We start from the raw sequence: 54735 nt of genomic DNA, 5'->3' as shown, positions 1-54735 counted from the left end.
GCGCAGGCGCACGCGGCGACGAGCACCCACGGGATCCAGACTGCCACGGAGAACAGCGCGACGACGGCCGGAGCGATCACCGCGGCGAGCGTGAACGCGTACTGGAACGCGGCCAGATACCGTCCCCGGGCCTCCGGCGGAGCCGCGGCTTCGGCCAGCGCGCCGGACCTCGGGCCGAAGGCGAGATCGCCCGCGGCCAGCATGAGGGTCGCGCCGAGCAGGTAGACCGGCTGCAGGACGCGCGGCACGAACACCACCGCGAGGCAGGCCAGGCACCACACCGCGAACAACGCCGAGCCCGCGCGCATGGCGGCGATCCGGGTCAGCTTCCGGGTGATCCGCAACGCGACCACACCACCCAGACTGGTGACGACGGTGAGCAGGGCGATGATCGCGCCCGGCAGCCACCGGGGACCCTGCAGCGAGTTGAAGACGTACACCGGCATCCCGATGAGGAAGAAGTCCATCGTGAGCGCGAAGAGCCCACTGAACACGATCAGTGAGAGGTAAGGGCGGTTCCGCCAGACCCGCGCGGGTCCCGAGAGCCGCCGCCGTTGCCGCGGGACCGGCGGGACCATCGTCGCGAGGATGGCCGCCGCGACGACGAAGGTGAAGACGTCGGCCATGACGGCGACGTAGAGGCCGTCGGGTCCGATCCAGACCAGCAGCCCGGCCGACGCGAGCCCGCCGAGTCCGAAGCCGGCGGAGCGGACCATCGCGGCTTCGGCGAACGGCCGGTCCTTCGGGCCTTCGCCCGCGACGTCGGCGATGAGAGAGAACTGACAGCTGTAGAACAACTGTTGCCCGGCGGCGAGCATCACCGACGCGCCGACGACCCCGGCGAACCCGCTCGCCAGCAGGTACGCGCCCACCCCGGTGGCCTGCAAGAGGTGGGAGCAGATCATCACCGTCCGGGGGCCGAACAGGTCGACGAGGCGTCCGGCCATCGCGGGGACGAGGAGACCGGCGAGCGCACCCAGCGTGACCGCCGCCCCCGCCTGGGCGAGGGGAAGACCCACCACACGGATGACGAAGACGAGGCCCAGCGGGAGAAAGAGTCCCGAGCCGAAGTTGTCGATTCCGAAAGCGACCAGCAACGCGACCCGGCTACGCACTGCTTTGACGCTACCTGCGCGAGAGCGCTACGAAAGGTCCGTTCAGTCAAGACCGACGGGTAGGAACGGCCGACATCAGACTTCGCACGTCTGCGCCGAGAGGGCGGCACGGACGTCGGTGTTCATCTCCGCCAGGCGCGTGGTCAGCTCCAGGACCTTCTCGTCGTCCCAGTCACCGAGCGCACGTTCCATGAAGGCCAGATACCCGGCCCGCCTGCGGCCCAGTTCCTCGCGACCCTGCTCGGAAATGCTGATGATCGACGCGCGGCCGTCCTCGGGCGCGGGGCGGCGGTCGACCATCCCGGCCGCGGACAGCTGGGAGATCTGGCGGCTGACGACCGAAAGATCCACAAAGCGCCGTTTGGCCAATTCCGACGGCCGGGCTTCACCGTGCTTCGCCAAGTCGGACAGCAGCATCGCGGCGGCGGGATGCAGGCCGGGATCGTCCTGCCAGGCCTGCATGATCCAGGCGTGCTGCAGCTGGGAGGCGGCCTTCAACTCACGCATCAGTTCGACCCTGGCGTCGTCTGCGGAGCTCATCGGTGCCTCCTGGCTACTTGTACAGTACAACCTTATTCGGCGACACTTGCGTAAGGCAACTATTTACCTCGTGAGATCGCCCACTGCCCCCTGGATTCGAGTACACCCGTCCGGAGCAACGATGCAGGCAAAAGGGCTCTCGGCAGCTAGTCTCGCGGACGAGCCGGAACCTGCCGACCGGCCCGACAGCCGCTGACCGGAGAGGTGAATGATCCGTGAATTCTTCTCCAGTGGTCCACCGCGGGGCCCCGGTGCCGGAAAAGCCGTCACATCCGGCCCCTCGTTCGTGAACAATCGGAATCCCCTTCCGGTATGCACCTCCCGATCAGCGAATCCCAGCCCATGACAGCCGACGCGGTAAGCCCGGTTCCCCGGTCTTCAGCACCACGGGAAGCCCCACCAGCGGTCACCGCCATGGTGCGGCTGATCCGTGACACCTGGGCGAAGTCGGAACCCTTCATCCCGGAGATCTCCCAGTTCTTCTACGGGATGCTGTTCACCCTCGCGCCCGCCACCCGCGACTTCTTCCCGATCAACATGGAGGTCCAGCGGGGCAGGCTGGTACGCGCGCTGGTGCACATCGTGCAGATGGTCGACCGGCCGGACGACCTGGTGCCGTTCCTGACCCAGCTCGGCCGCGACCACCGTAAGTTCGGCGTCATCCCCCGGCATTACGAAGCCGTCGGGACGGCACTGCTCGCCTCGCTCAAGAACCACCTCGGTCCGGACTGGACACCCGAGGTCGAACGGGCCTGGGCGGAGGCGTTCACCATCGTCGCCCGCGCGATGCAGGAGGCCGCCGCGGCCGACGTCAACCCGGCGTCGTGGTCGGCCACCGTACTGGAGCACCGGCGGCTCACCTGGGATCTCGCCCTGGTCCGGGTCCAGCCCGAGTTCCCCGTGCCCTATCAGCCGGGTCAGTACATGAGCGTGGAAGTCCCGCAGCGGCCGCGCCTGTGGCGTTATCTGTCCCCCGCGAACGCACCGCGCGAAGACGGCGGCATCGAGTTCCATGTGCGCGCCGTCGACGGCGGCTGGGTCTCCCGCGCCATCGTGAGCCACACGCAGCCCGGCGACGTCTGGCGGCTCGGCCCGCCGCTCGGCAGGCTTTCGGTGGATCGGGCATCCGGCCGCGACGTACTGATGATCGCGGGCGGCACCGGGGTCGCGCCGTTGCGCGCCATTCTGGACGACCTCGCGCAATGGGGCGAGAACCCGAAGGTCCGGCTGTTCTACGGCGGACAGTCGCGTGAGGACCTTTACGACCTCGACGAACTGCGGGCCCTCGCGGCCACCAACCCGTGGCTCACCGTCACCCCGGTAGTCGAACGCGGTGACGAAGCTCCCGGCTGCGAGCAGGGCACGCTCGCGGAAGCCGTTACACAGCACGGATCCTGGCCCGGTCACCGCATCCTCGTCTCCGGCTCGCCCACGATGATCCGGGCGACGGTCTCCCGGATGCTGGTCGCCGGCAGCGCGCTGGACCAGATCGCGTACGACCCCTTCACCATCGACTAGCAGGCCGTTTCCCTCGCTCGTCCAAAGATCACCGGCTACGTGCGGAACGCGTCAGCCAATGCGATTCCACAATGGAGATCCGCGAAAGACCGCGTACCGTTACGTCACCGCCTAAACGCGCTGGGAAAGCCACCCGATCGGCGGATCACGTTTCGTCGAGAACTGGCGAAAAACACTGGTAGGGCAAGGAAAAGTCGTCCTGCTTGATCACCTTTACCGAGCGACAGGTGGGGTTGACGGCGCGTATATCGTTTGCTCCGTTCGAGCGGGAAACATCCATTCAAGGGTCCTTTTCCGACGTTCGGGCATACAGTCGTGAACCCTCGGGGGAAACGAGAACTATGACATCGGGTCTGGAGAAAATGCCCGATCAAACTGGAGAAAACCGTTCACCCATGACTGCTGAATCCGTGAAGTACAAGCATCCACCGAGTTCGGCGAGATCTTCACCGTCGAGAACTCCCCATCCCGACACCGACCCGGGTTCCGTCCCGGTCCCGCCGCTGGTGGAAACGCCGGCCGCGGACAAGACGGTCCAGATCGCCAAGCTCGTCAGGGAAAGCTTCGCCTCCGTCGAGACAAAAGCCGAGGAACTGTCCCAGTACTTCTACGGCGTTCTCTTCTCCGTTTCGCCGGACACCAGGGCGTTGTTCCCGATCAACATGGCCACGCAACGAAATCGTTTACTGCGCGCCCTCGTCTACGTCGTGCAGATGGTGGACCGGCCCGACGAACTGACCACCTTCCTCGGCCAGCTCGGCCGGGACCACCGCAAGTTCGACGTCCTCGGCCGCCACTACGACGCCGTCGGCGTCGCGTTGATCGCCGCGCTGAAACGGTTCTTGAAGGACGCCTGGACACCCGAGGTGGAAGACGCCTGGGTCACCGCGTACGGCGTCATCTCCAAGAGCATGCGCGAGGCGGCGGACAAAGAGGTCGGTCCCGCGTGGTGGAGGGCGAGCGTCATCGAACACCGTGTCGTGTCCCGCGACGTCGCCATCGTCAGGGTGCGCACCGACCAGCCGCTCCCGTACCGGGCCGGCGGCTACGTCAGTGTCGAAGTCCCCCAGCGACCCCGGATGTGGCGTTACCTTTCGCCCGCCACCGCGCCGCACGACGACGGAACGATGGAGTTCCACGTACACGCCGTACGCGGTGGCTGGGTCTCACGCTCGATCGTCCACCACACCCGGTTCGGCGACACCTGGCGTCTGGGCCCCTCCCTGGGCGCGCTTTCGTTGCACCACACTGAAAGACGCCCGCTACTGATGATCGGCGGCGGCACCGGGGTCGCCCCGCTGCTCGCCCTGATCGACGAGATGTCGCGCTGGAAGCACAACCCTCCGGTGCACCTGTTCTTCGGCGGCCGAAGGCCGGAAGACCTCTACGCCCTCGACGACCTCCGAGGACAGGCCGTCATGTGCCCTTGGCTCACGGTGACCCCGGTGACCGAGGAAGGCACCATCGCCGGCGGGGATCGCGGCACGCTGGCCACGGCGGTCACGCAGCGCGGCGACTGGAAGGACCGTGACGTCTACGTCGCCGGATCGCCGTCGATGATCCGTGCGACGATCGCGAAACTGCTCGCCTCCGGTACGGACCTGGCGAGGATCAAGTACGACCCCTTCACCCTGGACTGATCCCGGCCTTCCTTCGTATTAGGCCGTTCGGCTGTTATACCTGGGCTTTACGCAGCAGTAGGTCTGTGAATCATTGACCGCGGTCACCGTCGGATTTATGGTCTAGACCACATTGCTCCCCCTCACGGGAACACCGTCGTTCCATCCCAGGAGCCGGCATGACCGTCAAACGTAAACTCGTGGCAGCCGCCGCCGGTGCGATCCTCGCCCCGATCGCCATCGTGGCCATCCCTCAGGTGGCCAGCGCGCACGGCTACGTGCTGTCCCCACCCAGCCGCCAGGCGAACTGCGCCCAGGGCAAGGTCACTGGCTGCGGCAGCATCGTCTACGAACCCCAGAGCGTCGAGGGCCCCAAGGGGCTCCGCAGCTGCAACGGCGGCCTTCCGGGGTTCGCGCAGCTCAACGACGAATCGAAGCCGTGGCCCGCCGCTTCGGTCGGCAACAGCGTGACCTTCAACTGGAAGTTCACCGCCTACCACCGGACCACGAACTACGAGTACTACATCGGCGGCACCAAGGTCGCCGACATCAGCGGGAACAACTCCGCGCCCAAGGACCCGACGTCGCACACGGTGAACCTGAGCGGCTTCAGCGGCCGCCAGAAGGTGCTCGCCATCTGGAACATCGCGGATACGCCGATGGCCTTCTACAGCTGCATCGACCTGCAGATCGGCGGCGGGAACCCGCCCACCACGAGCAACCCGCCGACCACCAGCAACCCACCGACGACGCAGAATCCCCCGACCAGCACCAGTAACCCGCCCGCCGGCGGCACCTGGGCGGCCGGGACGGCGTACACGGTCGGCAGCACGGTCACCTACGGCGGCGCGAGCTACCGGTGCCAGCTGGCGCATACGGCGATCCAGGGCTGGGAACCGCCGAACACCCCGGCTCTGTGGACCAAGCAGTGACAGAGTCGTGAGTGGCGATTCGGGTTAGAACCCGAATCGCCACTCACGACCACCTTCCGGTGGAGTTCTCCGGCGACGCAAAGAAGGGACCCGCCAGTGAAGTTCGGCCTGATTCTCGTCGCCGGTCTCGTGGCCCTCGCGGGCTGCGGGACCGGTGATGGCTCACCCACCACCGCCGGCGCCCCGATCTCCCCGGTCCCCCAGTCGGCCGCGGGTACCCCGGCGTCCGCGGAGTACAACGACGCCGACGTGATGTTCCTGCAGATGATGATCGCCCACAACAACCAGGGTGTGGAGATCGTCAAGCTGGTGCACGCCAAGCAGGCGCAGCAACAGCAGCTCAAGGATCTCGCGGCGGCCATCGAGGCGACGCAGCAGACCGAGTCCGCCGACATGCGGAACTGGCTGAAGTCCTGGGGCAAACCCGAGACCGGCTCGATGGACCCGCACGCGCACCATCACCACGGTGGCGACGGACTCACGGACAAGGGCCTGCTCGAAGCACTGTCCAAAAAGGATGGCAAGGACTTCTCGCTCGACTTCGCCGACATCTTCGTGGCCCACCAGCACAACGGGGTCGCGCTGGCGAGGACGGAACTGAAGGACGGCAAGAACCCGGAAGCGAAGGCCCTCGCCCAGCGGATCATGGATTCGCGTACCGGTGAGGTCCAGCAGATCCGGACACTGGTCCCCGGCCAGTAACTCCCGGTCATGTCATAAGGGTCCCCATCGGACGAATTCCGTCCTATGGGGACCCTTATGACACTTCGAGGATCAGCGGCGGCGCGGTTTGGGTTTCCACACCACGAGCGCGGTCTGCTGCCGCAGGGGCACGAGGTCCTTGCGGTAGGAGGCGTGCACGGCCGCGGCCGTCTGTTCGGCGGTGATGTACGCGGCCGACAGTTCTTCGGTCAGTTCGGCGATCCTGTCGCGGAGGGCGTCGACCTGGTTCTCCAGCTCGATGATCCGCTTGATGCCGGCGAGGTTGACACCGTCCTCTTGGGACAGTCGCTGCACTTCGCGCAGCAACGCGATGTCCCGCATCGAGTAACGACGTCCACCGCCGGAGGTCCGGCCCGGCGACACGAGCCCCTGCCGGTCGTACGACCGCAGGGTCTGCGCGTGCAGGCCGGAGAGCTGTGCCGCCACCGAAATGACGAACACCGGGGTGTCCTCGTCCGCGCCATGCGGCAGCCCGCCGAACATCGCGCTCACCTGCCTTCGAGAAGTTCGGTGATCTCCGGTCGCGGATCGTGCTCGGACATGGCCTCCGCGTAGGCCTCCAAGGCTTCACGGGCCTTGTCGTCCAATTTGGACGGAATGGCGGCCTGCAGGGTGACCAGCAGATCGCCCTGAGCGCCATCCCTCTTCGCGATTCCCTTGCCGCGCACGCGAAGCACGCGACCACTCGCCGTACCCTGCGGCACCTTCAGGGAGACCTTGCCCTCCAGCGTCGGCACGGTGATCGTGCCGCCGAGGGCCAGTTCCGCGAAGGACACCGGCACGGTGATCGTCAGATCGAGGTTCTGCCGCCCGAAAATCGCGTGCGGCGCGACATGCACGCGGACGTACAGGTCGCCCGGCTGCGCGCCACCGCGGCCCGGTTCACCCTGGCCCGCCAACCGGATCCGCTGGTCGTCGGCGACGCCCGGCGGGATCCGCACGGTCAGCGTGCGGGTGCGGGTGCTGATGCCCTCGCCCGCGCATTCCGGACAGGGGTCGTCGATGATCGTGCCGCGGCCGCGGCAGTCGCGGCACGGCTCGGAGAAGGCGAACGCGCCCTGGCTCCGGCTGACCAGCCCACTTCCCTGACAGGTCGAACACGTCCTCGGGGAGGTCCCCGGCTTCGCGCCGTTCCCGCCGCAGGTGGAACAGGTCGCCGGGCTCGACAGCCTCAGCGGCAGGGTCGCGCCCTTGACCGCCTCGGTGAAGTCGATCCGGACGTCGGTCTCCACGTCCGCGCCGCGCTGCGGGCGGTTCGCCGTGGCACCGGCCGCACCACCGCGGCGGCCGAAGAGACCGCCGAGGATGTCGCCGAGCCCGCCGAAACCGGCCTGCTGCTGACCACCCGACTGGCCGAAGATGTCGCCGACGTCGAACCCGCCGCCACCGGCGCCACCGCCCGGGAAGCCGAAGCCACCAGGACCGCCGGAGCCGAAGAGGCGCCGTGCCTCGTCGTACTCCTTGCGCTTGGACGTGTCGGAAAGCACGCCGTAGGCCTCGGAAACCGCCTTGAACTTCTTCTCCGCCTCCGCGTTGCCCGCGTTGGCGTCGGGGTGGTTCTCCTTGGCCAGCTTGCGATAGGCCTTCTTGATCTCGTCCGCGGTGGCGTCGGAGGAGACGCCCAGTTCACGGTAGAAGTCCTTACCGATCCATTCCCGTGCGCTCACCGAACGTCTCCTCCTTTCACGCCGTCTCGCCGATCAGCGGTTGTTCTCATCGAAGAGCTCGCCGTCGAGCGGCAGCTCGCCGCCCACGGGCGGGTCCACCGGGGTCTCCGCGGGTGCGGAGCCCGGCTCGTGATCGGTGACCCCGACCAGGGCGGCGCGCAGGACGCGCTCGCCGAAGCGGTAACCGCGGCGCATGACCGTGGTGACCGTCGGGCCCGCGACCTCCGGCGACGTGCTGTGCTGGACGGCCTCGTGCACGCTCGGGTCGAAGGGCTCGCCCTCGGTGCCGAACGGTTCCAGACCGGACCGCTGCAGGCTGCCGACCAGCTTCTCGCCGACCGCCTTGAAAGCGCCCGTCAGATCGCCGTGCTGCTCCGCGCGCTCGAGGTCGTCGAGCAGCGGGAGCAGGTCACCGACGACCGACGCCTTCGCGGCGGAGACGACCTGCTCGCGGTCGCGGTCCACGCGCTTGCGGTAGTTGGCGTACTCCGCCTGGAGACGCTGGAGGTCCGCGGTGCGTTCCGCCAGCTCCTTCTCCAGACCGGTGGCCACCGACACCGAATCGTCCACAATGGAGTCCCCGAGGCCGGGGCCCGCGTGGGTCGCGGGCTCGGCGGGGGCGGCCGGCGGGGCCGACTCTTCGGCGGGGGCGGCGTGCTTCGGGCCGTCCTGGGGTTCGGCGGCCGGGGCGGCCTGGCGGACCTCACCGGTCAGCGGATCGATCCGCCGCCGATCCCGCACGACCACCGGTTCCTCCGGGCCCCGGCCCGCGGTTTCGTCGTAGCGTTCGGTCACTTCTTGTCCTTCTCGTCCTCTTCGACGATCTCGGCGTCGACGACGTCGTCGGCCTTGTCCTGCGCACCGGTGCCCGCACCCGCGGTCCCGGTCGCGCCTTCACCGGCGGCCGCACCGTCGGCGGCCGAACCGGCCGCGTTGGCGTAGAGCGCGGTGCCCAGCTCCTGCGAAGCGGTGTTCAGCTTCTCGATGGACTCGCGGATCTTCGCCGAGTCGGTGCCCTTGAGCGACTCGTTGGCCTCGTCGATCGCGGTCTTGACCTTGCCCTTGAGGTCGTCGGGCAGCTTGTCCTCGTTGTCCTTGACGAACTTCTCCGTCTGGTAGACGAGGGTCTCCGCCTGGTTGCGGGTCTCCGCCTCCTCGCGGCGCTGCTTGTCCTCCTCGGCGTGCGCCTCGGCGTCCTTGACCATGCGCTCGATGTCGTCCTTCGGCAGCGCGGAGCCACCGGTGATCGTCATCGACTGCTCCTTGTTCGTGCCGAGGTCCTTCGCGAGGACGTGCACGATGCCGTTGGCGTCGATGTCGAAGGTGACCTCGATCTGCGGCACGCCACGCGGCGCGGGCGGGAGACCGGTCAGCTCGAACATGCCGAGCTTCTTGTTGTGCGCGGCGATCTCGCGCTCACCCTGGAACACCTGGATCTGCACCGACGGCTGGTTGTCGTCCGCGGTGGAGAAGATCTCCGAACGCTTGGTCGGGATCGTGGTGTTGCGCTCGATGAGCTTGGTGAACACGCCGCCCTTGGTCTCGATGCCCAGCGAAAGCGGGGTCACGTCGAGCAGCAGGACGTCCTTGACCTCGCCCTTGAGCACACCGGCCTGCAGCGCGGCGCCGACGGCGACGACCTCGTCCGGGTTGACGCCCTTGTTGGGCTCGCGGCCGCCGGTCAGCTCCTTGACCAGGTCCGACACGGCGGGCATCCGGGTGGAACCACCGACGAGCACGACGTGGTCGATGTCGCCGACCGCCACACCGGCGTCACGGATGACGTTGTTGAACGGCTTGCGGGTGCGCTCGAGCAGGTCCGAGGTGATCTTCTGGAACTCGGCGCGGGAAAGCTGCTCGTCGAGGAACAGCGGGTTCTTGTCCGCGTCCACGGTGATGTACGGCAGGTTGATACCCGCGGAGTTCGAGCTCGACAGCTCGATCTTCGCCTTCTCGGCGGCCTCACGGATGCGCTGGAGCGCCATCTTGTCCTTGGTGAGGTCGATGCCGTTGGACGACTTGAACTTGTCGACCAGCCAGGTGACGATGCGCTCGTCCCAGTCGTCACCACCGAGGTGGTTGTCGCCGGAGGTCGCGCGGACCTCGACGACGCCCTCGCCGATCTCCAGCAGCGAGACGTCGAACGTGCCGCCACCGAGGTCGAAGACCAGGATGGTCTGTTCCTTCTCGCCCTTGTCGAGGCCGTACGCCAGCGCGGCCGCGGTGGGCTCGTTGACGATGCGGAGCACGTTCAGGCCGGCGATCTGCCCGGCCTCCTTGGTGGCCTGCCGCTGCGCGTCCTCGAAGTAGGCGGGGACGGTGATGACCGCGTCGGTGATGGTCTCGCCCAGGTACGCCTCGGCGTCGCGCTTGAGCTTCATCAGCACCCGCGCGCTGATCTCCTGCGAGGTGTACGCCTTGCCGTCGATCTCGGTCTTCCAGTCGGTACCGACGTGCCGCTTGACCGACCGGATGGTGCGGTCGACGTTCGTCACGGCCTGGTTCTTCGCCGGCTGACCGGTCAGCACTTCGCCGTTCTTGGCGAAGGCGACGATGGACGGGGTGGTGCGTGAACCTTCCGAGTTGGCGATGACCGTCGGCTCGCCGCCCTCAAGGACGGCGACGACCGAGTTGGTCGTGCCGAGGTCGATGCCGACCGCTCGCGCCATGGTGTCTTCCTCCTGCTATTCGTGACCTGCACGTTCTGCCCCACCTTGAGTGGGGTCCACGCAAGTTCTATCGGGATGGTGCGGCTTCCGTCAAGCTGGACTTGAGCCGCCTGCACTCAACCTTGTACCCGGGTCAACGAGCGACCCGGGGTTCTTGTTCCCGGGTCATCGGCAGACCGTGCCCGGAGTGGGTGTGACCCCGCTCACCAGGTACTTCACCTCTTGGGTGCGCACGCAGGCCGAGTTGAGCAGCCCGGTGTGCCCGTAGCCGGCGTCGACCAGCAACGCCGAGTTCTCGATGTTCCGCGCGAGCCCCTTCGCCCACACCAGCGGCGTCGCCGGATCGTGTTCGCCACCGACCACGAGGATCGGTGCCGCGCCGCGGACCTTCTGCGGCCGAGGCGGGTACGCCGGGGCGACGGGCCAGCCCGCGCAGCCGCTCGCGATGTCCCAGAACTCCGAGTACCGCCAGCTGTGCGGGGCGACGGCCTTGACCAGCCCCTGCATCACCCTCATGTCGGCGTACCCGGTGAAGGCGGGACCGAAGTCGTGGCAGCCGATCGCGCGGTACGCGCCGTACGACGGGTCCAGCTGCGAGTAGGGCAGCAGTCCCGAAGCGTCCGGCTTCTCCGCCGTCGCGGCCGAGACGGCCTTGCTCAGCTCCGGCCAGAACATCGGCAGGATGATCGAGCCGTACAAGCCGGCCGCCATCTCTTCGGCCGTCACGTTCCGCCCGAGTTCCTTCGACGGGACTCCGCCCGGAGTCGCCATCAGGTCGTCGTAGGTCGCGAGGACGTCCTTGCCGCGAAGCGCGCACTCGTCCGACGTCGTGCACCACTTGGCGAAGTCCCGGAGAGCGCCTTCGGTCGCGATGGCCTCGTCGAGGATCGCCTTCCGTGTCGGCACCGAGTGGTCGATGGCGCCGTCGAGCACCATCGTGCGGATGCGCTTCGGATACTTCTCCGCGTATACGGCGCCGAGTTCGGAACCGTAGGAGACGCCGAGCCAGTTGACCTTCGGCTCACCCAGCGCGGCCCGGATCGACTCGATGTCGTCGGCCGCGTTCCAGGTGTCCATCCGGGACAGTTCCGGACCGGTCCGCTTGAGGCACTCCGCACCCGACACGCGGTTGTACGCGAGGAACCGGTCGTACTCCGCGCGACTGCGCGGGAAACGGCTGATCGCCGGATCGTGGAAGTCCGGTCCGCAGGTGATCGCCGGCTTGCTGTCCCCGACGCCGCGCGGGTCGAATCCGATGACGTCGAACCGCTGCCGCACCTCGGCCATTTCCGGCCTGTCCAAAGCGAAACCGCGACCGCCGTACTTGAGCACGGTGACCCCGGCACCGCCCGGACCGCCCGGGTTCGTCAGCAGGGAGCCGATCCGGCGCGCGGGATCGGTCGCGGGCAGCTTCGCCAACGCGATCGAGATCGTGCCGTTCACCTGGAGGCTCGCACATTCCAGCGTCGGCGCGTACTCGGTCGCGCACGGTTTCCAGTCGATCCGCGGCGCGGCGGAGGCCGGCAGCGCGGAAAGCGGCAGGAGGGTCAGCGCGGTGACCGCGGCGAGCGCCTTCGTCCTCATGCGGGCCGGACCGTGACGGAGCCGGTGCCGGACTTGAGGTCCAGGACGTTCGGTGAGGCCTGGTCCTGCCGCACGCCGACGGTCTCGACCGTGCCGACCTCGGCGTTCGCGCGGACCTGGTACGCGCCGTCGGGCACCGTGACGGTGACCTTCCCGACCTCGGCGTTCGCGGTCACGGCGCCGGGCTTCGCCAGGCCGACCTCGATGTCGCCGGTACCGGTGCTCAACCGCACGGGACCGGACGAGCTCTGGACCTTGAGGTCGCCGACGTCGCCGTGCAGATCGACCGAAGCCGCGCGGGTCAGCGTGATCTTGCCGGTGCCGATGCCGCCGGAGATCGCCAGTTCACGCGGGACCACGACCTCGTAATCCACGCCGCACTGGCTACAGCCGCCGAGGACCAGCGTGCCGTTCTCGACACTGTGCGTCTTGCCGGGATTCCGCCCGGTGTAAGTGACTTCGCGACGCAACGAAACCGGTGCGCCGTCTTCGACCCGGAGCGTGACCCCGCCGACCGGGACGTCGACCCGGACGGCGGTGATCTGCTCGGTGACGGGCTCGCCGTCCTTCAGCGTCTCGCGGCCTTCGCCCGCGCAGCCGACGATCCCGAAGGCCGTCAGCGCGCCGAGTGCGAGCGCGCCGAGGACGCGCTTCTCCTTGTTCCCCATGAGAAAGTGTTTCCCCCGATTGAAATCGCGTCAGGCCGCGTTGACCTTGACGCTTCCGCTGTCGGTGTTGAGATCGAGTTTGTACTGGGCCGAACCGGACTGGTTCACGTCGATGTCACGGCTGCCGCTGTCGGTGGTGCCGCTGACGTTGTAGTCGCCCCGCGGGACGGTGAGTTCGATCGAGCCGCTGTCGCTCCGTGCGGTGACATTGGCCGTCTTGACCAGTTCGAGCTCGATGCGGCCGCTGTCGGCGTGCACGTTCACGTCGCCGCCGAGCCGCTCGCCCTTGACCGAACCGGAACTCGCGTCGACGGTGGCGGTCTGGCCGATGTTCTTGAGCTCGACACGACCGGAGTCGGCCTTGACCTTCACCGTGCCAGGGACGTCTCGCACGTCGACACGACCGGAGTCGACCGTGATATCCACAGTGGACACTCCGGCGATCTCGACGGACCCGGAGTCGACCCGGCCCGTGACCGGGATGCCCGCCGGGACGACCACGTCGTAGTCGACCTCGCAGTTGCTCCCGCAGCCGGTGAGGACCAGGGTGTCGCCTTCCACACGGTAGGCGTCGCCCGGCTTGTTCCAGCGGTAGGAGAACTCCTGGCGGACCTTCACCGTGCCTTCGCCCGTGCGGATCTTGACCGCGCCCTCGTCGTTGTCGACGCGGACGCTCTTGATCGACTGGGTCACCTCGGCGGTCGCCTCCGCGTCGGACGGCCACCACCAGCCGAGGCCGGTGAGGACACCGACGCCGATCAAGGCGATGCCTCCGATTGCGAGGAGTGGGCGCGCCATGGTCTTGAGTCCCTCCAGAGCAGGTTTTCGTGTGTCTCGACGCTAAGGCCAGCGCGGCGGGCTGAACATAGGGGTAACCCCCGGGTTCGTCCCTGAACCCGCGCCGGGGTTCTCGGGGTCTTAACCTGGCGGGGTCACCGGTTCCACGACCAGGAGGATGCATGCCGCAGGCACCCGATCCCTACGATTTCCTGCCCGATCTGCCTGCCTTCACCTTGAGCAGCACCGACATCGAGGAAGGCGGCTTCCTGCCGACGCCCCAGCTGTCGGGGATCTTCGGCGCGGGCGGCGAAGACCGTTCCCCGCAGTTGTCCTGGGAAGGCTTCCCCGCCGAGACCAAGAGTTTCGCCGTCACCTGCTACGACCCGGACGCCCCGACCGCGAGCGGTTTCTGGCACTGGGCGGTCTTCGATATCCCCGCTTCGGTGACCGCGCTCGCGGCGAACGCGGGCGACGAAGCCGGCTCAGGTCTTCCGGCGGGCGCCGTCACCCTGAAGGGGGACGGAGGTGTGAAGCAGTTCCTCGGCGCCGCCCCGCCTCCCGGGCACGGGCCGCACCGCTACATCTTCACGGTGCACGCCGTCGACGTCGAGAAGCTCGAAGTCGGCGAAGACGCTACGCCGGCCTTCCTCGGCTTCAATCTCTTCAGCCACGCGATCGCGCGGGCTTCGCTGACCGCCCTGCACGAGAACAAGGGCTGAGCGACTTTCCGTGATGCCGGAGGGTCGTGAGTGTTTTGGGTCGTTCTAACGACCCTTACCACTCACGAGCCCCCTGACCGACTACGGCGCGGCGCCCTGGCCACCCGCGCTGCTGGTGCACGTTGACGACCCATAAGTCCGTGAAGGCCTCCTTGCCTACTTTCAGGGTAGGTAAGGAGGCCTTCACGGACCGGACCTACGACCCACCGCAGCCAGAACCCAATGGGTACCTCAGACCCGGTTGGCTCTCACCGCCTTCACCACACGACCAAGCCGGGCCGGGTCGGTGCTTTCGCGTGACTGGGTGGACGGCACATGTGATCCGACGGACGACGCCCGTGATCAGACGGACGACACTCGGTGACGTCCGTCCAGTCACGCTTGCCGTCCGTCCAGTCACGTGTGGCGTCCGTCCAGTCACGCCAACCCGCCCGACCGTAGGTACCTACGACCCGGTTGGCCCTAACGACCCAAAACACTCACGACCCCTTCACGGACTTCTGGCCGCTCTAGACCTGGCCGTTGGCGCGCCCTCGCTCCATGTACTGCCCCTCCGGCGGGTCGCCGAACCCGAACGGCCGGTACATCCCGTGCGCGTCGGCGGTGTGCAGCATCCACCGGAACTCGGCACCCGGCCCGTTGTCGATCATCTCCCGGACCAGTTCCTTGCCGAGCCCCGTGCCGCGCGCGTCCTCGACGACGAAGACGTCCGCGAGATACGCGCTGCCGACGGTGTCCGAGAACGCCCGCGCGAAGCCGACCAGACGGCCGCTCGAAGCCTCGTACGCGCCTACGACGCGCCACGCGTTCTCGATGACCTTCTCGACCGTTTCCCGGTCACGCCATTTGCCCCAGTAGGCGCCGGTGGAGAGGAACTTCCACACCGCGTCGAGGTCCACCCTCGCCGGATCGTCGTCCAGTTCATAAGCACCGACAGTCCTCATGATCCGAAAGCTACCCGGCTGGTCAACGGGGTTTCAGCAGGTAATCCACCACCGGCCGCAACTCCTCCGCCGAGGGCGGTTCGTCGTCGATGAGCCCCTGGATCAGCAGGCCGTCGATCCCGGCGAGGAACACCCGGAACGCGACCTCGTCGTCGTGCCGGACCATCGAGGTGAGCACGTCCAGCCAGCGCCGCGCGGCGGGCCGCAGCTCAGGTTTCCGCGCGGCCAGCAGGTACAGCTCGTACTCCGCCATCGTCCGGCCGCGCCGCGGGCCCAGCGCCTGCGCGAGCAGGCCGGCGACCTCTTCGGCGCCGCGGCTGCCGCGTGAACGCGCGCGGTCGATCATCCAGTAGACCTCGGTCGCCATATCCCTCGCGCACGAGATGAGGGTCGCGATCAGCAGGTCGTCGAGGCTGGAGAAGTGGTACGTCGTCGAAGCCGTCGGCACGCCCGCCTCGGTGGCGACCGTCCGGTGCGTGACCCCGGCGACGCCGTCCCGCTCGATCACCCGCAACGCGGCCGCGATGATCTCCTCGCGCCGCTTCTCGCCCCGGGCCTTCCGGCCGTCGACCTGGATCTTCACTTAGTGCGCGCTCCCTGCCTCGATCAACACGACACCGCCGATCACCAGCGCCAGCCCGCCGATGACGGCGAGGTTGACCGGTTCCTTGAAGAACACGATGCCGACGATCGCGACCAGCGCGACACCGGCCGCGGCCCAGATCGCGTACGCGACGCTCACCGGCACGCCGGCCTTCAGAACGTACGCGAGCGCGACGAACGCGACGGCGTAGCCGACGACCACGGCGATCGACGGCCCCACCTTGCTGAAGCCCTCGGAAAGTTTCAAAGAGACCGTGGCGGTCACCTCTGCGGCGATGGCCAAAGCGAGGAGAAGGTACGCACCCATGTCACAAAAACTACCTGGACGATCGTCTTAAAACAAAGAGAGGTGTACACCACATCGGTGGGACTTGGGCGCGGTCAGTGGGTTACCCATCAGTAAGAAGCATTAGTCTGCCCGAACCACCACACGCTTCACTCGGACGAAAGGCACCCGACGATGGGCGCTGTACAGCTGACGCTCGGCGGGATCGCGGTCCTCCTGGGCATCGTCGCCTGGGGGATGTTCGCCGCGACCATCGCGCGCTTCGTGCGCGTGATCCGGCTCGGGCAGCCCGACTCGACCCGCAACGGCCCGTTCGCGGCGCGCATGAAGACCCTGATCAAGGAATTCGCGGCGCACACCCGCATGAACAAGGTCAAGAGCGTCGGCCCGGCGCACTGGCTGGTCATGTGGGGCTTCCTGATCGGATCGCTGGCCCTGTTCGAGGCCTACGGCGAGGTCTTCGTCCCGACCTGGGGCTGGCCCATCCTCGACGACTGGTCGCTGTTCCAGCTGCTCATGGAGCTGCTCGGCGTCGGCACCATCGTCGGCATCCTGGTGCTGATCTGGATCCGCCAGAAGAACCACCCGCGCCGCGCGGACCGGCAGTCCCGCTTCCAGGGCTCCAACTTCAAGTGGGCGTACTTCATCGAGGCCGTCGTGCTCATCGAGGGCATCGGCATCATCGGTGTCCGCGCCGCGAAGTCCGCGCTGAACGTCCACGAGACCCCGGTCTGGGCCGCGTTCGTCTCGCACCCGATCGGTGAGCTGCTGCCCGCCAGCCCGAACCTGGTCTCGGTATTCGCGTTCGTCAAGCTGATGAGCGCCACCATCTGGCTGTTCGTCATCGCGCGCACGATGACCATGGGGATCGCCTGGCACCGGTTCAGCGCCTTCTTCAACATCTACTTCAAGCGCGAGGCCGACGGCGGCGTCGCGCTGGGCGCGCTCAAGCCGATGATGAGCAACGGCAAGGTGCTCGACCTCGAAGAGGCGGACCCGGACGAAGACACCTTCGGCGTCGGCAAGGTCGAGGACTTCAGCTGGAAGGGCTGGCTGGACTTCTCCACCTGCACCGAATGCGGTCGCTGCCAGTCGCAGTGCCCCGCGTGGAACACGGGCAAGCCACTCTCGCCGAAGCTGCTCATCACGCAGCTTCGCGACCACGCCTACGCGAAGGCGCCGTACCTGCTCGCGGGCGGCAAGCGCGACATGGCGGGCGACGAGGTCGGCCTCTCCGGAGACAACATGTACGCGGGCATCGACGTCCTCGCGATCGCCGAGTCCCAGAAGGCGCTCATCGGCGACGACGGCGGCGTCATCGACCCAGACGTGCTGTGGTCCTGCACCTCCTGCGGCGCCTGCGTCGAGCAGTGCCCGGTGGACATCGAGCACGTCGACCACATCGTCGACATGCGCCGCTACCAGGTGATGATCGAGTCCTCGTTCCCCAGCGAGCTCAACGGGATGTTCAAGAACCTGGAGAACAAGGGCAACCCGTGGGGCCAGAACGCCAAGGACCGGCTCGCCTGGACCGAGGACCTCGACTTCGAGGTGCCGGTGTTCGACGGCGACCTCGGCGACACCGAGTACCTCTTCTGGGTCGGCTGTGCCGGCGCGTTCGAGGACCGCGCGAAGAAGACCACGCGGGCCGTCGCGGAACTGCTGCACATCGCGGGCGTGAAGTACACGGTGCTCGGCTCGGAGGAGTCCTGCACCGGTGACCCGGCCCGCCGCGCGGGTAACGAGTTCCTGTTCCAGATGCTGGCGCAGCAGAACGTCGAGATCCTGAACTCGGTGTTCGAGGGCCGCGAACGCAAGGCACGCAAGGTGGTCGTCACCTGTGCGCACTGCTTCAACACCCTCGCGAACGAGTACCCGGAGCTGGGCGGCCAGTTCGACGTCGTGCACCACACCCAGCTGCTCAACCGCTTGGTTCGGGAGAAGCACCTGACCCCGGTGGCGCCGGTCGCCGAGGACGTCACCTACCACGACCCGTGCTACCTGGGCCGCCACAACAAGGTCTACGACGCTCCGCGTGAGCTCGTCGGGGCCACCGGCGCGACGCTGCGGGAGATGCCGCGGCACGGCGACCGCTCGATGTGCTGCGGCGCCGGCGGCGCGCGGATGTGGATGGAAGAGAAGATCGGCAAGCGGATCAACGTCGAGCGCGTGGACGAGGCGCTCGGCACCGCGCCGTCGAAGATCGCGACCGGCTGCCCGTTCTGCAAGGTGATGCTCAACGACGGTCTCACCGCCCGCCAGAGCGACGGACAGGCGAGCGAGAAGGTCGAGATCGTCGACGTCGCGCAGCTGCTCCTGACGGCCGTCAAGCGCAAGCCGGAGCCACAGCTGGTCCCGGCGGGCGCGCCGTCGCTCGACGCCGTCTCAGATGCTGAACTCGACGACAAGGCCGAAGCACCGGCCGACGAAACGACCGCCGGAACCACTCTTCCGGAGGAAGACAAGTAGAACGTCGAGCTCGGAGGGAACATTCTCTCGCACATAATGCGAGAGAATGTTCCCTCGCGTTTTATCTGAAGTCCGACCTTTCCTTCCCTTACCCGTTCGGCGGTACACGGCAACGATAAGCTGGCGTTTCCTCGTTGCCGTTGTCGTCCGCGAGGTTCCTTTCGCGACGAAGAAATGGGGCGAGGAAATCAATGGGCAACCGGCACGAACTCCGTCCGGGCAAGGAACACCGCCTCGCGATGCCGGGCTCGTCGACTCTTCGTCCGTCCACCCGGCTCCCTTCGGCCGCGGCGCTCGCCCGAATGGCTCAGGAAGCGACCATCCCCAGCATCCCGGCCGCCCGGCGTCCGCCGCGCCAGCAGCAGAAACGCACGCGCGTCCGCCCGTACGTCCGCACGGGCGGACGCACGCAATCCAAGCGGAACTTCGCCATCGAAGCGATGATCTCGGTCCGCAATGACGCCCCCTGGAGCGCGCCGGGGTTCAGCGTGGAATTCCATTCCGTCCGGTCACTGTGCCGCCGTCCGACTTCGGTCGCCGAAGTCGCCGCCTCGTTAAGTGTTCCGCTCGGCGTTGCAAAGGTCCTTTTGGGTGACATGGCCGAACTCGGTTTGGTTACCGTTCATGAAACGCAGGCTGAATTCGATGGTCATCCGGCACTCGCGTTGATGGAACGCGTCCTGCAGGGTTTGCGTCGTCTGTGAGATCGGCGCACTCGCACTACGCTACGCAACGTGAGTGAAGAACCCGGTGGCGAAAGCACCCTGACCGTAGTGCTGGCGGGCGGGGTCAACCTCGCCATCGCGGTGCTGAAACTGATCGCCGGGATCATCACCGGCTCCGGCGCGATGCTCTCCGAGGCCGCGCACTCGGTGGCCGACACGATCACCGAAGTCCTCCTGTTGACCGCGCTGAAACGCTCGGACCGGCCCGCCGACCGCGTGCACCCCTTCGGGTACGGCAAGGAGCGGTACTTCTGGTCGCTGCTGGCGGCGGTGTCGATCTTCGCCTCGGGCGCGATGTTCGCGCTCTACGAAGGCTTTTCGACGGTGTTCGGCGAAGCGACCGAGCAGACCGATCCGATCGTCGGCTACATCGTCCTCGCGATCGCCTTCGTGCTCGAGTCGGTCTCGTGGCTCCAGGCCGTACGGCAGGTGCGGCGCGACGCCGCCGAATCGGGTCAGAAGATCTCGGTCTACCTGCGGATGATCGACGACCCGGCACCGAAGACGGTGCTGTTCGAGGACTCCGCGGCGCTGATCGGCCTGCTGCTGGCCTTCGCCGGGATCGGCCTGCACCAGCTCACCGGTTCGCACGTCTGGGACGGCGCGGCGTCGATCGCGATCGGCATCCTGCTGGCGCTGGTCGCCTACGTGCTCGGGCGCACCAACCGGGGCCTGCTCATCGGCAGGCAGGCGGATCCGAGGCTGGTCCGCGGCGTGCGGGACCACCTGGTGGGCGCACCCGAGATCGAGGCCGTCGTCGACCTGCAGACCATGCTGATGGGCACCGATCAGGTGCTCGTGTGCACCCGCGTCGACTTCGACGATGCGCTGGGCGCCGCGGACGTCGAAGGCGCCTGCGTCCGGCTGGCGGCCGAACTGACGCAGGCGTTCGGCGATGTCACCGAGGTGTTCATCGAACCGGTCCCGCGAACGGATCCCGAGCTACGCGCCGCGGTACTGGCCCGCTACGGCGACATCGCCGAACGATGGGAAAAGGGTCAGTAGCCGAAGTTCTGGGTCCAGTACATGCCCTTGGTGTTCAGGCCCACGCCGATCTTCGTCAGCTTGCAGTTGAGGATGTTCGCGCGGTGCCCTTCGGAGTTCATCCACGCGTCCATCACCTTGGCGGCCGATGACTGACCCTTGGCGATGTTCTCCGCACCCGGCTTGCTGTAGCCGGCGGCCCGGATGCGCTGGTCGAACGTGACGCCCTCCGGAGTGGTGTGCGAGAAGTAGTTCCGGGCCGACATGTCGTCGCTGTGCCCCTGCGCCGCGGCCGCGAGGCGCGATTCGTTGCTCACCGGCGAGCAGCCGGCGTCGGCGCGCTCGGAGTTGACCAGCGCGATGACCTGCCCGGCGACCGAGTTGTCCGTGGAACGAGGCGGTTCCGGGTTCTTGCTCGGGGCGGGCTTGGGGGCATCCGACGTCTGAGCGGGCGGCTCAGCCGGGGCGGAAGACGAGCTGGGCGGGGCGGAGGAGGAAGTGGGGGCCACCGAGGACGACGTCGGGGCTGCCGAACCGGGAGCGGTGTCCCCGGGCGCCGGAGAGGTCGTCTGGCCGAAGTAGGCGGGAGGCTTCGCGAGTGCCTCGCCGGACTTGCCCTTGGTGTCGGGCACGCTCAACGACAGGTTGCTCAGTGCCGTTCCCTGGAACCGGTCGGTCACCATCAGGTAGCTCGCGCTGGCGATCACACCACCCAGCAGAAAGCTGAGCGTGACAAGAAGTAACCGGTTTCTTGCTCTTTTGGGGGACACGAGGCCGAAAACTATCACGAACTGGTTACGGCAATACCCCCGAAAGTAGTAATACCGGTCAGCGGTCTGTGATGCGACCTGTGGAGTCGTGCGTAATCGCCGCGGCGTCCTCCAAGAAGCGGATCACCGTCCCGAGCTCACTGTCCGTGTACTTCTCGCAGGCCTCGCGGACCGACTTCACCAGGTGATCCCACAGCGGGGCGGCGCCGGCCGTCATCGCCCCGTCGATCTCGATGAGCACCTTCCGCCGGTCTTCGGGATGCGGTTTCCGCACGACGACACCCTTGCCCACGAGCCTGTCGATGAGCGCGGTGATCGACGCCGGCGCGAGCCCCGAGAGCCGCGACAGATCCTTCGGCGTCTGAGGGCCGAGGCGAGCGAGGTAGTCGGTCACCTTGCTCTCGACGGCCGAAAGCCCCCTCTGCTCGGCGATCGCCGTATGGAACATGACCGTCTCGGTCGACAGCGCCCGCGACCCACTGAGGACCCGCCCGACCAGCTCCGCTCGCTCACTTGACACATCGGCCAGCCTAACGGAGTCTTTAGTTCGACAGAACGAATTAGTTTCTAAGAGATTCGATGGGATGAAGGACATGGCGAAGGTACTGATCGCCGGCGGGGGTATCGCGGGCACGATCACGGCGATCGCACTGCACGAGACGGGGCACGAGGCGGTGATCCACGAGGCGTACGACCGGACCGCTGAGGGCGTCGGCGCGTTCCTGACGCTCGCGGTGAACGGACTCGGCGCACTGGAGCCACTGGGACTGAAAGGCCTGGTCAAGAACCTGGGATTCGACACCCCGAGGATCAAGATGCACCTCGGGAACGGCCGCGAACTGGCCGACTTCGCGCTGGGCGGGATGCTGGCCGACGGAACCACGAGCCAGACCGTCCTGCGCTCGGACCTCTACGTCGGCCTACGCGACGAGGCCGTCAGACGCGGCATCGAAGTCCGCTATGGCAAACGTTTGGCAGACGCGCGCGAGACCGCTTCGGGTGTACTCGCGACGTTCGAGGACGGTTCGTCGTCCGAAGGCGATCTGCTGGTCGGCGCGGACGGACTCCGCTCGCGGGTGCGGCGGATCATCGACCCGCAGGCACCGTCACCGCGCTACGTTCCGCTGCTGAACACCGGTGGGCTGGCCGAGGGCGTACGCCTGGACGATGAGCCCGGCGTCCTGCACATGACCTTCGGCAAGCGGCTGTTCTTCGCGCACGTCGTCCATCCGGACGGCCGCGTCTGGTGGTTCGCGAACGTCCCCCGGAAGCAGGATCCGTCGCAAACGGAGCTCGCCACGATGACCGGCGACGCCTGGCGCGGGGAGCTGATCCGGCAACTGGCCGTGGACCGCACCCCGGCCGTCGACATCGTGCGCGCGACCCGGGAGATCTACCGGCCTTGGGCGACGTACGACTTCCCGAGCGTCCCGACCTGGCGGACGGACAAGATGGTGATCATCGGCGACGCCGCGCACGCGACCTCACCGGCCGCGGGCCAAGGCGCGGCGATGGCCATCGAAGACGCCGTCACCCTGGCGCGATGCCTGCGCGACGTGCCCTCGATCCCGAAGGCACTCGCCACCTACGAAGGCCTCCGGCGCAAGCGCGTCGAAGCCGTCGTCGAGCGCGGCAAGCGCAACGGCGACGCGAAGGCGGTCGGACCCGTCGGACGGGTGATCCGGGACTTCTTCATCACGCGGGCGTTCAAGAACCCGCCGCAGGAGGACCCGAACGCCTTCATGTGGCAGCACCGGATCGAGTGGGAAGCGCCGGTGGGTTAACGCTTACCGCCAGGTGTCGACGCGGTGGAAGTTCTTGTACGCGCGACTCGGGGTCGGTCCCCGCTGCCCCTGGTAGCGCGAGCCGGCCTCGTTCGAGCCGTACGGGAACTCCGCGGCGCTCGACAGGCGGAAGATGCAGAGCTGCCCGATCTTCATCCCCGGCCAGAGCGTGATCGGCAGGTTGGCGACGTTCGACAGCTCCAGCGTGATGTGGCCGGAGAAGCCGGGGTCGATGAAGCCCGCGGTGGAGTGCGTGAGCAGGCCGAGGCGGCCGAGGGAGGACTTGCCCTCCAGGCGGCCGGCGAGGTCGTCGGCGAGCGTGACGGTCTCGTAGGTGGAGCCGAGCACGAACTCCCCGGGGTGGAGGACGAAGGGGTCTTCGCCTTCCTTCTCGACCAGCGAGGTCAGCTCGTCCTGCTGGAGCTGCGGGTCGATATGCGTGTACTTACTGTTGTCGAACACGCGGAAGAAGCGGTCGAGGCGCACGTCGATGCTCGACGGCTGGACCATCGTCGGGTCGAACGGGTCGACGCCGAGACGGCCGGCGTCGAGCTCTTTACGGAGGTCACGGTCGCTGAGGAGCACGCGATCAGCGTAGTCAAGCTGCCTTCATGTGCCTGCCGTAGGTCGGGTCGAGCCCGAAGACCTTGGTGACCTGCCGGATGTAGTGGCGCCGCCCGGCCGCGCCGATCCGCTCCTGGAGCGCCGTCGCGCCGGGCACCAGCCGCCGGACCGTCTCGGCGGCGAAGTTGACGCCCGCCACCGCGACCACGGCCGCCTGCGCGATCGGATCGTCGGGCAGCTCCAGGAAGTCGGCGTTCGACTTACCGAGCAGCAGCCTGCTGATCGACCCGTGCGCCGCGACAGAGACGTGCGAAAGGACCTTGCCCACCGCGCCCCGGCCCTCGCCGATCGCGGCGTGGGACTTCATCAGGGCCCTGGCGAGCCGCTTGGAGTCGTCGTCCGGAATGAACTCGGTGGCCGCGAGCAGCCACAGCAGACGCCACGCATCGTCCTCGCCGGCGGGCAACAACTCCTCGTCGACCCCCATCAACCAACCGACGTAACGCCACAGATGCAGGATGTCGGCGCGCTCGCGGTCGGTGTAGCGGAGCCCGAGCAACTGCGTGCCGAAGACGTAGACGAGGGAGAAGAGCAGGAGCGTGCCCGCGGTCTGGACCTGGTTGACCGGCTTGTCCCAAGCGGCGTAATCCCAGTCCTTGCGGCGATTCATGGCCGCGCGGACATGCGCGTGCACCACGCGCACCTGCAACGCGGAGGCATACCCGCGCTCACCCTGCGCGAGAGCACCCGGCGTCGTCACGTGGATCCACCAGGTCGCGGTCTCGACCAGCCGCCGCGCCGCCTTGTACTCGATCTCACCGGTACCGACGAGGGACTTCGTCGCGCGCGAAGCGAGATAGCCACCCATCAGCGAGACGTCGCCGAGCGGGAAGAGGCCGAGCAACCCGGCACGCGTGATCGCCCGCGCACCGCGTTCCAAACGATCCTGATCGACCCAGTACGGCGTCGCCTCGACGTTGCGGAAGAAGGCTTCGAGCGCCTCCGGCGGATCCTCGACGCTGTCGATGCCTTGCCGCATCGCCTGTTCGAACTTGCCCTGGCCGCCACTTCGCAGCAAGGGCACCAGCACGTCGGCCGCCGGATCCTCCTGCTGCGCGAACCCCCGCAGCCGCGCGACCTGACTCTCGTCACCCCGGATGTCACCCTCGATGAACAACTTCGACGCGACCCGGAACCCGCCCTGGCGGAACAACTCGGGGTCGGGCAGCCTCTCGCCCATCCGGCTCACCTCCGACGTAGACAACAAGTGTTGTCACTCTTGTCGACGACGTCAAGGATGGGGTGGGTCTTGGCAAGGAGAGATCCGGACCATGTATGCTGGCCGAGCACTGCGGATGTAGTTCAATGGTAGAACATCAGCTTCCCAAGCTGAATACGCGGGTTCGATTCCCGTCATCCGCTCTCACGCGAAAGCCCCAGGTCAGTGGATGTCCACTGTGGACCTGGGGCTTTCGCTTTGTCTGCCCATCGGCTCACGCGTGCCATTAACGTGCCATTAGCCGACCGGGACCGGCTGGCCGTCCCGATCTTCGTCGTCGTCCGGAGTCGCGCCCTTGCGGTGGCGGTCGACGAGCTTGGACAACCGGTCCGCGATCTGCGCGTCGGCCTCACTCGTCGCCCGCTGGTAAATGAGCGCCGCCCGCATGTCGTCGTGCCCCATGCGCGCCATCAGATCCTTGGTCGACGTGCCCGCCTTCGAGGCCCAGATGTTCCCGGCGTGCCGTAGGTCGTGGAAGTGCAACCCCTTCAAGCCCATCTTCTCCACGACCTCGACCCACTTCGTCCGCTGACTGAAGTTCGGCCGACGTACCGCGTTCCCACCTCGCTCACCGGTGAAGAGGAGCGCATCTTGCTCGGGCTTGACCCAGGTCTCCAGGTGGCGGAGAAGATCAGGCCGGACCGCCGCCGGAATGATCAGCGTCCGGACACCCGCCCTCGACTTGGGCGGCCCGACGATGAGCCCGCGACCGGGAACTTCGACCATCGCGCGCGACACCCGGACCCAGCCCGCGTCTTCGGCGACGTCGCACCGGCGCAGTGCGGTCACCTCACCCCATCGCAGCGAGCCGAACGCGGCGAGGAGCACCAAGGCGCGGAAGCGCTCCGGCATCCGGCTGGCCAGGTCGAACACTTGGGCCACGGTGATCACCGGGCGTTCGTCCGGATTCTCGCGATCGGCACCGCGGACTCGGCACGGGTTACGAGGCAAGATCTTGTCCTCATCCACCGCCGTGTTCAGGATCGCCCGCAGCAGCCGGTACGCCTTGGCCGTCACCGACTCCGAGACACCAGACCCCAGGCGGTCCGCGCGCCAGTGACGGATGACCGCCGTCGACAGCTTGCCTAACTCGACCCCGCCGAGATTAGGCGCGATGTGCTTACGCAGCAACCACTTGTACAGCTCGACCGTTCGCGGGCGAAGCCCAGGTCGTTGGGTGATCCACTGGTCCGCGTAGTCGCCGAGCGTGCGCTTTGCCCGCTCCGGGTCGATCCACTCGCCCTGTGTGATCTGCGTTTCCGTCAACGACAGCCAGCGTTCAGCGGCCCGCTTCGTGTCGAAGGTGTCAGGCGCTGGCCGCATGATTCCGTCAGGTGCGGGATAGCGAGCCTGCCACCGCTTGGACGGAAGTTGCCGAACAGTCCCGAAACCGCGATGCCCACGCTTGTTCGCCATCTCAGGCCGCCCGTCCCAGGTCACGGCGGACCGATGCGCGCGTGATCGGCTCTACCCGCCCTGCCTGCATGAAGCTCTCCAGATCCCCGAGAGCCAGACGGACATGAACTCCCGCCTTGTGAAAGGCGATCCGACGTTCGGCGATCAGTCGACGTACGAAGCGAACGCCGGTGTTGAGGTAGACGGCCGCCTCTTCGACCGTCAGATACTTGGCTTCCATGTGTTCCCTCCCCCAGTTCCTAAGCAGCCACACCCTGAGTTGCCGAAAGATCTGGCGGACTCTGCGCGGCGAGTAGCGCCCTGTCGTACTCGGCTTTCCACGTGATCCGTTCCGAGATCGCGTGCATCACCAGGTGGTCCCGAGGAGGCACGTTCGCGTCGCCGGAGTCGACCTTGCGCCAGACCAGCCGAGCCGGGTCCGGTGCGGGTTTCTCGATCCCGACCGCCGCCAGCGCTTCCAGGACGAAGGCTTTCCGGTCGGCCTTGTGGTCGACGAGCGTCTTCCCCGACCACTTCCGCGACACCAGCACCCGCCGACCGGACAGGCCGAGCGTGGTCCGCCGATGAGCCCTTCCTTTGCAGTGCCCTGGTGTGGTCTTTCCGTTGGCGCCCTTGGGGTTGATCCCGTAGAGCAGCCACACCGCGCACCGAGGCGAGCAGGGGGTCACGGACAGCTCCGCGTGCAACCGGTCGTGATGGTCCTTCTGCCGCGTGGTGTCGGCCTCGACCACCTCGCCGGTCGACTTGGTGAGGTACTTGGTCAGGTAGCCGATGTGCCGCCCGGCTTCCTCTGAGCCGCCGAGGATGCCCTTGGAGTGCACCTGGCGGCCGAAGGTGACGACGTGTGCCGGGTCTTCCACGGCTTCGACCGCGTCGTCCCAGTCGGTCAGTGGCTCGCGGGTGTCGGGGTCGACGAGCTACTACCGGCCTGCCGATGTCGAAGGCACCCCCATCGTCGACCCGACCCCCGGTCCGGCGGGACGAGGCGGCGGGTTCCTGGTCCTCACCTTGCAAGGCCTTGAGCCGGACACCATGACCGAGAGATGGCCGCGTTGTCGAATTCGCACGTGGCGTGCACGCCGCAAGCCGGTTCTCCTGGACCTACACTTTCAAGATCCCCGACTGACCCCGGAGACCCAGATGCCCGAGCGTTCGACCACCCTGCCGGACGACCTCCGCGCCGACGTCCAGACGCTCTGGGACTACCACGACATGCACCACGAACTCCGGCCCGCCAACGTCGGGATCGGACTTGGCAGTCACGATCTCGGGGTCGCGACCTTCACCGCGGAACTGTTCCACGCCGGGATGTTCCCGCTCATCGTCTTCACTGGGGCCAACGCGCCGACGACTGTCGAACGGTTTCCGCGCGGCGAGGCGGTGCACTACCGCGAACATGCGCTTGAGCTGGGCGTGCCGGATGACGCCATCCTGGTCGAGCCCGAGGCACGGAACACAGGGGACAACATCACACTCACCCGAAAGCTGCTGGAGTCACGCGGCATCGAAGTCGGGTCAGTCGTCCTCATCTCACGGCCGTACCAGCAGCGACGCGCCTATGCGACCTGCAAGAAGCTGTGGCCCGACGTCGACGTCATCTGCGCTTCGCGGCCACTCCCTCTGGACGAGTACATCGAGAGCATCGGCGACGTGGACCGCGTCATCAACATGCTGGTCGGCGACACCCAACGCATCACCGCCTACGCCGAACGCGGGTTTGCCATCCAACAGAAGATTCCTAACTACGTAGTTGACGCGTACGACTGCCTGGTGCAATCAGGATTCGCAGAACGCCTCCTCTGACAGCGACGCATTCCAAGAATTCCTAGTTGATCCGCACTGGAACGCTCGTCGGATGCCGGTCGCATGGCTAGCGACCGCAACCTGGCAACCACATGACCATTGGACTGTTCAAACGAAGACGTCCTCCAGATGACTAGGTCAGCGATTAGCCGTAAACACGTCGACGAGACGCAAATAGGTTACCAGACCTAATCAACAACAGAAGCTTCGCTTGAATCGACGTCAGACGCCTTTTCGTCAACAATGCGAATTATCGATCGTGGAATTTTGAGACGAAGCCTCCTGAAAAGCGGGTAGCCATATAGCAAGATTACTACCATAGCAATTGCTACAATAATCGAGTTTGGAATCTGGATCAGGCTTAGGCCTTTACTTGCAACTTCCCGACCGAACTCTTCTTGCCCTTCCAGGGTATTTAAATCAAAGCGGACGTAATCGACTAGTTCAGGACTATCCCTCTTTAAACTTAATGCCATCACACTAAATACAATTGCAGACGAAACCCCCGCGATGGCAAGAATTAGCACTTGCAGTGTAATACGACGTCTTATTCGTCGATACCAAGGCCTCCTCATCAAGTCCATGAGATCAGGAGAAAGGTTTAAGGGTGGTCGCTTATCGATGCTTGCGCCCCGTATTGTACCCGTCAAGGCAGGCACTTCCGAACCTTGATGAATGACTTCCACGAGGCCGCCGTCGCCAGAATCAAGGAAGTCAAATTCGACAAGCACCGCAGATCTATCTTGCGGATCAACCTTCACACTTAGTTCATTTTGAACCCTGCTCCGCGCAGCGATCCTAACCTGGAGCGGATAATCGCCATCCGAAAGCTTTATTCGCAATCGATCCTGTGGGACAATATCCACACCACGCAGCGTGTCACCTTGATGATTCCATATCGCCACAGTGGTACGACTTATAGTAACAATCGGCTCTCCAGACGGTGCCCGCATGAAGCCAGTTTCAAATGCGCCATGCTTAGAGCTTGCCAGAACTTTGAAGTCTGCCGAATACTTCAGGAGTGGTCTTTTGCGCCCCCTTCGCGCAAGCACAAAAGCCAGCGGGATACCAATGATTGAAAGAACCAGGCCCGCCAGACCCATGATGTCACTAGCAGTCATTTTCTTCCATCCGACGCAGAACCGTTTAACCTACAGTCGGATTGACAGGTCGCCATGTTACCAATCTTCGCTGCGCAGGTGTAACAGTCTTGTCGCTCTGCGCGAAGGACGACTTCTTCTGCTAGGCGAGTGCCCCTCATTCAGCAAGCGACGCCTCCTGCCGAACTTGGCTCTTTGGAATCAAGGCGCCGCCATCGGCGGCGCGCACGTCACCGACCGTTCGACGGACCACCCGACCGCGACACGGACGGCCTGCCGCTCCGCTCCGGCCGCCGGTCGCCGGGTGGCCCCGCCGAACCGGTGGTCAGGCACAGCGCACCGCCGACAGCGGCGTACAGACCGCCTCGTCCAGTCCGACGACAGACCCGAGGGACGACCAGGCTTAGTGACAGCCACTCCCTCGCAGACGATCGTTTAACACCGACCCGCCACTATCAAGGGCGTCTGCGGCGTCGCTACGCGATGAGCTGCGCTCACCCTTGACACCGACGATCCAGCGCTAACAGCGGCAGGGGCGAGGAAGGGCGGGGTGAAGAGACTCACCGAGCTGACGCGTATCTTGGTCGCTCATGAACTGGGATACAGCCTCGAAGCTCATCGCTGCTGGGGTGCCCGTTCTGGGTGCCCTGATCGAGCTGTATCGACGACGCGAAGGCAACCGGCAACGAAGGCAGCTGAAAATCGACGTCGATCTGGTGTCGTCTCTGCCTGAAGACAGCGCGGCGCGAGCTCGACTACTTACGCACATCGACAACACGGTTGAGCTCATGTTGCAGGGACAGAACGAGCTCAGACGCGAGCCCACCGGAATCACGCTCGCGATCATCCTCATCGTGGCCGCAGGAGGTCTGATAGTCCTCGCGGTCCGCTCGCCGAGTTCCTGGTGGTTATGGATCCCGGCCGGCTTCTGCATTGTGCTCGGACTTGTCGGACTCTCACAGGACGCAGTACCCCGGAAGAGAGACGTCAGAGGTCGACCGCTCAAGGAGCAATAAGGCGTGCCATCATGTCATTAGCGTGCCATTAAGACCGGTCAACCAAGGTCAACGGCGGGCACCGCGAGACAGGCTCATCCGCAGGTCAAGAGCAATTTCCAGCATGATCACCCTGCTTCCCAAGCTGAATACGCGGGTTCGATTCCCGTCATCCGCTCTCCCGCGAAAGCCCCAGGTCAGTGGATGTCCACTGTGGACCTGGGGCTTTCGCTTTGTCCGGTCATTCTCCAAGGCGAGCAGTTAGTGAACCGGCCAGTCAGGCCGTCGTGCCGCCCGTCCGGTGCTGATGGCAGAGCGACGGACACAGCAACACGGCTTGCACGGAGTGGACGCAGGCGTGTTCATGAAGGAATTGGGACGTTGAGCGTCCCAATTCCTTCATGAACACGGGCAGGATCTTCCGCACAAGCCGAACCTCTAGCCGCAGAGCGGCAAACTGTCGAGATTGTTCCGCAGAGTCGCGTCGGCCATGGACCTCAACGTTCCCTCACCACAAGGACAAGCCCATTTCCGTACGTAGGCCTTGAGACCGCCGGCATCGGTGAAGTAGCGGTCGCCGCCGTCCATCGACTGGTAGATCTCGGCGACCCTCATCGGGTGGTCGGCGCCGCCACGGCAGACGGCCAGGATGTGGCCACCGGCGGTACAACCGGTCTGGACGGTGCAGACGATCTCGTACTCGGCCATCCGAACTCCTCGGGTCGCAGGAGAAAGTCGGGCGAGGCCGGGTGGTTGTTACGGGTAGCGTGCGGGACATGGAGATCCGGGGGTTCACCGACGACGACTGGGTCCAGGTGTGGCCGATCGTGCGCGAGGTCGTGCGCGCCGCGGACACGTACACGTATGACCCGGACCTGACCGAAGAAACCGCGCGTGGGCTCTGGGCCGCGACGCCGCCGGCGCGGACGGTCGTCGCGGTCGAGGACGGGAAGGTGCTCGGCACGGCCAAAATGGGTCCGAATCGCGACGGACCCGGGTCTCATGTGTCGACGGCCAGTTTCATGGTGGACAAGGATGTTCGCGGCAAGGGCGTCGGCAGCGCGTTGTGTGCGCACGTCCTGGATTGGGCGAGGGAACAGGGTTTCGCGGGGATGCAGTTCAACGCGGTCGCCGAATCGAACCTGGCCGGGATCCGCGTTTACGAGCGGCTCGGGTTCAAGATCGTCGGAACGGTGCCGGGCGCGTTCGCGCATCCGACGCTGGGCCGTATCGGGCTGCACGTCATGTACTGCGATTTCGGCTGAAGCCGTGAACGGGACGATCAGGAGACACGCTGTCACCGCGGCCGTCACCGGAGTCGCCGTCGTCATCACGGCGACCTGGCTGGTGAACCGGGACGTCCGGCCGACCGTGTTCGAAGGCTGGGCCTGGCCCAACGCGGCGGGAAACACCATCTGGCTCACCGAGGCGCCGGACGGCCGATCGGAGGGTGACGGCTTCATCCTGGCCGGAGCACGATGGACCGGCCCCGACCATGTCCGGCACGACGGTGCCTTCGGTCCCACCTGCGTCGGCACGGACACGACGTCCTCCACCCACGTGGAAATCGGAGTCGTCGATGTCGAAGCCGACGGCGCGTCCTGGCGGCACGCGGTCTGGCTGCGCTGCCTCTAGCCTTCGACGAGTTCCCACGGGGCGTCGGCGGAAGCGCGGTCGTAGACCTGGCCGGGCGCGGCGCTCAGCACCAGCGCGACGTCCGGATACAGGGTGACGGCGTGTTCCATCTCCAGCGCTTCGACCTCGAAGTCCTGGTCCTCCGGCACCTGGAAGCCAACGAGCAGCCAGCTGCCGTCGGCCTCGCGCACGACCTGGCGCACGGCGCGGACGGGCGCGGCGGGGTCGGTGGGGATCTCGGCGAGTTCGGTGCTCACCTGCACTTCTTCGAGCGGCGAGCCCGGGTGCGTCCACGCGGCGAGACGGGCGGCACGCACGAGGAGGTCCTCGTCGTCATCGTCGGAGTCGGCGACCGAGCTCAGCAGCCAGGTGCGCCGCTCGGGGTCCCAGTCGGCGGCCATGCCGGTGGGGAGGCCGGCGAGTGCGGCGAGTTCGGGGATGAGGTCCAGCGCCGCCTGCAGCGGCAGCGACCCGAACGCGTCGCGGTTGGACTCCATGTCCTCGGAGAACTCGTTGCCGTCGCTGATGAACCAGTCGCCGTCGTCGTCCAGCACGACGAACGCGAGGTTCGCGCTGTCCTCCACCAGCGACCGGGAGATGATGACCGGCGACTCCGGGTCCTGACGCAGCGGCCAGTTCTCGCTCGACATGCTGGGCTCCCAACGGGGGTTGTCCGGCTGTGGGGCACCATCCCACCATCTCCGGCCTCGCCGCCGTGCACCGGCTCAGTGGAAGGTCATTCGCTGAGGTCGTATTCGTCGACGTCCAATGCGGCGGCCGCCTCGGCCAGGAACGCGAGCACGGCCGGGGACAGATGCCAGCCGAACTCCTCACCACCGTCCCGGTGATGGAAGTAGCGGACCACCTGCAGCACGGCGCTCACGCCTTCGTCCACCAGTGTCCGGATCGCCGGCCGGACCGGCGCGAGTCTGCCGATCACGCGCTCGATCTGGTCGTCGACGGAATCCACGCCGCGCTGCACGATCTTCCAGGCGTGCATACGCGGCACCCGCCGCTCGGGGATCCTCGAACCCAGCACCATGACCTCGTCGGGCTCCATGCCGAGCCGCGCGGTGATCTCCCCGGCGGACACGGTTTCGCTCTTCAAGGCGAAGTAGCAGTACTGGTGGACCTTCATACGCCCCGGACCCTAGCTTTCGGGCAGGCTGACCAGGTGAAACGTGATCAATCGCTTATAGAACGCCTCGCACGGGAGCGGAACGTGTGGCTGTGCACGCTTCGTCCGGACGGATCACCGCATGTCACGCCGGTCTGGTTCGTGTATCGCGACGACGTCTTCTGGGTCAGCAGCGGCGAGAACAACGTGAAGGTGCGCAACGTCGACAACGACCCGCGGGTCAGCCTCGCGCTCGAAGACGGCGACGCGCCCGTTGTCGCCGAAGGGCAGGTGCGCGTCCATCGCGGAGCGCTGCGTGAAGACATTCTCGCGGCGCTGGCGGCGAAGTACGACGGCTGGACCGCTGGTGAGGAGATCGAGCCGTTCGGGGCCAGGGTGCTGCTGGAGATCCCGATAAGGCGTTGGCTGCTCAGCGGTATCGCGCGATAATCGGACGAACAGACGATCATCGGGGGAGAACGATGCCGACCGGCGAGCTGGTCCGTTTGCGACCGCTGGAGCCCGAGGACGCCGACACGCTGTGGCGCTGGCACAACGATCCGGAGGTCGTGCGCTGGTTGCCCGCGGATCACCCGGAATCGCTCGCCCAGATCCGCGAGCGTTTCGCCAAACGGAAGCCCAACAGCTACGCGGAGGCGAGCTTCGCGATCGAGAGTCTCGCCGTCGGCACGCTGATCGGCACCTGCACCCTGCGCGACGCCACGCCGGAGCAGGGGCGCGCCGAGCTAGACATCTACCTCGGCGAGAAGGATCACTGGGGCAGCGGGTACGGCACCGACGCCATGCGAACGCTTTGCCGCTACGGCTTCGAAATGATGCGGCTGCACATGATCGCGCTGTGGGTCGTGGTCGGCAACGAGGCCGCGATCCACGTCTACAAGAAGCTCGGATTCCAGGTGGACGGCCGGCACCGCCAGTCGTTCCGTGGCCAGAACGGCGAGTGGCACGACGAGTACCTGATGAGCCTCCTCGAAGGCGAGCTTCGCTAGTCGTCCAGTCCTTTCGTGAGCCTGGCCGGCGCCTTCAGCCGCCAGGCCTCCTCGATGAGTTCACGCAACTGTGCCTTGTCGACCTTCTCCAGGTCGACAAGGATCGCGCCGTAGCCGTCGTAATGCGGAGTGGTGAAGTACGCGGGGTCGCCCGAGGCCAGCAGGGCCTCCTTTTCCGCGTGCTCGCACAACAGCATCAGCCCACCCTCGGCTTCGGTGCGCAGCCGGGCGAAGCTCTTGCCCGCGACCTTGAGCGACGGTGTGCGGTACGACGTGGACTCCTCGACCTCCGGCAGCACGGCCGCCAGGCCCACGACTTCTTCCCAGGTCGTCATGGCGGACATTGTGCCCTGGGTCACTGACAAAACCACCCCCGAATGTCCGCATCGGACGCCTCCGGACGCAAGGAACGGCCCGTTACTCGCAAAATTTGCCAGTAACGGGCCGTTCATGGCACGCGCGGAGGGGTTACGGCAGGACGGTGATCCGGTCCGCGGCCGGCGGTGCGACGTTCGGGTGCGCCGCGAAGTACGCGATCAGCGCGTCGAGGTCCACGGGACCACCGGTGAGGCCGGTCCCCTTCGTGAACTCGGTGAAGCCGTCCCCGCCGGCGGCGAGGAAGTTGTTCACCGAAACGCGGTACGACGCCGCCGGGTCGATCGGCGTGCCGTCGAGCGTCAGGTTCGAGATCTTCGATCCGGCAGGCGCCGAAGACGAGAACGAGTACTTCAGCGACTTCGAGATCTGCAGGGTCCGCACGATCCCGTTCGCCTGCCACTGCTGTTCGAGCACGTTCTTCAGGTTCGCCCCGGTGAGCGTGATCGTCTGCATGATGTTGGCGAACGGCTGCACGGCGAACGCCTCGCCGTAGGTCACGACCCCGTCGCCCTCACCGTTCGGCGACGACGCGTAGGTGAAGTCGGTGCGGATTCCGCCCGGGTTCGTCATGGCGATCTGGGCGCCGTTCGACTTGGTGGCCTCGAGCTGGGCGTCCGCGATGACGTCGCCGAGCGGGGACTCGCCCGACGGCGCGCCCTTGGCGACCAGGTCGGCGGTGATGGTGCCGACGGCCTTGTTCGCGATCGGCGCCGCCTTGGCCTTGGCCTCGTCGATCAGCGTCTGCACGTCGCCGTCCGGATCGACGGTGCGGGTGACGATCTCGTTGTGCGCCTTGGTCTCGCCGCGGACGACGTCGCGGGTCCGGCGGTCGATCTTCAGGTCGACGACCGAGAGCAGACGGCCGAACGACGCGCCCTGGATGACGGTGCGCGGCTTGCCGTCGGGGTCGTTGATCACGCAGTTGTACTGCTGGTGGCTGTGTCCGGTGAAGATCGCGTCCACCTTGGACGTCACCTTCTGCGCGATGGCGGTCGCGGCGCCCGGCTGGACCTTGCACTCGTCCGGCCCGGCCGGCCCGGAGTTGTCGCCCTGGTGCAGCAGCACGACCTGCGCCTTGACGCCGACGAGGTCGAGCAGCTTCGCGGTCCGGTCGATGGCCTGGACCTCTTCGCCGAACTTGAGGCCCTTGATCGCCTCCGGGGTGACGACCTGCGGCAGATCCTTCAGCGTGGCGCCGATGATGCCGATCGGGACGCCGCCGGAGAACTCGATGCTGAACGGCAGCAACGCCGGGAAGCCGTTCTCGTAGTACACATTGGACCCGAGGAACGGGAAGTTCGCGCCCTTGAAGGACTTCCGGAACTGGCAGCCGTCGGTCGGATGGCAGCCGCCGTTCTGGATCCGGCGGAGTTCCTTGAGGCCCTCGTCGAATTCGTGGTTGCCCACCACAGAGGCTTTGACGCCGAGCATGTTCAACAGGTCGACCGTCGGCTCGTCGTGGAACAGCGCCGAGATCACCGGCGAGGCACCGATGCTGTCACCGGCCGAAAGCACGACCGAGTTGCGCACTTCGCCGCGAAGCCGCTTCAGGTGCGCCGCGAGGTACACGGCACCGCCCGCGTTGACGGTCGTGCCGTCGGGCAGCGTGACGCGGCCGCTCGAACCGGACGGCGGTTCGAGGTTGCCGTGCAGGTCGTTGAACGTGATCAGCCGGACGTCGGTGGTCGCGCTCGGCGCGGCCGACGCCGGCGCGGCGACGGCGGCCAGCGCGGTCAGCGCGGCGCCGGCGACCACGGCCAGCCGGGTAGAGAGCTTCATCTTTCCTCCGATTCGTGCGCGGAAGTCCCCAACAGGCGCACGGCGGAGGAGTTTGCCTTGCGAACTTGACGTTCACCAGGGTCGAAATCAGGACGATAAGCAAACGTCACATGGCGCGCGAACTGCCGTCCAGGAGCACTCGCGCGACCAGTTCGGGTTCGTCGCTCATCGGCACGTGCCCGCAGCCGCGCAGGACCACCAGTTCCGCCTTCGGGGCGATCCGCCGCAGCTCGGCGGCCTTCGGACGGGCGAGGATGCGGTCGCGCTGCGCCCACGCGATGGTCACCGGGACGTTCTCGACGACGCCGTCGAACCGGAATCCGCCGCGGGCCTGCTCCAGCGTCGGGCGGAAGCCGGGACAGCCGGCGAGCGCGCGCATGTCCTCCATGACGACCTGGGTGGTGAGCCGGTCCGGACGGCCGACGATCATCCCGGTCAGCACCGATCGGCCCGCCGCGGTCGCGGCGAGGCGGCGCGCGGTGCGTTCGGGGATCCGTTCGGCGAGCACTCGGTGGGTGCGCAGCATGCTCAGGGCGTATCGCTGCTGCCGAGGCGTCCACAGCCCGGCGGGCGACAACGCCGTCACGCTGCGGACGAGGCCCGCTTTCCCGAGCGCGAGCGAGAGCAGGCCGCCGAGCGAGTTGCCCGCGACGTGCGGCCTGCCGAGGCCGAGTTCGCCGAAGAACTTCCCGAACATCTCGACGGCGGACTCGATGCCGTAGCCGCTCTCGTGCGGCGCGGACTCGCCGAATCCGGGGAGGTCGACGGTGATGACGTCCCGCTGCGAGGTGAGCAGCGGGACCACGGGTGACCAGGCCTGGCGCCGGTGGCCGACCCCGTGGATCAGCACCAGCGGCTCACCCTGGCCGGCGCGGTCGAAGACGACGTTGTCCATACCGCGAGGTTAGGCTATTTACTGCTACCGGCGGTAACAGGTAAATAAAGGCGCTCCCGGCGCCTGGTGATGTCGTTCGGCATCGGCTCCAGTTCACCCGTCGGGACGAAACCGAGCCTCAGGTACAGCCGCCGCGCCCGGTCGTTGTCCTCCGCGACGTGCAGCCACACCTCACGCGCGCCATCGTCCTCGGCGGCCGCCCGGATCTCGTTCACCAGCCTCTCGGCCAGCCCCTGGCCCCGCGACTCGGGCGCGACCCACATCGAATAGAGGATCCAGCCGTCGTCGCGCGCCCTTCCGGCGACCAGGCCGACCGGCCGATCCGCCTCGAAGGCGACGAACCAGGCATCCGCGTCGAGCCGCGCGAGCCACTCTTCGTCGGACTGGGCCCGTTCGGCCTCGGCGACCGAGCCGTAGTTCTCGGGGGTGTCCGTCAGGGCACGCAGGCGAATGTCACGGAAGGCGTCGAGATCTCCGGCCGTCAGCCGGCGAACAAGCAGCATCAGGGCAGATTCTCACGGTCACCGGCGAGCGGCGAAACGGATATCGCCGATCGGCCAAGATCAGGGTCGGCCACTTGGCCGATCCGGCCCCGTCCGCCGCGGCCCTTCGACCGAAGTGGCGGGACCCTCATGATCCATAACGTCTGTGTCATGACGAACGCACAGGTCACCGCCCTGCAGTACGGCTTGATCGGCTTCTTCGCGCTCTGGGCGACGGTGCTGATCCCGCAGCTGATCGTCCTGCACGCCCGGCACGGCCAGGTGCGTCTTCGTCCCGTCCTCACCATGGCGGCCGTGCTGCTCTACGCCTGCATGACGCTCGCGGTGACCTTCCTGCCGCTGCCCGGCCCCGGCGTCAAACGGCTGAGCCAGACCGTGCAGCTGCACCCGTTCCAGTGGATCGGTGACATCCACACCGAACTGGTCAAGCACGGGCTGCCGATGGCCGACTGGTTCACCACCCAGACCTTCCAGCAGGCCACCATGAACGTGCTGCTGTTCGTCCCGCTCGGCTTCTTCGCCAGGACGCTCTGGAAGCGCGGCCTCATCGGCACCACGCTGATCGGTTTCACCGCTTCGCTGCTGATCGAGATCACCCAGCTGACCGCGAATTTCGGCACCGCGCCCTACGTCTACCGGATCTTCGACGTCGACGACCTGCTCAACAACACCGGCGGCGCGATGCTCGGCTGGATCGCCGGAGCCCTGCTGCTCACCCTCGTGCGGAAGCCCGTTCCTTCAACGGTCGAGCTTCAGCTGCCGAGCCGCCAGCGGGTCGACCTCGCCGAGGTCCGCTAGCCTCGCCTGCCGCCGCTGGGCCGCGCGCCGCGCGGCCCGCCGGTCTTCCAGGACCACCAGCACGGTGGCCACCACGAAGATCAGGGCGACCACACCGAGGATGAGCGAGAGCTGCAAGACGCCTCCTCGAATACGACCTTGTGTGCGAGATCACAAACAGTACGCATGTCGTGGTGACTTGGCCACCCCTTGAGACGACCGGCCGTGGCGTGAGTCACGCGCGGACGGCCGAGAACCACGTCCGGTCGGCGGCACACCACCGCTCGAAAGCCAGCCCCGCCCCGCTCAAGGCCGCGTTCAGGGCAGGCAGGTCCAGACGGCGGCAGGTGAAGGCCTGGGTCCACCACCGGTCCCCGGCCGAGTACCGGACGACGGCCGACAGCAGATCGCCTTCGCGGACGATGTCGTCCAGGCGAACGTCGACCTCGCCGAGCCGCCCGCCCTGGCCGTCGCGGACCGAGCCGAACCACTCCGGCGGATGCCATTCGACGAGCACCCGCCCACCGGGCGCGACGTGCTCGCGGGCGGTGACGAGGAAGGCCTCCCGGTCGGCGTCGGCGGCGGTGTTGACCAGGTGGCTGCCGAGCAGCACCGCGTCGAAGACCCGGCCGAGCCGCAGGTCCTCGATCTTCGAGCACACCGTCGCGCCGCGGACGTGGGCGAGCATCTCGGGCGAATCGTCCACCGCGACGACCGGATGCCCCAGGTCCAGCAGCGCGTGCGTGACCCGCCCGCTGCCGCTGCCGAGCTCCAGGACCTCCGCACCCTCCGGGATGGCCGTGTGCACGATCTCGGGCTCGCCCGCGGGCGGCAAGAGCCGGTAGACCTCGACCGAACAGCCGTCGGCCGTGAACGCCTCTCGATCCATGGAAGACAGCGTGCCGGAAACTGGCCAGGTGAGGACACGACCGACGAAGGACCAGCTGGCCGCCGCCTACGGCAAGACCCTCGACGACGTCATCGCACCGGAGCTGGACGTCCTGTTCTGCGGGATCAACCCAGGCCTCTACTCCGGCGCCCTCGGCCTGCATTTCGCCAGGCCGGGGAACAGGTTCTGGCCCGCGCTCCACCGAGGCGGCTTCACTCCCCGTCAGTTCGATCCCAGCGAGCAGGACGAACTCCTCGGTCTCGGCCTCGGCATCACCAACGTCGTCGCACGGACGACGGCTCGGGCCGACGAGCTTTCGGCGGACGAGCTCCGCGAAGGAGGACGGCTCCTGACCGCGAGGGTCGCCGAGTACCGGCCGCGGTGGCTCGCCGTGGTCGGGATCACGGCCTTCCGTACCGCGTTCGGGCTACCGAAGGCGAAAGTGGGACCCCAGGACGACGGGATCGCGGACGCGCGGGTGTGGGTGCTGCCGAATCCGAGCGGGCTGAACGCGCACTGGACACCGGCGATGCTCGGGGACGAGTTCGGCCGCCTCCGCCACGTGGCCTTGCCGGGCGAAGCCCACTCTGAGTAGCGAACTCGCCAAGATCTTCCCCTGCCGCGCTCATTTGAGCAAAGGATCCACAACCAGCTGATACGCAGAGTTTGCTGCGACGATGCGATACATCTATGAGGGGGATACCGCGTCACGCCGACCGACCTACTGACTCGTAATAGTTACGAGGTGTCATATCCGTCCGGTCCCGCAGGGGGGACCGGTTGGCGAGGGTGACCACGCCGGGGGGCCGTGGTCACCGAAGGACTTCACGTCCTCTCGTCCGGAGATGACGGGGCAGGAAAACGGAGGGGTCCGTGATGCGAGGCATCGAGCCGAACCGAACGCTGGCCGGCAGGCCTGGCGGACCGCCACCAGGCGGCAGAGGCCTCGGCGTGGCCGCGGTCGATCCGATCCCGATCTTCTGCGAGGGCCTGAGTTCACTGGTCCACCGCACGCCCGGCCTGCAGTGGCTCGGGCACGCGACCAGTCACCACGCCGCGCTCCAGCTGTGCGAACAGCTCAAACCGGACGTGATCGTGCTGGATTCGGCGCTCGACCCGAACTGCCATCTGTCCCGGCTGCTCAGCGGCGGGGATCCGGCACTGGTCATCATCACGCTGGTCAGGGACACCAACCGCACCCAGCAGTACCTCGCCGCGGCCATCGCGGCCGGGGTGCACGCGATCGTGCCGAGGGCGACCGACGGCCGTCATCTGACCGAGGCGATCCGGCGGGCGCACAGCGACCGTCGCTACATCGACCCGACGCTGGCGGCGCTCACCGCACGGCCGAAGCGCCAGCCCGTGCTCCCCAAGGTCGGCGAACCCCCCAAGCCGGCGACCGCCCGCGGCCTGATGCCGCTGTCCCGGCGCGAATACCAGGTCCTGCAACTGGTCGCCGAGGGGCTGGAGAACTCGGGGATCGCGAAGATCCTGTTCCTGTCCGTGGAGACGGTGCGGACCCATGTGAAGAGCATCCTGCGCAAACTTTCGGCACGCGACCGGACGCATGCGGTGACCATCGCGTTCCGTTCGGGCATCCTGGTGACGAACCCCGACGACGCCCACAACCCGCCCGACGCCCCGGCGACCCCTACTTCCATCGCGCCGTCACCCCGCTGAGACCCCTATATTGCTGATTTCCACGTCACAACAGTGGCCATTCACTTGCCGCCGGTTACCCACAGGTAATATCCTGATGTTACCGGCGAGTAGGGAACATGTGCCCGGCCGGGGAGCCGAACACATTGGAGTGACGACATGGGCCACTACAAGAGCAACGTCCGAGACCTGGAGTTCAACCTCTTCGAGGTCCTCGGCGTACAGGACCGCCTCGGAAAGGGCGTCCTCGCGGAATCCGACGAGGAGACCGCGCGCGGCGTGCTGACCGAGCTGAACAAGCTCGCTTCCGGTCCCCTCGCCGACTCGTACGCCGACGCGGACCGCAACCCGCCGGTGTACGACCCGAAGACCTTCTCGGTGAAGATCCCCGAGTCCTTCAAGAAGAGCTACCAGGCGCTGATGGACGGCGAATGGTGGCGGCTGGGCCTGCCGAACGAGCTGGGCGGCTTCGGCCTTCCCCCGACCGTGCAGTGGGCCGCGGCCGAGCTGATCCTCGGCGCCAACGCGCCGCTGTTCATGTACATGGCGGGCCCGAACTTCGCCGGGATCGTCGACAAGAACGGCACCGACGAGCAGAAGCGCTGGGCGCAGATCATGATCGACCGCGCCTGGGGCGCGACGATGGTGCTCACCGAGCCCGACGCCGGTTCGGACGTCGGCGCCGGCCGCACCAAGGCCCTCCCGCAGGAGGACGGCTCCTGGCACATCGACGGCGTGAAGCGCTTCATCACGTCCGGTGAGCACGACATGAGCGAAAACATCATGCACCTCGTGCTGGCCCGCCCCGAGGGCGCCGGCATCGAGACCAAGCCCGGCACCAAGGGCCTTTCGCTGTTCCTGGTACCGAAGTTCCACTTCGACAGCGAGACCGGTGAGCTGGGCGAGCGGAACGGCGCCTTCGTCACCAACGTCGAGCACAAGATGGGCATCAAGGCCTCCACCACCTGCGAGCTGACCTTCGGCCAGCACGGCACCCCGGCCAAGGGCTGGCTGCTCGGCGAGGTGCACGACGGCATCGCGCAGATGTTCCAGGTCATCGAGTACGCCCGCATGATGGTCGGCACCAAGGCCATCGCGACGCTGTCGACCGGTTACCTCAACGCGCTCGAGTACGCCAAGGAGCGCGTCCAGGGCGCCGATCTGCCGAACATGCTGAACAAGGCCGCGCCGCGCGTCACGATCACCCACCACCCGGACGTCCGCCGCTCGCTGATGCTGCAGAAGGCGTACTCCGAGGGTCTGCGCGCGGTGTACCTCTACACGGCGACGTTCCAGGACCAGGTGTGGACCGGCGAGGGCGACGAGGCTTCGCAGAAGGTGGCGCACGGCGTCAACGACCTGCTGCTGCCGATCGTCAAGGGCGTCGGCTCCGAGCGCGCCACCGAACAGCTCGTGCAGTCGCTGCAGACCTTCGGCGGATCGGGCTTCCTGCAGGACTACCCGATCGAGCAGTACATCCGTGACGCGAAGATCGACTCGCTGTACGAAGGCACCACGGCCATCCAGTCGCTGGACTTCTTCTTCCGCAAGATCGTCCGCGACAAGGGTGCTTCGCTGGCCTACGTCGCCGGCGAGATCACGAAGACCATCGCGTCCGAGGTCGGCAACGGGCGGCTCAAGAACGAGCGCGGTCTGCTCAAGCAGGCGCTCGAGGACACTCAGGGCATGCTCGGCTCGCTGATCGGCTACCTGACCGCGTCGCAGGAGGACCCGCAGAGCATCAACAAGGTCGGCCAGCACACGGTCAGCCTGCTGATGTCGGTCGGCGACCTGCTCATCGGCTGGCAGCTCGTCAAGCACGCCGAGGTCGCCATCGCCAAGCTCGACGCGGGCGCGTCGGCGAAGGACACCCCGTTCTACGAGGGCAAGATCGCCGTGGCGTCGTTCTTCGCGAAGAACGTGCTGCCGGAGCTGACCTCGCGTCGCGCGATCGTCGAGGCCGCCGACAACAGCCTCATGGAGATCCCCGAGGCCGCGTTCTAAACACCGTCGGATAACGGAAAGGCCCCCTCCGGATGTCGAGGGGGCCTTTCCCGTTTCACCGCGTTTCCAGCGGGAATCCGGTGCCGAGTCCGCCTTTCGGCGGAGACCTCGGCAAAGGAGTCGTTCCATGCCTGTCACCGGTATCATCACCGCGATCGTGGTCGGCCTCGTCCTCGGGCTGCTCGGCAGGTTCTTCGTCCCCGGCAAGCAATCCATCCCGCTCTGGCTGACGATCATCGTCGGTATCGCCGCCGCCTTCCTCGGCACCTGGATCGCCCGTGGCCTTGGCTACGCCGACACGGACGGATTCGACTGGCTTGAAATCATCACGCAGATCGTCGTCGCCGGAATCGGCGTCGTCCTGGCCGCGAACCTCTACGGACGCCGGGGTGTCACCCGGTAAGGGGTCTTGAAGCGCGACGCGGCGGTTTTGGTGTCACCGTGAGCCCAACTCGATCTCCAGCGAAGGAGGAACCATGTTGGGTGGTCTTTGGGGCATCATCACCACGATCGTGGTCGGCCTGATCCTCGGCGTGATCGGCCGGATGCTGGCATCCGGTGATCAGAAGATCCCGATGTGGCTGACGATCGTGGTCGGCATCATCGCCGCCTTCATCGGCAACTGGCTGGCCGGCGTGTTCGGCGTCCGCGACACCGCGGGCATCGACTGGATCCGGCACGCGTTCCAGGTCGGCGCGGCCGTCGTCGGCGTGATCGCCGCGGCCGCGATCTACGCGAAGGTCAAGGGCGGCGGGCACCGCGCCGTGACCTGAGCAGGGCTACGGTCGGCCCCTGTGACCACTCGACTCGAACTCAGTGGCCAGGGGCTGACCTCCCTGTCCGGCGTCCCCCTCCCGGCATCACTCGAGTATCTGGACCTGTACGACAACCGGCTGACGTCGGTTCCCGACGAGCTCTGGTCGCTTTCCGGGCTCCGGGTACTGAATCTGGCCACCAACCGGCTGACCTCCGTTTCGCCTTCGATCGGCGGCCTGCGGCAGCTGCACACGCTGGATCTGGGGCACAACGAGCTCACCGTGCTGCCGGACGAGCTCGGCGAGCTTTCCGGTCTGACGGAATACCTTTACGTGAGCGACAACCGGCTGACCGAGTTCCCCGCCGCGCTGTGCTCGCTCGGGCGGCTGAAATACCTGGGGTGCACGGACAACCGCATCCCCACATTGCCCGATGACCTGTCCGGGCTGACCTCGCTGCGCGAACTTCGCCTGTACGGCAACGGGTTGATCGAACTGCCGGAGTCGCTGGGAACGCTTTCCTCGTTGCGTGAGCTCCATCTGCGCAAGAACCGGCTGACGGCGTTGCCCTCCTCCATCGGGGGACTGAGCGAGCTACGCCAGCTGGATCTACGGGAGAACCTGCTCACCACCTTGCCGGACTCGATCGCGGATCTGTCCAAATTGGACAAACTGGATCTGCGGTGGAACAAGGACCTCCGGGAGCCGTCGTGGCTCGCGGACTTCGAGGCCCGCGGCTGCATGGTGCTGCGCTGAACCTCAGGCGCAGATGATCGTCGTACGCGGCGAGTAGGTCGCGTTGCGGGTCTCCCGGCGGACTTCGGTGCCCGACACGACGTCGGTGAGCACGCGGGTGTCCGACGAGCTGAACCCGGCCGAGCCGGGATCCGGCACGCAACCCGGACCCGAGCCGACCTGGACCGGCTGCGGGACGAACGAATGCCGTTCGCCACCCGCACTCTGGACCGAAAACCGTTTCGTACCCCAGATCCGCACGGTCACCGAGCCGTTGGCGGGGATCGCCTGGATCGCGATGCCGGTCGGAGCGTCGTTGACGATCTGCATCTCGACCGGCGACCCGTCGGCGTTGATCGCCTTCACGTCGCGCGCGACCGGATAGCGGTCCAGGTAGTGGTCGTGTTCCAGGTGCCCGCCGTCGGCGAGGCCGGCCAGGTACGCGGCGTTGTACAGCGTCGTCGCCAGCTGGGAGACACCACCACCGACCACGACCGGGCCGGTGCCGTCCTCGTTCACCGGCGCGGGTACGTAGCCCGCGGCCGCCGTCCGCGGGCCCGAACGGGCTCCCAGGCTGAACGTCTCGTTCGGCTTCACGATGGCGCCGGAAACGCGGGTGGCCAGCGCCTGGACGTTCGTCATCGCCGGCCCGTCCAGTCCCGACGTGGTGAACTCGCCGATGACCTCGTTGATGCCGAGCACGTTCGCGGCGTCGGTGCTGACGGCCGGACTGCTGGCGTCGTAGACCGCTTTCAGTTCGCGTTCCTCGCTCTTCGCGAGCACCGAGGTCAGCGAAGAGAACGTCAGGTCCCAGTTGACCTTCCTCGCGTCCTTCGACGGCTGGACCGCGGGCCTGTCCCCGACGAAGACGATCTGCGCGTCCGCCCCGTCGGTCTCGGTCGCCTTCAGCTGCGGCTGCGCGGCCGCCCGCAGTTTCCCCTGGTCGATGCGGACTTCGAGGTTGCCGTCGTCGCGCGCGGCGAACTGGAACGACCCCGCGATCGCGTCCGGTTTCAGCACCGCGTCCTTGCCCTCGCCGCGGATGACGACCGGCTTCGCCACCGCCGGGACGACGATCTTGTCCAGCGCCGCGTGCACCGCGGGCGAGTTCGCCTTCACCGGCGCGACGTTCACCTTCAGCTCGACACCGCCGTCGCTCAGCCAACCGTCGGTGACCGCGGCGACCGACGCCTTGACGTCGGCGAGCGTCTGCCCGGCCCGCGGCTCGACCGGGACCGGGAGGACGCCGCCGTCGGTGCCCACGACCGGCGTGAAGGTGATGTTCCCTTCGACCGGCGGGCGATTCAGCTTCGCGGCGGCGAGATCGGAGACGGCCTTTTCGAGTTTGGGCGCGTCGGTCCAGGTGACGACGCCGACCTCACGACTGGTGAAGAACGACATCACCCGCGTGTACGGGCTGAGCGGCTGGTGACCGGCGCGGCCCAGCGTCTGCGGCCAGTCCAGGCCGAGGCCGGACGACGTCGGGTACAGCACCGTCCGGACGTCTCCGGCGCGGACCCGCACCGGCTCGATCAGCCGCGGCTCCAGCTCGCGGCGAAGTTTCGACTCGGCTTCCTTGTGTGTGAGACCGCCGACGTCGATCCCCGCGACGGTGACGCCGCGAGGGACGTCCCCGGCGCTGACGATCAGGTCCACCGCGTACGCGAGCACGAAAAGCCCCATGAGCACCCCGGCGACCATGAAGGCCTTGCCCACGCCCCTGCGGAGCTTCGACGCGGGCGTCGGCGGCGGATGCACCACCGGCTCGCCCTCGAAGAGCTCGTCTACCAGGTCCTCGTCGTTCTCCGGAGCCGGGAGGAGTTCGTCGGTGAACAGGTCGCTACCCGGTTCGTCATGATCATCGCGCACCGACCCTCACCACCCCTCCCGCGGCTCGAGCTACAGGTACAACCCCGTGCCGTGTTCGGACCGTTCGGTCGCCACGGCGTGGATGTCGCGCTCCCGCATCACCAGGTGTCCCTCGCCCTGGATCTCGACCTCGTGCTGATCGTCCGGGTTGAACAGCACGCGGTCGCCGGTCTTGACGTTCCGCACACTGTTGCCCACGCCCAGTACATCACCCCAGGCGAGCCGTCGCGCGACCTGCGCGGTGGCGGGGATGACGATGCCGCCGGTACTGCGCCGCTCGCCCTCCTCCGGGGACAGCTTCACGAGCACCCTGTCGTGAAGCATCTGAATCTCGAGTTTCGGACCATCTGACACGGATACGACTCTACTTACCCGGATCCCCGGCCATGACCAGGCTGAGCGCGCTTTCTCCGCCGTTTTGGAAGCGCACCGGCACGCCCCAGTCCTGCCGGGTGATCCGGCACGCCGGATGCTCGCCGCCGTCATCGCAGCTCGCGGCCTGCGCCACGACCTGCAACACGCCTTCGGTGACGCCCTCGGCGAAGCGGATCTTGCGGAACAGATCGGTGCCCACGCCCGCGCCGTCGGCGAGCAGCTCCGGCGGCGACGCGCTGATCTCCAGCCGCGTCGACGGACCGAAACGGTCGTCGAGCTTCTCACCGGGCGGCGGGGTGAAGACGACGGAGAACTCCAGCTCACCCGGCGCCAGCACGGTCGGCGGGCGGCGGACCGCGTGCGCGTCCCCGGCGACGACCCGCTCGCCGAGCGGCACCGGCCCGATCTTGCTCCCGGCGGACTCGACGACCAGCAGTTCGCCGTCGTGCACCAGCAGCCCCGAAGGCTCGGCGAGCCCGGTCGCGAGCGTGGTCACCCGGCGGGTGAGCGGGTCGTAGCGGCGGATCGCGCCGTTGTAGGTGTCGGCGATCGCGATCGTGTCGCCGGGCAGCACGGCGAGGCCGAGCGGATGCTGCAGGAGCGCCTCCTCCGCCAGGCCGTCGACGTGACCGAAGGAGAACAGGTCGACGCCGACCGCGGTGTGCACGGTGAACGACTCGCCCTCGGGCTGGATCCAGCGCAGCGCGGACGTTTCCGCGTCGGCGAGCCACAGCTTCCGGCCGTCCGGCGTGAGACCGGACGTCTGCGCGAAGAACGCTTCGTGGACGTCGCCGTCCTTCAGGCCCTCGACTGTCGTCCCGGCGAAGCGGCGGATGGTGCCCGAGACCGGCTCGAACACGCTCAGCGTGTGGTTACCCGCCATGGCGACCACGACCCCGCCAGCCGGACCCCACCAGGCGACGTCCCAGGGGCTGGTGAGATCGATGTCGAGCGCCTTGCCGGTGTCGACGCCGTCGCGCCACTGACGGCCGGTGCCGGCGACCGTGCTGACCTCGCCGGTGATCAGGTCGATACCGCGCAGCCGGTGACCGGCCGTATCGGCGACGACGGCGTGATAGCCGGCGCGCTCCGCGACCTCGTACGGCAGCAGGGTGATCCCGGCCGGTTCGGTGAAGGTCGCCAGATCGAACGGCCCGTCCTGCGCGCCGCGCTCGCCGCTGCCGAACCGGCGGATGATCGTCTCACCGTCGGAAGCGAATTCGACGATGGAGTGGTTGCCGGTGTCGGCGACCAGGATGCGGCCTTCCGCGGTGGTGACGGCCTTGCTCGGGAAGCGCAGCTCGGCGCGCTGCTCCTCGGCCGGCACGTACGGGCTGCCACCGCGTCGCAGCGTGCCCTTGGCCTCGTGCGTCGCGACGAGGTCGGCGATCACCCGGCGCAACGCCTCGGCGTGCCCCTCACCGGCGGCGACGTGGACGACGTAACCCTCGGGGTCCACGACGACCAGCGTCGGCCAGGCCTTGACCGCGTACTGCGACCAAGTGGCCATCTGCGGGTCGTTCAGCACCGGGTGATGCACCTCGTAGCGGCGCACCGCCGCCTCGATCGCGGCCGCCTCGCCCTCGTGCTGGAACTTGGGCGAATGCACGCCGACGGTCACCAGGACGTCGGCGAACTCGGCCTCCAGCGGGCGCAGCTCGTCCAGCACGTGCAGGCAGTTGACGCAGCCGCTGGTCCAGAAGTCCAGCAGCACTACGCGGCCGCGCAACCCGGCGAGCGTGAGCCGCTCGCCACCGGTGTTGAGCCACACGTCACCAGCGAGCTCGGGAGCCCGCACGCGGGACTGCGTTCGTGGAGAAGTCACGACATGAGTGAACTACACCCGGAGCCGCTCTGTTCCGAGGTCCAGGCGTTGAGAGGGCGAGCTCACCCCGGGGGAGGAGCCTCATGTGGGTGATGAGGGCGCGGCGTGGGCACGGCGTTAAAAGAGAAGGCGCCTCCGCGTTGCGCGACTTAGGCTCGAACACATGTCCACAGTTGAGCCCGCCTTCACCCTAAAGGAGGCACATGACCTCCAGGCGAGCTTGGCCGAACCCGTGCGTCCCGGGTTGAGCGAGGCCGAGCTCGACGATGTCGAAGCACGCTTCGGCTTCCGGTTCGCCGCCGATCACCGGACCTTCCTCGCCGCCGGTGTGCCGATCGGCGACCGCTGGCCGGATTGGCGCTGCGGCAACCCCGAACAGCTGCGGAAACGGCTGGACTGGCCGGTCGACGGGGTGCTCTACGACATCGAACACAACAGCTTCTGGTCACCGGACTGGGGCATGCGGCCGATCGACCTGGCCGACGCCCTCGCGCGAGCGCGTTCGCATCTGGCGCTTGTGCCGCAGCTCGTGCCGGTCTGCGGCCACCGCTACCTGCCGGGGATAGCCGGGAGCACGGGATATCCGGTGCTTTCGGTGTACCAGACCGACATCGTCTACTACGGCTATGACCTGCGCGGATACCTGCAACACGACTTCTGCGACCAGCCGCTGGGCCCACCTCCGCCGGGCGGTCCGCGGCAGATCGAGTTCTGGTCGCGGTTCGTGGAATGAACGGACCGTTCATGCCTTGAGGTTGCGGGTTCGGGGCACTACATGTGGTCGCTTCGGGAATCGGGCGTCACCAAATGCGGCCCCGGCGATAGCAAAGGTCCCTTGCTCTTTTCGCGATCCGGGCCGCCGGTGGTAAGCGTCAGGACTCGGCGGCGGCCTTCAGCCGGGCCAGCGTCGCGGCGATGTTCGCCCGGTTGGCGTCGTCCCGCTTCCAGACCCCGGTGAACAGCGACGTCGGCCCGCGGAGCCAACCCGGCCGCCGGTCCCACGTGCTTTCCACGGCCACACAGCCGTCGCCCGACTCCTCGATGTCGTACTGCCAGCGCGCGACGGGGAGCCCGGCGACGGTGGTCACCTCGAACGCGAACCGCTTGCCCTCGTCGGCGTCGGTGATCGTCGAGAGCGTGCTCCAGCGCCGGATCCCACGACGGTTGCGGCCGCGGAACTTCGCGCCAACGGCGACGCCCTCCGCGGCGCCGACCCAACGGTGCCCTTCGTACTCCTCGGCCATCCCTGCGAGCGCGCCCGGGTCGCTGACCAGGGCGTACACCTTCTCGGGCGGGGCGGCGATCGCGATCTTGCCGGTGGCGCTGGGTTCCGTCATCACATACCTCCGTACTGAGGGTATGTGAAATACCTCTAGTTGTCCCGGCGGAGCATGCGACTTATGCCGGCCGCGACCGTCGTCGCCAGCACCCAGCCCGACGCGGTGAACCCGGCCGCAACCCAGTTGTCCATCCCGTGCATGTACCAGCGCGACTTGTTGCCGAAGTCGACGATCGGGACCAGCAGGTCGATCGTGTACAGCACCGGGTTCCACTGCAACCCCGTGTCGTCCTGGTTGACCAGGCACCTAGGCCCGCTCACGGTGAGGTTGGGGTTGGTGATGCAGTCGTCGACGCCGAGTCCGAAATACAGGCTGCCCAGCACGAGCAGCGTCAGCAGCCAGCCGAGCGCGCGCACCGGGCGGAAGCCGTAGCCGACCATCGACCGTTGCAGCCAGCTCCACACGTGTACACCGGGGCCGAAGAACTTGAAGCCCTTCGCGAGCGCCACGTAGCGGAACTGCTGCTTCTTCAGCAGCACCGTGGAGGCGTGCTCTTCATTACCGGACGCGCGCAGCGTCGCCGCCAGCTGGTCGTAAGGTCCAGGCCGGTAGCCGTCCATCGCCTTGCGCAACAACACGATCCGATGGTCGATCGCCCGGTCGTCGTCGAGGGCGATGTCCTCCTGCAGCGCGTCGTAGCGGAAATCCTCCAGCTCGATCCCCGCAGCGGATGCCCAGAACGCCTCGTTGTCACCCAGCGTCCCGCAATGCGCGCGCCGCAGCACGATCCGGCCGTCCGGCGGAGTGGCCGGGGTCAGCAGGAACTCGTCGGCCGAAACGTCGCTGCCGTCGAGCGCGATCCCGTGCTGCGGCAAGGAACCGAGCCGCGCACCGCGGAAATCGACCCGCCGCGCGACCTGCGCGCCGTCGAGGTTGACCCCGCCCTGCGCGACGAACGGACGTTCCTTGTTCTCGGTGAGCACGAGGTCCCGTCCGATCCGCGCGGTGCGGACGTCCAGCGAGTAACTGGTGTTCGTGCGTGCGCCGGGTTCGGTCAGGCTGGTACCGAACAGGTTCACGCTGCCGCCGACCTCGGCGCCCTGCAGCCGCAGCGTTCCCTGGACCGTGGCGTCGGTGAGCTGGAAGTTGCCCGCGATCTTCGCGCGCCGCGCGGAAAAGACGTCACGACGCGGGTGCAGGAACATCGAGTTCCAGGCCAGCACGTTGCCGCCGACGGTGATGTCGGCCATCCGCAACTGACCGGACGGCACCCGCAGACTCGTCGCCTCGATGTCGCCGCCGATCGTGGTCCCGTCGAGATGGATCGCGCGGTCGTAATACGGAATGCTCTGTCCACGCACGACCTGGACCTCGGCACCCGCCAGCCGCAGCGAACCGCCGATCCGCGCATTGACCATCCGCAACGTCCCGGTCGCCTGCAGACCGTCGCTCAGTTCGAGGTTTCCATTGACGGACAGGCGATCCGCGACCAACGCCGGCCGCGGATCGATGTACGGGTCGTTCGATTTCCAGGCGTCCACGACGATCGTCCCGGACTGGTTCACCGAGAGCTTGGCCTCCCGCATCACGATGTCACTGTCCACAGTGGCGCTCGGCAGGAACATGATCCCACTGGCGGAGAAGCGTTTCCGCTGCGAGGCCGGCCCGTAGTTGTCCACCTCGCACAACAGGCTGCCACCGATGTGGATACCGTTCCCGTTGAGCGCGAAGCCGTCCCGGTTGTTCAGCGTCGCCCCGGAGAAGTTGACGTTACCGCCCGCTCGCATACCAGGTATGCGGACTTCTCCGTTGGCCACCAGTCGATACGCCAGCAGCGCGCCGACGATGTTGACCCGATCGGCCTGGATCGCCTTGCCGCGCGGATGGGTGATCACCGTGCGGGTCAGCACGACCGAACCCTCGATGACAGCGTCGGTGAGGTTGACCGCCGCGTTCGGCATCCCGCGCTCGCGATCGTCACCACGCTGGACCGTGGTCTCCTCGATCTCGCTGTCGCCGTCCACTTGCACGACACTGCGAATCAGGCGGACGTCGTTACGGGTACGGAGGTTGCGCGCCTTGAGTCCGGGCAGCCAGCACTTGCGGAACACGAGCCCGAGCAGATGCGCCTCGCGGACGTCCGGCGGATGCTCGAACCGGCAACGCTCGAACCGGAACAGGTACTTGATGTCGGCGGCGCGCAGATCGAGCGTCCCGGTGATGTACGCGTCCTCGACCTGCACGATCGGCGCGTTGGTCGCCTGGCGGCGCCACCGCAGCAGACCCGTCGTGCCCGGCTTCATCAGCTCGGACGCCGGGACCTCGTACCGCTTGTCGGGGTTCGGATCGAACGGGTCCAGCGGAGGAAGGGTCGAATCGCCGTTCGGCTCGCCCTCCCCCGGATCACGCGGCCCGTTGTTGCGCCGAAAGCCCGGCATCGTTTCGCTTCCCTCCCCCGTCGTTCCCCTGCCCCAAGCGAAGCCGATCACGCAGGGGGTTCGCAAGGGGCCCTGGGCAGTAGACCGGAACCTGCCATCTGGTTACGACGGCAGAACAGCCGCCGAGGTTCCGGACCAGCACTCTTCGCCGAACCCGCCGCGGGGCGAATGACTCGCCGCCATGGTCACTCAGCGAAGTCAGAGATGACTACGGGTAGGCCGCGCGCATCGTGGCCCGTGCGGAGAGGCGCGAGCTGAACAGAGTCCTGCGGCGATCAGAACCTCCGAAGGATTTACTGCTCGCGGCACCAAAACGGCTGTTCAGGACAAACCACACCGCCTGCCCATCTTTCGGCGGTGATCTTTCACGAAGGGGCTGATCGGCGGTTTACCTGCTGCTATCGTCACCGGTTGGAGTCAGAGGTGAACTACGGGTAGGTCGCGCCCCCATCGCGGCCCGTGCGGGGAGGCACGAGATGACAGGACCGGGAAGCGGCCCTCAAGGGGTCTTCAACCAGGTGAACTCGACGACGCCACCGTCGGCGCCGCCGCCGGGCTCGGGGCTGATCCCGGGCGCCGCCGCGGCACCGCCACCGCCGGGCCCGCCGCCGAACTATGGCGAGCTGGGCGGCGGGCAGGCCAAGGCCGACTTCGCGTCCGCCTCGGCGAACGGTGGCTGGGAATTCGACCCTGAAGCCATGGACGCGGTGATCAAATCCCTCGAAGAGTGCATCGAGAACAACTTCGGCCGGGCGAAGACCGAGGCCGAGTGGCTTACCCAGATCAAGCCGCCTGGTGCCGAGGTCGGAAGCGAGGGCTACACGACCGCCGCGATCAACTCCGGCCGGTCGTACCAGGTCTTTCTCGAGGGGGCCCGCCAGTACACAGTTGCTTACCTCGAGACACTCCGGAAGATCCGAACGGCTTACCAAGAGCAAGACCAGGCGGCGATCGATACGCTCCGCCAGATTGGAAAGATCGACTGATGCGACGCAAGGCCACGGTCATCACCATCGCAACGCTAGGTTCGATTGCCTTGCTCGCCGGCTGCAGTGATCAGAAGCCCGGCAATCCGGTACCCACCAGCGCTCCCTCGTCAACCGGTCTGCCCTCCGACGGAGCGCCGGCTGTGACTCAACCGATCACCAACACTTCGAAGGTCGAGACCGACCCGTGCAGTGCGATCTCCGCCGCTGAAATAGAAGCAATCGGCGGAAAGGTCAAGCGTTCCGGGCCGGAACAATTGACCATGGGCAATGCGTGTAACTGGGTCTTCCAAGAATCACCGAACACCGTCAGTGCCGGACTCACGACGGGCAACAAGGACGGCCTGAGCGCGTTATATGCACAGAACGCGACTGGCGGCCTAACCACCTTCAAGCCGGTTGCCCCCATTGATGGATATCCGGCTGTCATTTACTCCAATGGCGGCGAAGGAAAAGGAACCTGCACGCTTGCTGTAGGTATTCGTAACGACCTCGTCTATACCGTCATACCGCTGCTCTCCTCGAGTCACTCTTCCTTCTCCGATCCCTGCGGGATGGCCACCGAACTTGCATCCACGGCGATCAAGAACCTCAAGGGGGCGTAGGCCATGACCTACAGCGGTTGGGAGATCTTCACGAAGCTCAACGCCAACCCCGCAACCACCGAGTCCCTCGACAGGGCGCAGGTGTCATCGCACAAACTGATGGTCATCCACGAAGACCTGAGCAAGTCCATGGAGTCCAGCCAGACGGCGCTCTCTTCCTTCTGGAAGGGAAAAGCCGCCGAAAGCGGAGCAGCAGGACTGGCCCCGCTCATCGCGACCTCCAAGGTCGCGGGCGAGAACATGAACCGCGCCCGTCAGTCGATGTACGACCAGAACGGCTCCTTCCACTACACGCGCGGAAACGTGCGGCCGGTCGAGAAGGAGCGCGCGGGGGACAGCGGGCCGGAGGACATCGTGTCCATCGGCGCCAGTGACGACGAGATCGCGGCGGCCAAGTTCGACGCGGACACCAAGCACAACGTCGAGATCTACGAGCCGTACTACCAGAGCACGCAGCCTCGGCAGCAGTCTCTCGCGCCGGTTTACCCGGCAGCACATGATCCGAACGTCTCCGCAGGGCCGATCACGCCGGATCCGGTGGATCCCGGGCAGACCAAGGTCAGCGGTTTCAGTGGCGGGGACTCGGGTGGCCACCCGGGAAGGCACGGTGGCCCTGGTGGCGGGTACACCGGTGGGCCGAGTTCGTACAGCGCGCCTCCGGGGGCCGAGGGGTATCAGGCGCCGCGGCCGCCGGTCGTGCCGCCGCAGCCGCCTCGGATGCCGCAGGCCCCGCAGCCGCAGCCGCTTCGGCGGCCGAATGACGGGACCGATCTCTCTTCGGTGAAGACCCCGCCCGGGATGCGTCCCGGCGAGTTCCGGCCGCCCAACTTCGGGCCCGGTGTGGGTCCAGGCAGCGGTGGGCCCGGCGGCGGTAGCGGTTTCGGGCCTGGCAGTGGCGGGTTCAGCGGCGGTTTCGGGCCTGGTGGCGGGTTCGGGCCGGGTGGATCGACGCCGGGGAACATGGG

General features: G+C 67.0%; 59 protein-coding genes, 1 tRNA gene and 1 pseudogene. 27 read left to right on the top strand and 34 right to left on the bottom strand.

The genetic code is table 11. The features are described from left to right. Together H5J31_RS26440 and H5J31_RS26435 are read right to left on the bottom strand one after the other, a co-directional pair. The coding region (locus tag H5J31_RS26440) for an MFS transporter (protein ID WP_181775347.1) at window positions 1–1115 on the bottom strand (1115 nt) is incomplete at its 3' end. Between the two features lie 75 nt (window positions 1116–1190). Next, window positions 1191–1655, bottom strand: a complete 465-nt coding sequence (locus H5J31_RS26435; protein ID WP_181775346.1) for a MarR family winged helix-turn-helix transcriptional regulator — start codon at window positions 1653–1655, stop codon at window positions 1191–1193. 312 nt (window positions 1656–1967) lie between these two features. Here H5J31_RS26435 and H5J31_RS26430 point away from each other — a divergent pair, with 312 nt between their 5' ends. The 4 genes from H5J31_RS26430 (at window position 1968) to H5J31_RS26415 (ending at window position 6426) form a co-directional block, all read left to right on the top strand. Then, window positions 1968–3173, top strand: coding sequence for a globin domain-containing protein (locus tag H5J31_RS26430; protein ID WP_181775345.1), 1206 nt, complete (start codon window positions 1968–1970; stop codon window positions 3171–3173). A 395-nt stretch (window positions 3174–3568) separates the two neighbouring features. Further along, complete coding sequence (locus H5J31_RS26425) at window positions 3569–4813, top strand: globin domain-containing protein (protein WP_181775344.1); 1245 nt, start codon at window positions 3569–3571, stop codon at window positions 4811–4813. Between the two features lie 158 nt (window positions 4814–4971). After that, the gene (locus H5J31_RS26420) at window positions 4972–5724 is read left to right on the top strand and encodes a lytic polysaccharide monooxygenase (RefSeq protein WP_181775343.1); all 753 of its coding nucleotides are present in this window, start codon (window positions 4972–4974) and stop codon (window positions 5722–5724) included. A 96-nt stretch (window positions 5725–5820) separates the two neighbouring features. Beyond that, window positions 5821–6426: a DUF305 domain-containing protein gene (locus H5J31_RS26415; protein ID WP_181775342.1), complete on the top strand. Its 606-nt coding sequence runs from the start codon at window positions 5821–5823 to the stop codon at window positions 6424–6426. 72 nt (window positions 6427–6498) lie between these two features. Here H5J31_RS26415 and H5J31_RS26410 read toward each other — a convergent pair whose 3' ends face one another. The 7 genes from H5J31_RS26410 to H5J31_RS26380 all read right to left on the bottom strand — a co-directional run bounded on the left by H5J31_RS26410 (window position 6499) and on the right by H5J31_RS26380 (window position 13833). Next, window positions 6499–6930 (bottom strand): heat shock protein transcriptional repressor HspR, encoded by a 432-nt coding sequence (locus tag H5J31_RS26410; protein WP_181775349.1) that lies wholly within the window; start codon window positions 6928–6930, stop codon window positions 6499–6501. Between the two features lie 5 nt (window positions 6931–6935). Continuing rightward, window positions 6936–8114 carry a molecular chaperone DnaJ gene (gene dnaJ, locus H5J31_RS26405; RefSeq protein ID WP_181775341.1) on the bottom strand — a complete coding sequence of 393 codons (1179 nt, stop codon included), beginning with the start codon at window positions 8112–8114 and terminating at the stop codon, window positions 6936–6938. Window positions 8115–8147: 33 nt separating this feature from the next. Continuing rightward, window positions 8148–8909, bottom strand: a complete 762-nt coding sequence (grpE, locus tag H5J31_RS26400) for a nucleotide exchange factor GrpE (protein ID WP_181775340.1) — start codon at window positions 8907–8909, stop codon at window positions 8148–8150. Beyond that, entirely contained in the window at window positions 8906–10783 is a 1878-nt protein-coding gene (dnaK, locus tag H5J31_RS26395) for a molecular chaperone DnaK (RefSeq protein WP_181775339.1), read from the bottom strand. Before dnaK ends, grpE begins: the two co-directional genes overlap by 4 nt. 165 nt (window positions 10784–10948) lie before the next feature. Beyond that, window positions 10949–12367 carry an alpha/beta hydrolase gene (locus H5J31_RS26390; protein ID WP_181775338.1) on the bottom strand — a complete coding sequence of 473 codons (1419 nt, stop codon included), beginning with the start codon at window positions 12365–12367 and terminating at the stop codon, window positions 10949–10951. Beyond that, a complete protein-coding gene (locus tag H5J31_RS26385; RefSeq protein ID WP_181775337.1) occupies window positions 12364–13035 on the bottom strand; it encodes a DUF4097 family beta strand repeat-containing protein in 672 nt (223 codons plus the stop codon). The genes H5J31_RS26390 and H5J31_RS26385 overlap by 4 nt, the downstream gene beginning before the upstream one ends. A gap of 30 nt (window positions 13036–13065) precedes the next feature. Beyond that, entirely contained in the window at window positions 13066–13833 is a 768-nt protein-coding gene (locus H5J31_RS26380) for a DUF4097 family beta strand repeat-containing protein (protein WP_181775336.1), read from the bottom strand. A gap of 161 nt (window positions 13834–13994) precedes the next feature. Here H5J31_RS26380 and H5J31_RS26375 point away from each other — a divergent pair, with 161 nt between their 5' ends. Further along, window positions 13995–14534 carry a YbhB/YbcL family Raf kinase inhibitor-like protein gene (locus H5J31_RS26375; RefSeq protein WP_181775335.1) on the top strand — a complete coding sequence of 180 codons (540 nt, stop codon included), beginning with the start codon at window positions 13995–13997 and terminating at the stop codon, window positions 14532–14534. 509 nt (window positions 14535–15043) lie between these two features. On the opposite strand, the gene H5J31_RS26370 is transcribed toward H5J31_RS26375, so the two are convergent. From H5J31_RS26370 to H5J31_RS26360, 3 genes are read right to left on the bottom strand one after another with little or no spacing between them, the layout of a single operon-like run. Continuing rightward, window positions 15044–15478: a GNAT family N-acetyltransferase gene (locus H5J31_RS26370; protein ID WP_181775334.1), complete on the bottom strand. Its 435-nt coding sequence runs from the start codon at window positions 15476–15478 to the stop codon at window positions 15044–15046. A 22-nt stretch (window positions 15479–15500) separates the two neighbouring features. Then, window positions 15501–16061, bottom strand: a complete 561-nt coding sequence (locus H5J31_RS26365; RefSeq protein ID WP_181775333.1) for a TetR/AcrR family transcriptional regulator — start codon at window positions 16059–16061, stop codon at window positions 15501–15503. Continuing rightward, window positions 16062–16388 carry a DMT family transporter gene (locus tag H5J31_RS26360; RefSeq protein ID WP_181775332.1) on the bottom strand — a complete coding sequence of 109 codons (327 nt, stop codon included), beginning with the start codon at window positions 16386–16388 and terminating at the stop codon, window positions 16062–16064. It abuts the gene before it with no gap. 153 nt (window positions 16389–16541) lie between these two features. Here H5J31_RS26360 and H5J31_RS26355 point away from each other — a divergent pair, with 153 nt between their 5' ends. The 3 genes from H5J31_RS26355 to H5J31_RS26345 all read left to right on the top strand — a co-directional run bounded on the left by H5J31_RS26355 (window position 16542) and on the right by H5J31_RS26345 (window position 20566). Then, window positions 16542–18836, top strand: coding sequence for a (Fe-S)-binding protein (locus tag H5J31_RS26355; RefSeq protein ID WP_181775331.1), 2295 nt, complete (start codon window positions 16542–16544; stop codon window positions 18834–18836). 191 nt (window positions 18837–19027) lie between these two features. Next, the gene (locus H5J31_RS26350) at window positions 19028–19540 is read left to right on the top strand and encodes a DUF742 domain-containing protein (RefSeq protein ID WP_181775330.1); all 513 of its coding nucleotides are present in this window, start codon (window positions 19028–19030) and stop codon (window positions 19538–19540) included. 30 nt (window positions 19541–19570) lie between these two features. Continuing rightward, window positions 19571–20566, top strand: coding sequence for a cation diffusion facilitator family transporter (locus H5J31_RS26345; protein WP_181775329.1), 996 nt, complete (start codon window positions 19571–19573; stop codon window positions 20564–20566). Here the strand turns inward: H5J31_RS26345 and H5J31_RS26340 are convergent. Both H5J31_RS26340 and H5J31_RS26335 read right to left on the bottom strand, forming a co-directional pair. Beyond that, on the bottom strand, window positions 20560–21252 hold the full coding sequence (locus H5J31_RS26340; RefSeq protein WP_181775328.1) for a CAP domain-containing protein: 693 nt from the start codon (window positions 21250–21252) through the stop codon (window positions 20560–20562). The genes H5J31_RS26345 and H5J31_RS26340 overlap by 7 nt on opposite strands. A gap of 121 nt (window positions 21253–21373) precedes the next feature. Next, a complete protein-coding gene (locus tag H5J31_RS26335; RefSeq protein WP_181775327.1) occupies window positions 21374–21835 on the bottom strand; it encodes a MarR family winged helix-turn-helix transcriptional regulator in 462 nt (153 codons plus the stop codon). A gap of 73 nt (window positions 21836–21908) precedes the next feature. Here H5J31_RS26335 and H5J31_RS26330 point away from each other — a divergent pair, with 73 nt between their 5' ends. Beyond that, window positions 21909–23099, top strand: coding sequence for an FAD-dependent oxidoreductase (locus H5J31_RS26330; protein WP_181775326.1), 1191 nt, complete (start codon window positions 21909–21911; stop codon window positions 23097–23099). 3 nt (window positions 23100–23102) lie between these two features. Here H5J31_RS26330 and dcd read toward each other — a convergent pair whose 3' ends face one another. Further along, window positions 23103–23684, bottom strand: a complete 582-nt coding sequence (gene dcd / locus H5J31_RS26325) for a dCTP deaminase (RefSeq protein WP_016338162.1) — start codon at window positions 23682–23684, stop codon at window positions 23103–23105. A gap of 13 nt (window positions 23685–23697) precedes the next feature. Next, window positions 23698–24903: an oxygenase MpaB family protein gene (locus H5J31_RS26320; RefSeq protein ID WP_181775325.1), complete on the bottom strand. Its 1206-nt coding sequence runs from the start codon at window positions 24901–24903 to the stop codon at window positions 23698–23700. Window positions 24904–25014: 111 nt separating this feature from the next. On the opposite strand from H5J31_RS26320, the gene H5J31_RS26315 reads away from it, so the two are divergent. Then, window positions 25015–25085: transfer RNA gene (locus H5J31_RS26315), tRNA-Gly, on the top strand. A 94-nt stretch (window positions 25086–25179) separates the two neighbouring features. Here the strand turns inward: H5J31_RS26315 and H5J31_RS26310 are convergent. The 3 genes and pseudogenes from H5J31_RS26310 to H5J31_RS26300 form a co-directional block, all read right to left on the bottom strand. After that, on the bottom strand, window positions 25180–26265 hold the full coding sequence (locus H5J31_RS26310; protein WP_236005394.1) for a tyrosine-type recombinase/integrase: 1086 nt from the start codon (window positions 26263–26265) through the stop codon (window positions 25180–25182). A gap of 94 nt (window positions 26266–26359) precedes the next feature. Continuing rightward, the gene (locus H5J31_RS26305) at window positions 26360–26578 is read right to left on the bottom strand and encodes an excisionase family DNA-binding protein (RefSeq protein ID WP_181775323.1); all 219 of its coding nucleotides are present in this window, start codon (window positions 26576–26578) and stop codon (window positions 26360–26362) included. Window positions 26579–26597: 19 nt separating this feature from the next. Further along, window positions 26598–27272: pseudogene (locus tag H5J31_RS26300) on the bottom strand (replication initiator); the annotation flags it as partial. A 226-nt stretch (window positions 27273–27498) separates the two neighbouring features. Between H5J31_RS26300 and H5J31_RS26295 the strand changes: the two are divergent. Next, window positions 27499–28161 (top strand): YdcF family protein, encoded by a 663-nt coding sequence (locus H5J31_RS26295; RefSeq protein WP_181775322.1) that lies wholly within the window; start codon window positions 27499–27501, stop codon window positions 28159–28161. Window positions 28162–28349: 188 nt separating this feature from the next. Here the strand turns inward: H5J31_RS26295 and H5J31_RS26290 are convergent, their stop codons facing one another. Continuing rightward, the gene (locus H5J31_RS26290; protein WP_181775321.1) at window positions 28350–29282 is read right to left on the bottom strand and encodes a hypothetical protein; all 933 of its coding nucleotides are present in this window, start codon (window positions 29280–29282) and stop codon (window positions 28350–28352) included. Window positions 29283–29851: 569 nt separating this feature from the next. Here H5J31_RS26290 and H5J31_RS26285 point away from each other — a divergent pair. Further along, complete coding sequence (locus tag H5J31_RS26285; protein WP_181775320.1) at window positions 29852–30277, top strand: hypothetical protein; 426 nt, start codon at window positions 29852–29854, stop codon at window positions 30275–30277. A 417-nt stretch (window positions 30278–30694) separates the two neighbouring features. On the opposite strand, the gene H5J31_RS26280 is transcribed toward H5J31_RS26285, so the two are convergent. Continuing rightward, the gene (locus tag H5J31_RS26280) at window positions 30695–30964 is read right to left on the bottom strand and encodes a DUF3892 domain-containing protein (protein ID WP_181775319.1); all 270 of its coding nucleotides are present in this window, start codon (window positions 30962–30964) and stop codon (window positions 30695–30697) included. Window positions 30965–31032: 68 nt separating this feature from the next. Between H5J31_RS26280 and H5J31_RS26275 the strand changes: the two genes are divergently transcribed. Next, entirely contained in the window at window positions 31033–31521 is a 489-nt protein-coding gene (locus tag H5J31_RS26275) for a GNAT family N-acetyltransferase (protein ID WP_181775318.1), read from the top strand. 4 nt (window positions 31522–31525) lie between these two features. Further along, a complete protein-coding gene (locus H5J31_RS26270) occupies window positions 31526–31891 on the top strand; it encodes a hypothetical protein (RefSeq protein ID WP_181775317.1) in 366 nt (121 codons plus the stop codon). On the opposite strand, the gene H5J31_RS26265 is transcribed toward H5J31_RS26270, so the two are convergent. Then, on the bottom strand, window positions 31888–32541 hold the full coding sequence (locus tag H5J31_RS26265; protein WP_181775316.1) for a hypothetical protein: 654 nt from the start codon (window positions 32539–32541) through the stop codon (window positions 31888–31890). The genes H5J31_RS26270 and H5J31_RS26265 overlap by 4 nt on opposite strands. An 86-nt stretch (window positions 32542–32627) precedes the next feature. Next, window positions 32628–33029, bottom strand: a complete 402-nt coding sequence (locus tag H5J31_RS26260) for a DUF4279 domain-containing protein (RefSeq protein WP_181775315.1) — start codon at window positions 33027–33029, stop codon at window positions 32628–32630. On the opposite strand from H5J31_RS26260, the gene H5J31_RS26255 reads away from it, so the two are divergent. Both H5J31_RS26255 and H5J31_RS26250 read left to right on the top strand, forming a co-directional pair. After that, on the top strand, window positions 33018–33458 hold the full coding sequence (locus H5J31_RS26255; RefSeq protein ID WP_328701613.1) for a TIGR03618 family F420-dependent PPOX class oxidoreductase: 441 nt from the start codon (window positions 33018–33020) through the stop codon (window positions 33456–33458). The two genes, H5J31_RS26260 and H5J31_RS26255, sit on opposite strands and share 12 nt — an antisense overlap. A gap of 32 nt (window positions 33459–33490) precedes the next feature. Continuing rightward, a complete protein-coding gene (locus tag H5J31_RS26250; RefSeq protein WP_181775313.1) occupies window positions 33491–34018 on the top strand; it encodes a GNAT family N-acetyltransferase in 528 nt (175 codons plus the stop codon). Here the strand turns inward: H5J31_RS26250 and H5J31_RS26245 are convergent. The 4 genes from H5J31_RS26245 to H5J31_RS26230 all read right to left on the bottom strand — a co-directional run bounded on the left by H5J31_RS26245 (window position 34015) and on the right by H5J31_RS26230 (window position 37573). Then, a complete protein-coding gene (locus H5J31_RS26245; protein ID WP_181775312.1) occupies window positions 34015–34353 on the bottom strand; it encodes an MmcQ/YjbR family DNA-binding protein in 339 nt (112 codons plus the stop codon). The two genes, H5J31_RS26250 and H5J31_RS26245, sit on opposite strands and share 4 nt — an antisense overlap. Before the next feature lie 133 nt (window positions 34354–34486). Continuing rightward, complete coding sequence (locus tag H5J31_RS26240) at window positions 34487–36175, bottom strand: bifunctional metallophosphatase/5'-nucleotidase (RefSeq protein WP_181775311.1); 1689 nt, start codon at window positions 36173–36175, stop codon at window positions 34487–34489. Window positions 36176–36281: 106 nt separating this feature from the next. Continuing rightward, on the bottom strand, window positions 36282–37070 hold the full coding sequence (locus H5J31_RS26235; protein ID WP_181775310.1) for an alpha/beta fold hydrolase: 789 nt from the start codon (window positions 37068–37070) through the stop codon (window positions 36282–36284). Window positions 37071–37084: 14 nt separating this feature from the next. Then, window positions 37085–37573: a GNAT family N-acetyltransferase gene (locus H5J31_RS26230; RefSeq protein WP_181775309.1), complete on the bottom strand. Its 489-nt coding sequence runs from the start codon at window positions 37571–37573 to the stop codon at window positions 37085–37087. A gap of 150 nt (window positions 37574–37723) precedes the next feature. On the opposite strand from H5J31_RS26230, the gene H5J31_RS26225 reads away from it, so the two are divergent. Beyond that, the gene (locus tag H5J31_RS26225; protein WP_181775308.1) at window positions 37724–38371 is read left to right on the top strand and encodes a VanZ family protein; all 648 of its coding nucleotides are present in this window, start codon (window positions 37724–37726) and stop codon (window positions 38369–38371) included. Here the strand turns inward: H5J31_RS26225 and H5J31_RS26220 are convergent. Then, the gene (locus tag H5J31_RS26220; RefSeq protein WP_181775307.1) at window positions 38312–38488 is read right to left on the bottom strand and encodes a hypothetical protein; all 177 of its coding nucleotides are present in this window, start codon (window positions 38486–38488) and stop codon (window positions 38312–38314) included. The two genes, H5J31_RS26225 and H5J31_RS26220, sit on opposite strands and share 60 nt — an antisense overlap. A gap of 97 nt (window positions 38489–38585) precedes the next feature. Beyond that, window positions 38586–39239, bottom strand: coding sequence for a class I SAM-dependent methyltransferase (locus tag H5J31_RS26215; RefSeq protein ID WP_181775306.1), 654 nt, complete (start codon window positions 39237–39239; stop codon window positions 38586–38588). Between the two features lie 28 nt (window positions 39240–39267). On the opposite strand from H5J31_RS26215, the gene mug reads away from it, so the two are divergent. From mug to H5J31_RS26185, 6 genes are all read left to right on the top strand, one after another. Beyond that, window positions 39268–39834: a G/U mismatch-specific DNA glycosylase gene (gene mug, locus H5J31_RS26210; protein ID WP_181775305.1), complete on the top strand. Its 567-nt coding sequence runs from the start codon at window positions 39268–39270 to the stop codon at window positions 39832–39834. A 281-nt stretch (window positions 39835–40115) separates the two neighbouring features. After that, the gene (locus H5J31_RS26205; RefSeq protein ID WP_181775304.1) at window positions 40116–40919 is read left to right on the top strand and encodes a response regulator transcription factor; all 804 of its coding nucleotides are present in this window, start codon (window positions 40116–40118) and stop codon (window positions 40917–40919) included. A 138-nt stretch (window positions 40920–41057) separates the two neighbouring features. Beyond that, the gene (locus H5J31_RS26200; protein ID WP_181775303.1) at window positions 41058–42902 is read left to right on the top strand and encodes an acyl-CoA dehydrogenase; all 1845 of its coding nucleotides are present in this window, start codon (window positions 41058–41060) and stop codon (window positions 42900–42902) included. A 127-nt stretch (window positions 42903–43029) separates the two neighbouring features. Continuing rightward, the gene (locus H5J31_RS26195) at window positions 43030–43305 is read left to right on the top strand and encodes a GlsB/YeaQ/YmgE family stress response membrane protein (protein ID WP_181775302.1); all 276 of its coding nucleotides are present in this window, start codon (window positions 43030–43032) and stop codon (window positions 43303–43305) included. Between the two features lie 73 nt (window positions 43306–43378). After that, complete coding sequence (locus tag H5J31_RS26190) at window positions 43379–43675, top strand: GlsB/YeaQ/YmgE family stress response membrane protein (RefSeq protein ID WP_181775301.1); 297 nt, start codon at window positions 43379–43381, stop codon at window positions 43673–43675. Between the two features lie 21 nt (window positions 43676–43696). Further along, window positions 43697–44413 (top strand): leucine-rich repeat domain-containing protein, encoded by a 717-nt coding sequence (locus H5J31_RS26185; protein WP_181775300.1) that lies wholly within the window; start codon window positions 43697–43699, stop codon window positions 44411–44413. A gap of 3 nt (window positions 44414–44416) precedes the next feature. Here the strand turns inward: H5J31_RS26185 and H5J31_RS26180 are convergent, their stop codons facing one another. The 3 genes from H5J31_RS26180 to H5J31_RS26170 are packed head-to-tail and all read right to left on the bottom strand — an operon-like array spanning window position 44417 to window position 48434. Next, on the bottom strand, window positions 44417–46261 hold the full coding sequence (locus tag H5J31_RS26180) for a VanW family protein (RefSeq protein WP_181775299.1): 1845 nt from the start codon (window positions 46259–46261) through the stop codon (window positions 44417–44419). A 30-nt stretch (window positions 46262–46291) separates the two neighbouring features. Further along, entirely contained in the window at window positions 46292–46585 is a 294-nt protein-coding gene (locus H5J31_RS26175) for a GroES family chaperonin (RefSeq protein WP_181775298.1), read from the bottom strand. A gap of 40 nt (window positions 46586–46625) precedes the next feature. Then, window positions 46626–48434: an NHL domain-containing thioredoxin family protein gene (locus H5J31_RS26170; protein WP_181775348.1), complete on the bottom strand. Its 1809-nt coding sequence runs from the start codon at window positions 48432–48434 to the stop codon at window positions 46626–46628. Window positions 48435–48624: 190 nt separating this feature from the next. Between H5J31_RS26170 and H5J31_RS26165 the strand changes: the two genes are divergently transcribed. Then, window positions 48625–49194 carry a hypothetical protein gene (locus tag H5J31_RS26165; protein ID WP_181775297.1) on the top strand — a complete coding sequence of 190 codons (570 nt, stop codon included), beginning with the start codon at window positions 48625–48627 and terminating at the stop codon, window positions 49192–49194. A 139-nt stretch (window positions 49195–49333) separates the two neighbouring features. Here H5J31_RS26165 and H5J31_RS26160 read toward each other — a convergent pair whose 3' ends face one another. Then, window positions 49334–49798 (bottom strand): SRPBCC family protein, encoded by a 465-nt coding sequence (locus tag H5J31_RS26160; RefSeq protein WP_181775296.1) that lies wholly within the window; start codon window positions 49796–49798, stop codon window positions 49334–49336. A gap of 35 nt (window positions 49799–49833) precedes the next feature. Next, window positions 49834–52179, bottom strand: a complete 2346-nt coding sequence (locus tag H5J31_RS26155) for an oxidoreductase (RefSeq protein ID WP_181775295.1) — start codon at window positions 52177–52179, stop codon at window positions 49834–49836. 518 nt (window positions 52180–52697) lie between these two features. Here H5J31_RS26155 and H5J31_RS26150 point away from each other — a divergent pair. From H5J31_RS26150 to H5J31_RS26140, 3 genes are all read left to right on the top strand, one after another. After that, window positions 52698–53165, top strand: a complete 468-nt coding sequence (locus H5J31_RS26150; RefSeq protein ID WP_328701612.1) for a hypothetical protein — start codon at window positions 52698–52700, stop codon at window positions 53163–53165. Continuing rightward, entirely contained in the window at window positions 53165–53770 is a 606-nt protein-coding gene (locus H5J31_RS26145; RefSeq protein WP_181775293.1) for a DUF3558 domain-containing protein, read from the top strand. Before H5J31_RS26150 ends, H5J31_RS26145 begins: the two co-directional genes overlap by 1 nt. Before the next feature lie 3 nt (window positions 53771–53773). Then, the coding region (locus tag H5J31_RS26140) for a hypothetical protein (RefSeq protein WP_181775292.1) at window positions 53774–54735 on the top strand (962 nt) is incomplete at its 3' end.

The organism is Amycolatopsis pittospori (genome assembly GCF_013870525.1).
Taxonomy (GTDB): domain Bacteria; phylum Actinomycetota; class Actinomycetes; order Mycobacteriales; family Pseudonocardiaceae; genus Amycolatopsis; species Amycolatopsis pittospori.
Note: the sequence above shows the minus strand (reverse complement) of the source record. Positions and strands in the feature narration are given on the sequence as shown.

Bases quoted from the DNA above. Each gene is read 5' to 3' on its own strand.
- H5J31_RS26435 (WP_181775346.1), bottom strand. From the start codon at position 1,655: ATGAGCTCCGCAGACGACGCCAGGGTCGAACTGATGCGTGAGTTGAAG.
- H5J31_RS26430 (WP_181775345.1), top strand. From the start codon at position 1,968: ATGCACCTCCCGATCAGCGAATCCCAGCCCATGACAGCCGACGCGGTA.
- H5J31_RS26425 (WP_181775344.1), top strand. From the start codon at position 3,569: ATGACTGCTGAATCCGTGAAGTACAAGCATCCACCGAGTTCGGCGAGA.
- H5J31_RS26420 (WP_181775343.1), top strand. From the start codon at position 4,972: ATGACCGTCAAACGTAAACTCGTGGCAGCCGCCGCCGGTGCGATCCTC.
- H5J31_RS26410 (WP_181775349.1), bottom strand. From the start codon at position 6,930: ATGTTCGGCGGGCTGCCGCATGGCGCGGACGAGGACACCCCGGTGTTC.
- dnaK (WP_181775339.1), bottom strand. From the start codon at position 10,783: ATGGCGCGAGCGGTCGGCATCGACCTCGGCACGACCAACTCGGTCGTC.
- H5J31_RS26390 (WP_181775338.1), bottom strand. From the start codon at position 12,367: ATGAGGACGAAGGCGCTCGCCGCGGTCACCGCGCTGACCCTCCTGCCG.
- H5J31_RS26385 (WP_181775337.1), bottom strand. From the start codon at position 13,035: ATGGGGAACAAGGAGAAGCGCGTCCTCGGCGCGCTCGCACTCGGCGCG.
- H5J31_RS26380 (WP_181775336.1), bottom strand. From the start codon at position 13,833: ATGGCGCGCCCACTCCTCGCAATCGGAGGCATCGCCTTGATCGGCGTC.
- H5J31_RS26375 (WP_181775335.1), top strand. From the start codon at position 13,995: ATGCCGCAGGCACCCGATCCCTACGATTTCCTGCCCGATCTGCCTGCC.
- H5J31_RS26370 (WP_181775334.1), bottom strand. From the start codon at position 15,478: ATGAGGACTGTCGGTGCTTATGAACTGGACGACGATCCGGCGAGGGTG.
- H5J31_RS26360 (WP_181775332.1), bottom strand. From the start codon at position 16,388: ATGGGTGCGTACCTTCTCCTCGCTTTGGCCATCGCCGCAGAGGTGACC.
- H5J31_RS26355 (WP_181775331.1), top strand. From the start codon at position 16,542: ATGGGCGCTGTACAGCTGACGCTCGGCGGGATCGCGGTCCTCCTGGGC.
- H5J31_RS26350 (WP_181775330.1), top strand. From the start codon at position 19,028: ATGGGCAACCGGCACGAACTCCGTCCGGGCAAGGAACACCGCCTCGCG.
- H5J31_RS26330 (WP_181775326.1), top strand. From the start codon at position 21,909: ATGGCGAAGGTACTGATCGCCGGCGGGGGTATCGCGGGCACGATCACG.
- H5J31_RS26320 (WP_181775325.1), bottom strand. From the start codon at position 24,903: ATGGGCGAGAGGCTGCCCGACCCCGAGTTGTTCCGCCAGGGCGGGTTC.
- H5J31_RS26310 (WP_236005394.1), bottom strand. From the start codon at position 26,265: ATGCGGCCAGCGCCTGACACCTTCGACACGAAGCGGGCCGCTGAACGC.
- H5J31_RS26305 (WP_181775323.1), bottom strand. From the start codon at position 26,578: ATGGAAGCCAAGTATCTGACGGTCGAAGAGGCGGCCGTCTACCTCAAC.
- H5J31_RS26295 (WP_181775322.1), top strand. From the start codon at position 27,499: ATGCCCGAGCGTTCGACCACCCTGCCGGACGACCTCCGCGCCGACGTC.
- H5J31_RS26290 (WP_181775321.1), bottom strand. From the start codon at position 29,282: ATGACTGCTAGTGACATCATGGGTCTGGCGGGCCTGGTTCTTTCAATC.
- H5J31_RS26285 (WP_181775320.1), top strand. From the start codon at position 29,852: ATGAACTGGGATACAGCCTCGAAGCTCATCGCTGCTGGGGTGCCCGTT.
- H5J31_RS26280 (WP_181775319.1), bottom strand. From the start codon at position 30,964: ATGGCCGAGTACGAGATCGTCTGCACCGTCCAGACCGGTTGTACCGCC.
- H5J31_RS26275 (WP_181775318.1), top strand. From the start codon at position 31,033: ATGGAGATCCGGGGGTTCACCGACGACGACTGGGTCCAGGTGTGGCCG.
- H5J31_RS26265 (WP_181775316.1), bottom strand. From the start codon at position 32,541: ATGTCGAGCGAGAACTGGCCGCTGCGTCAGGACCCGGAGTCGCCGGTC.
- H5J31_RS26260 (WP_181775315.1), bottom strand. From the start codon at position 33,029: ATGAAGGTCCACCAGTACTGCTACTTCGCCTTGAAGAGCGAAACCGTG.
- H5J31_RS26250 (WP_181775313.1), top strand. From the start codon at position 33,491: ATGCCGACCGGCGAGCTGGTCCGTTTGCGACCGCTGGAGCCCGAGGAC.
- H5J31_RS26245 (WP_181775312.1), bottom strand. From the start codon at position 34,353: ATGACGACCTGGGAAGAAGTCGTGGGCCTGGCGGCCGTGCTGCCGGAG.
- H5J31_RS26240 (WP_181775311.1), bottom strand. From the start codon at position 36,175: ATGAAGCTCTCTACCCGGCTGGCCGTGGTCGCCGGCGCCGCGCTGACC.
- H5J31_RS26235 (WP_181775310.1), bottom strand. From the start codon at position 37,070: ATGGACAACGTCGTCTTCGACCGCGCCGGCCAGGGTGAGCCGCTGGTG.
- H5J31_RS26230 (WP_181775309.1), bottom strand. From the start codon at position 37,573: ATGCTGCTTGTTCGCCGGCTGACGGCCGGAGATCTCGACGCCTTCCGT.
- H5J31_RS26225 (WP_181775308.1), top strand. From the start codon at position 37,724: ATGACGAACGCACAGGTCACCGCCCTGCAGTACGGCTTGATCGGCTTC.
- H5J31_RS26215 (WP_181775306.1), bottom strand. From the start codon at position 39,239: ATGGATCGAGAGGCGTTCACGGCCGACGGCTGTTCGGTCGAGGTCTAC.
- H5J31_RS26205 (WP_181775304.1), top strand. From the start codon at position 40,116: ATGCGAGGCATCGAGCCGAACCGAACGCTGGCCGGCAGGCCTGGCGGA.
- H5J31_RS26200 (WP_181775303.1), top strand. From the start codon at position 41,058: ATGGGCCACTACAAGAGCAACGTCCGAGACCTGGAGTTCAACCTCTTC.
- H5J31_RS26195 (WP_181775302.1), top strand. From the start codon at position 43,030: ATGCCTGTCACCGGTATCATCACCGCGATCGTGGTCGGCCTCGTCCTC.
- H5J31_RS26190 (WP_181775301.1), top strand. From the start codon at position 43,379: ATGTTGGGTGGTCTTTGGGGCATCATCACCACGATCGTGGTCGGCCTG.
- H5J31_RS26175 (WP_181775298.1), bottom strand. From the start codon at position 46,585: ATGCTTCACGACAGGGTGCTCGTGAAGCTGTCCCCGGAGGAGGGCGAG.
- H5J31_RS26165 (WP_181775297.1), top strand. From the start codon at position 48,625: ATGTCCACAGTTGAGCCCGCCTTCACCCTAAAGGAGGCACATGACCTC.
- H5J31_RS26160 (WP_181775296.1), bottom strand. From the start codon at position 49,798: ATGACGGAACCCAGCGCCACCGGCAAGATCGCGATCGCCGCCCCGCCC.
- H5J31_RS26155 (WP_181775295.1), bottom strand. From the start codon at position 52,179: ATGCCGGGCTTTCGGCGCAACAACGGGCCGCGTGATCCGGGGGAGGGC.
- H5J31_RS26145 (WP_181775293.1), top strand. From the start codon at position 53,165: ATGCGACGCAAGGCCACGGTCATCACCATCGCAACGCTAGGTTCGATT.